Source organism: Brucella pseudogrignonensis (assembly GCF_002252525.1).
GTDB lineage: Bacteria > Pseudomonadota > Alphaproteobacteria > Rhizobiales > Rhizobiaceae > Brucella > Brucella pseudogrignonensis.
On sequence record NZ_NNRM01000022.1, the window covers coordinates 170082 to 227752 of the forward strand.

The following is a 57671-nucleotide window of genomic DNA, read 5'->3' on the forward strand; positions in this document are numbered from 1 at the left end:
CGTTTCTGCAATTGTGACATAGCGGGCAGGGCCGCCGGTGCGATACGGGATATCGGACAGGATGAACTGTTGGCCGAGGTCGTCGCGGAGCTGCGAAAGCGGGAGATATTGATCGGTGCGATCAAATTCGATTTCGCCCATCGGCATAGTTTCGATCAGAGTCATGTCCATGTCGCGGCCATGCGCCCAGCGGATCAGTTCAGGAATTTCAAATTCATTGAAATTCTTGAGTGCTACCGCGTTGATTTTGACGCGAATGCCAGCCTTTTGCGCGGCCTCGATGCCTTCGATGACGCGGTTAAGATCGCCCCAGCGGGTAATCGTGCGAAATTTTTCAGGATCAAGCGTGTCCATAGAGACATTGATGCGCCGCACACCGCAATCTGCGAGTTCGTCAGCATAGCGCGCAAGCTGTGAACCATTGGTGGTCAGCGTCAGCTCGTCCAACGCACCTGTCTTCAGATGCCGCGAAAGCTCGCGAATGAGATGCATGATATTCTTGCGAACAAGCGGTTCACCACCTGTCAGACGCAGTTTACGAACACCCTTCTCGATAAATGCGCTGCAGATGCGGTCGAGTTCTTCCAGTGTCAGCAGATCTTTTTTCGGCAGGAAAGTCATGTGTTCCGCCATGCAGTATGTGCAGCGGAAATCGCAACGGTCAGTAACGGAAACGCGCAAATAGGTGATGGCACGCCCGAACGGATCAATCATTTGTCCGGTCGGAGAAACAACAGGCAGAGTTTGAGAACGTTGCATAGAGTAAGCCATTGTTTCCACATACTGCAGAGCCTGTCTGCATCTTAGTCCTAGAGATAGGTTCCGCGAAGCGCTTTGTCCAGTTTACACCTTGGTATAGCAGCTTCAAGCAAGAGCACATTAATCGAACAGATCGATCCCTTGGCTCTTCTCATAATGGATAAAGATCAATATCTCTTTGATTTGACGCAATTCGAAGCGGCTACTGCAGTATTTATATGCAAGCCGTCATATATTGCAGAATGAAACGCCGCTGGAATGACGGAGAACAATTATGAGTGATGTCTGGCCTACCGAATTGCGGGTCTCTAAGGATCGCAAGCTTTTGACGGTGGCTTTTGAAAGCGGTGAACGTTTTGAGCTGACTGCAGAACTTTTGCGGGTTCTGTCACCTTCAGCGGAAGTGCAGGGGCATTCACCTGAACAACGTGTGACGGTCGGTGGCAAGCGCGAAGTCGAAATCATGCGCATGGACCCGATTGGCAATTATGCCGTCCGCATCACCTTTGACGACATGCACGATACCGGGCTGTTCTCATGGACCTATCTTCATAAGCTGGGCACCGAGAAAGACACGCTTTGGCAGACTTATCTGGACGAGCTTGCGGAAAAAGGTCTGAAACGCGATCGGCGATGAGGAAAAGGGCGGACTTTATTTTTTGCGCATCCCGAAAGCCGCTGCACAGTTTTCGGGATGCGCTTAAGCCGCCCTTTTTTCTTTAACCGAGATTGAGTTCCTTGAAGAAGTCGTTGCCCTTATCGTCGATGACGATAAAGGCTGGGAAGTCGACGACTTCAATACGCCAGATGGCTTCCATACCTAGCTCTGGATATTCGACAACTTCGACCTTCTTGATGCAGTCTTGCGCGAGACGAGCGGCTGGGCCACCAATCGAGCCAAGATAGAAGCCACCATGCGTGCCACAGGCTTCGCGAACCTGACGCGAACGATTGCCCTTGGCGAGCATTACCATCGAGCCACCGAACGACTGGAACTGATCGACATAAGAATCCATACGACCAGCAGTGGTTGGGCCGAACGAACCAGATGCGTAGCCGGTTGGTGTCTTGGCCGGGCCTGCATAATAGATCGGATGGTTCTTGAAATAATCCGGCATAGCTTCGCCGTTTTCCAGACGTTCGCGGATTTTCGCATGCGCGAGATCGCGCGCAACAATAATCGAGCCGGTCAAGGAAAGCTGCGTCTTCACCGGATGCTTCGACAATTCCTTGAGAATGTCTTCCATCGGTTGATTGAGGTCTATCTTGACCACATGTGACGACAACTTTTCTTCGTCGATTTCCGGCATGTATTGTGCTGGATTGGTTTCAAGCTGCTCTAGGAAAATACCTTCCTTGGTGATCTTTCCCTTGGCCTGACGATCCGCCGAGCAGGAAACACCGAGGCCAATCGGCAGCGATGCGCCATGACGTGGCAGACGGATAACGCGCACATCATGGCAGAAATATTTGCCACCAAACTGCGCACCAACGCCGAGCGACTGGGTCAGTTTGTGGATTTCAGCTTCCATTTCCAGATCACGGAACGCATGGCCGTTATCGGAGCCTTCGGTTGGAAGCTCATCGAGATAGCGGGTGGAAGCGAGCTTCACCGTCTTCAGGTTCATTTCAGCCGAAGTGCCACCAATGACAATCGCCAGATGATAAGGCGGGCAGGCGGCTGTACCGAGACTGAGGATCTTATCCTTAAGGAAGTCGATCATGCGGTCATGCGTCAACAGCGATGGCGTTCCTTGAAACAGGAACGTCTTGTTAGCCGAACCGCCGCCCTTGGCAACAAACAGGAATTTGTAGGCGTCTTCACCTTCTTCGTAGATGTCGATCTGCGCAGGCAAATTGTTCTTGGTGTTCTTTTCCTCGAACATCGACAGCGGAGCGAGCTGCGAATAGCGCAGATTCTTCTTATTATAGGCATCGAGCACGCCAGCACCCAAAGCATCGGCATCGCCACCTTCGGTCCAGACGCGACGGCCCTTCTTGCCCATGATGATCGCTGTGCCCGTATCCTGACACATAGGTAGAACGCCGCCCGCTGCAATATTTGCGTTCTTCAAGAGATCATAAGCCACGAAGCGGTCGTTATCGGTTGCTTCGGGGTCCTTCATGATATTTGCGAGCTGTTGCAAATGGCCTGGGCGCAGAAGGTGATTGATGTCAGCAAAGGCAGCTTCCGAAAGGATGCGCAGCCCTTCAGCGTCGACGCTCAGAATTTCCTGTCCCTTAAACGTATCGACCGACACATGATCGGAAGTCAGTTTGCGGTAAGGGGTTTTGTCTTCGCCAAGTGGGAATAGATCGGCGGCGCTTGCTTCTGCCATTGTGGTACCTCGCTTGCTTGCCTGCCGCATCCAAGTGCCGCCTTCGGCCCAACGGATGCGCTCCGTGATTCAGCCCTGACAAAGTCAGGGGCATATTCTGCGGGGCTTTTAGCGCGATGCAGTCCGGAATCCACTGCGGCACATTGTTCTGTTCGACGCGAAACGGAGCTCGAGTGTGTCCGCAAAATCGCTTTTCAAGAAAAATTGATAGAGTTGGGCGCAAAATAATAGGAGGATGCGTTAACGTTAAAAGATTCTATACGAGATTCATCAATTCTATGGGCAAAGATTGACGCGGCTTCGCTTAATAGCGGTTGCATTGAATTGGCGGTTGGAATGCAGTTCTCCAGAAATTTGAATCGGAACATTAAAGATAATCGCAAGCGCGGTCCTTATGTCCGTAACGCGATGGCTTTCGCACTGGCAGCATCGACACTTTTCTCGACAGCGCAGGCGCAGGCAGCTAACTCTCTGCTTGAGCTGTTCCAGCAGCGTCGTCAGCAACAGGCCCAGCCGGTTCAGCCGCCTGTGCAGGTCGCCCCAGCACCAAATACTGCTAAGCCAGTTTCCGTGCCGAGAGCTGCCGTGCCGCCAGCACAGCGCGTCACGGTTAAAGGACCGCAGATCTACAATTATAAGCCGGATGCTTTGATCAAGGTCGATTTCAGCGCTCTTGATATGCAGGTGACAGCGGCAGTTGATCCCGCGCGCGTCGATCCTCTGACATCGGGAATGTCGCCGATTGGTCCGGTAAAAAAGACCGACGAATCCCAGGGTGAGCTCGCTTTCGATGCCGCAACTGATTATCTGAAGACCGTCGACGTCAAAGCGGAAAAGCAAATTGCTGAAGCTATCGTCAGCTTCTATTCCGAAAAGCGCACCTTTCTTTGGTCGGCAGACAACAAGGCGCTTGATAAAGCCCGCAATGTTGCAGCCTTCTTTGCACAGGCTGACGATGATGGTCTGAACCCGGAAGAATATGCCGTCACTATTCCTGGCGATCATTTCGAAGAAGCACAGCTTGCCGAACGTCAGCAAAAACTTGCTGACTTTGAAATTCGCATGTCTGCGCGTGCATTGCGCTATGCAATTGATGCGGGCGAGGGCCGTGTGATTGCAGACCGCCTCAGTGGTTTTTATGATCTGCCGCGTAATCGCGTCGATCCTAAAGCTGTTCTGGCCCGTCTGGCATCTGAAACCGACCCGGTGGCTTATCTGAAAAGCTTCCAGCCGAACAACGAAGCCTATGCTTCATTGAAGCGTGAACTGGCTAATACGGAAGCGCCAGCTGGCGAACCTATTCGCATTTCGCTTGATAAAGCTATTCGTCCGGGTGATTCCAGCGATCAGCTTGCAAATGTTGTCGCGCTCATCACGAGACATGCTCCAGCCAGCTATCTGGAACAGCATCGCAATGTTCTGCAGGCTCACGCAGATGGAAGCATCTATGATCCGGAACTGGCCGCTGCCATCAAGGATTACCAGAAGCTTTCAGGCAGCACGCCCGATGGCATCATTGGTAAGAACACGATTGCAGCCCTTCAAGGCGAGCAGGATTCGGTGAAGCGTGATCGCATTCTCTATTCGATGGAACGCCTGCGCTGGCTGCCACATGATTTCGGCTCGCGTTACGTGATGGTCAATCAGCCATCCTACCGCGCCGAATATTTTGAAGACGGCAAAGAAAAGCTGGCCATGAATGTGGTCATCGGTTCGCCAACCCATCAGACCTATTTCTTCTATAACAAGGTCCAGACGGTTGTTTTCAATCCATCCTGGGGCGTGCCGCGTTCGATTATTCTGAACGAAATGCTGCCAAAGGTGATGCGTGATACGAGCTATCTCGATCGCAACGGCTATGAAGTTTATGTCGGCGGCAAGAAGGTTTCGGCGAGCGCTGTAAACTGGAGTGCAGTTGCTGCAGGCAAGGCGCATGTCGGCATCCGCCAGAAGCCAAGTCTCGATAATGCTCTGGGCGAACTGAAGATTCTTTTCCCAAACGCTCATGACATTTACATGCATGACACTCCGGCGAAATCCTATTTCAGCCGTGATATGCGTGCCTTGAGCCATGGCTGCATCCGTCTGGAGCGCCCGCGCGATATGGCAGCAGCAGTGCTTGGTAAGCCGGTTGAAGAGTTAAGCAAATATTTCGGTAAGGACGAACGCGGCTTGAAGGTTGCTAATCCGGTTCCGGTCTATATCGCTTACTTCACGGCTTGGCCTGATTCCAATGGTAACGTTCGTTACTTCAGCGACGTTTACGACCGCGACGCGGGTATGCAGAAAGCTTTCGATAAGACGGCAGAGTCACGTTTGGCCGCTCTTTGAGCGGTCGGCGGTAACTCGGCTAAAGAATGTTTTTATCGTACAGTGCTGCTTGCATAGACAAATAACATCAAGAAAAAAGCGGACTTAAAGCAATTTCAGCAAAAGTGCGAAGCGTCTCCGCAGGGAAATCAGTTTGCCGGACTGATTTCTTTTTCTGCTGCGATGCGTCGGATAGTACTATAAAAACAAATAGATAGAGCGGTTTCAAAGATTCAGTATTAACTGGAACCGCTCTACCCCTCTTTTCGTTCTTAATTCTGAATGAAACAGGCTTTTCCGACACCGCGTGCTGGATCACCGAAAGCACGGTTGTCACATCGTACGCCATCACGGAATACGCGCTCTACAAAACGCCCCTTCGCTCCGTAACGTACGACCTTACGACCATAGAAATCGCAGAAGCCTTTTTCTTTTGCGCATTGCTGCCACTCGCCACGACGACGATCATCGCGTCTGTTATCACGCCAATCATCCCGACGGTCGTCACGCCAATCATTTCGGCGATCATCACGACGATTGTCGCGCCAATCGTTGCGACGATCATCGCGTCGATCTTCATAACGATCACGGACAACGAATGAGCAGCTTTTCTGTGCGCCAGGGGCCGGATCACCGAAAACTTGATTTGAGCAGCGCACATTCGGACCATCGATAAACTGAGACGTGCCCCGGCCATTCGCGCCATAGATCACTTCAGTTGGATACGGAAGTCTGCAGGTTTCATTTTCACCGGCGCAACGCTGCAATTGCGCAGCCTCAGCGGGTGCAGGAGCAATTACGTACATAGATGCAATAAAAGCTGACATGCCTGCGACGAGGCTAAGTTTATTAGACAGAAGAGCTGCCATGGCTAACACCATTGTTTGAATGTCTGATGAGTTCTTATAGATTTCAGTTCTTGAACATAGAATGAACGGCGACTTACGTTTCAACTGGTCAATATCGCGAATGATTGTAAATATTTGAACGCAAATCGTGTAAAAATTCCAGATAGATAGTTCCCTTTTTTTGCTGAATCCGCAAGAGTGCGAATAGATGTTTCTCGTCAGCAAGGTCGTAAGAAAATGCATGGTGAATACAAGGTCCACGGTGGCAAGCTGGTTGTTATCGATCTCGAAGTTCAGGATAACAAACTGAGCCAGGTTCAGGTCGCGGGGGACTTTTTCCTCGAGCCTGCAGAAGCCCTTGATGACATTCGTGATGCATTGAACGGTTTGCCTGCGACTGCCTCATCGGAAGAAATTGCTAATGCGGTCCGCAAAGGACTTCGCCCAGACGCTTTCATGATCGGTTTCAGCCCTGAAGCTGTCGCTATTGCTGTGCGTCGAGCTCTTGGCGTTGCACGTACCTGGCGCGACTACGAATGGCAGATCATCGATATTCCGCCGCTGACGCCAACGATGCATCTCGCGCTTGACGAAGTTCTGGCACGTGAAGTGGCCGCTGGACGTCGCGCGCCGACTTTGCGCTTTTGGGAGTGGGAGCGTCCATCCATTATCATCGGAGCGTTTCAGTCGCTGCGTAATGAAGTGGATATGGAAGCGACTGCTGAGCTCGGCGTCGAAACAGTTCGTCGCGTAACAGGCGGCGGCGCAATGTTTGTGGAGCCGGGCAACTCGATTACCTATTCTCTTTATGCGCCGGGTGAACTCGTGCGTGATATGAGTTTCGCCGATTCCTACGCATTCCTCGACGAATGGGTCCTGAAGTCGCTTAATTCGCTTGGCATCGACGCGTTTTATAAGCCGCTCAATGATATTTCGAGCTCGAAAGGCAAGATCGGTGGAGCGGCCCAGAAGCGCTATTCAGGCGGAACTGTTCTGCATCACGTCACCATGGCTTATGACATGGACGCCGAGAAAATGGTGAAGGTGTTGCGCATTGGCCGGGAAAAGCTGTCTGACAAGGGTACGGCCAGCGCGGTCAAACGCGTCGATCCTGTCCGCAGCCAGACGGGCTTGCCGCGCCGCGAAGTCATTGATCGCATGAAAGAGATGTTCGTTTCGTTGAATGGCGGTGTCACCGGGACGATAACACCGGAAGAATACGCAGCAGCCGAGAAGCTCATTGAAGAAAAATTTGCCACGAAGGAATGGCTGCATCACATTCCGTAAGTAAACATGGCTCGCAATGTCATCGCGCCGCGTGACAGCGGGGGCAAGCCATGTCATAGGGAGGCCAAGTTATCACAAGGCCTCCCACGCACATGATCCGCATCGACAGCATCAGCAAGTCCAACAGCCACCGTATTCTCTTTATCGAAGCTTCTGCCGCGTTGAATCGTGGGGAAAAAATAGGTCTCGTCGGCCCAAACGGTGCCGGTAAAACTACGCTTTTCCGCATGATTACCGGCGAAGAACTGCCCGATGAAGGGCAGGTGAATGTCGAAAAAGGCGTGACGATCGGCTATTTCAACCAGAATGTTGGTGAAATGGGTGGTCGTTCGGCTGTCGCGGAAGTGATGGACGGCGCAGGTCCGGTCAGTGTTGTGGCCGCAGAGTTGCGCGAACTTGAAGCCGCGATGTGCGATCCTGATCGTCTTGACGAAATGGACGCGATTATCGAGCGATACGGCGAAGTGCAGGCTCGCTATGAAGAACTCGACGGCTATGGATTGGATGGTCGTGCGCGCGAAGTGCTTGCGGGTCTGAGTTTCAGCCAGGAAATGATGGATGGCGATGTCGGCAAATTGTCCGGCGGCTGGAAAATGCGCGTGGCTCTCGCTCGCATTCTTCTCATGCGCCCCGACGTTATGCTTCTCGACGAACCGAGCAACCATCTCGATCTTGAAAGCCTTATCTGGCTTGAAGCTTTCCTCAAAAACTATGATGGCGCATTGCTGATGACCTCCCACGACCGCGAGTTTATGAACCGCATCGTGACCAAGATCATTGAAATCGACGGCGGCTCGCTCACGAGCTATTCCGGTGATTATGCCTTTTATGAAGGCCAGCGTGCGCTGAACGAAAAGCAGCAGCAAGCGCAGTTTGAACGCCAGCAAGCAATGCTTGCCAAGGAAATCAAATTCATCGAACGCTTCAAGGCACGCGCATCACACGCATCTCAGGTACAGAGCCGTGTGAAGAAGCTTGAAAAGATTGATCGCGTGGAACCGCCACGTCGTCGCCAGACGGTGGCTTTCGACTTCGCACCAGCGCCACGATCCGGCGAAGATGTCGTCAGCCTCAAGGGTGTCAACAAAAGCTATGGCAGCCGCACGATTTATGACGGGCTGGATTTCATGGTTCGTCGTCGTGAGCGGTGGTGCATCATGGGCGTCAATGGTGCAGGCAAGTCGACATTGCTCAAGCTTGTCACCGGCACAACGGAGCCTGATCAGGGGATCGTCAATCTCGGCGCGAGTGTGAAGCTTGGCTATTTCGCACAGCACGCCATGGATATTCTGGACGGGGACAGCACTATTCTCGAATGGCTGGAACAACGCTTTCCAAAGGCAGGGCAGGCACCTTTGCGTGCACTTGCAGGCTGCTTCGGCTTTTCTGGCGATGATATTGAAAAGAAATGCCGTGTGCTTTCTGGCGGTGAGAAAGCGCGATTGGTCATGGCAGCAATGCTGTTTGATCCGCCAAATTTCCTTGTACTCGATGAGCCGACTAACCATCTGGATCTCGACACCAAGGAAATGCTCATTCGGGCGCTTTCCGCTTACGAAGGCACAATGCTTTTCGTATCGCACGATCGTCGCTTTTTGTCGGCGCTCTCCAATCGCGTACTGGAACTCACGCCGGACGGCATTCACCAATATGGCGGCGGCTATACGGAATATGTTGAAAGCACAGGCCAGGAAGCGCCGGGCTTACACGTTGGATAAGAATAAGGCGGGAAATTTCCCGCCTTTTCTTTTGTCATCTGCTTAGCGGTAAACAATGCCGCCATCAGTCAGGATAGCCTGTCCGGTAATATAATCTGAATCCGGGCCCGAGAGGAACGATACCAGCGAGGCAACGTCTTCCGGGGTCTGGGCGCGGCCAAGAGCGATGCCTTCAACATACTTCTTGTAGGTTTCGCCCTTTGGCGCACCGGTGATTTCCGAGAAGCGCTCATCGATCTCAACCCACATATCGGTGCCGACGATGCCCGGGCAATAAGCGTTCACCGTTATGCCTGCGCTCGCATATTCTTTGGCGGCGGCTTGAGTCAGCGCACGCACAGCGAATTTCGTCGCCGAATAAACACCCAGCATTGCGAAGCCATCATGGCCAGCAATCGACGAGGCATTAATAATCTTGCCCTTATGTCCGCGCGCTTTGAATTTGGCTGCTGCTGCCTGAATGCCCCACAGAACACCTTCGACATTGATTTTCAGGATACGGTCGACTTCTTCGGGCTTAACATCGGAAATAGGCTGAACCTGTGCGATGCCCGCATTGTTGACGATGACGTCGAAGCCGCCGAGTTCCTTTTCTGCATGGTCAATTGCTGCGTAGACATCATCGCGCTTGCTCACATCTGCTGAGAACGTAGAGGCCTTGCGACCCAGTGCTTCAACTTCCTTTTTTACGGATTCAAGCTTGTCTGCTTTCAGGTCGACCAGTGCAATATCAAAGCCGTCTTTTGCAAGGCGCAGAGCGATACCGCGACCAATGCCCTGTGCTGCACCTGTGACCAATGCAACTTTAGCTGTGTTTGACATGATTTATCCTTTTCTGCTGTTAAGCTGATAAGCAGTCGGGAGAACTGCTATTGTACAAGCTGGCATTGCCAGATGACATGCACAAGACTGTAGAACGCCGTGCTTTCTGTTCATTGATCACAATCAAGTGCGCGCTAAATTATTGATGTGCCAATCAGAAACAGCTTCTTAATTAGATTGGTAAGCAGTATAGTGGATTAAATTTATCAACTTTTAGAATGTGCCATGCGCTTCCGTTTCGACAACAGAAAAACATCCTCAAAAATTGAACTACAACGCCGTCGTTTTCTCGCGATATCAACGATGGCTTTCGCTACAAGCTTGCTGCCATCGGTACTCTATGCCGAAGAGAGGCAGTCTCTACGTATTGCGCTTGCAACCAGTGTTTCCAACCAAGCTGCGGAGGTGGCAGCGACTGAAGCAAAAGAGCAGGGGCTCGATGTCGAACTGATCGAATTCAGTGATTGGAATACGCCGAATACGGCAGTTGCCGATAAGACTGTTGACGCCAATCTTTTTCAACATATTCCCTATCTGGATTACACCAACTCCAAGACCGGAAACGGGCTCGTACCGATAGCGCCTGCTTTCAGCACGCCATTCGGGCTTTACTCGAAGAAATATTCAAAGCTCGAAGATCTTCCGGATAATGCGCAGATCGCGTTTTCAGGCGATGTGATCAATACCGGCCGGTCGCTTCTTCTTCTGCAGAAGGCGGGCTTTCTGGAGTTGAAGCCAGACACAGATCATCGTGCGAGCCTCGAGGATGTTGTTATCTGGAAGAAACCGCTCAAGATCGTGCAACTGGACGGTCCACAAATCGCGCGATTACTGGACGAGGTGGATGCTGCGGCGACCTATCCCACTTTTGCAAAACTCGCAGGGCTGGAAGCGTCATCAGGACTGATCTTCGAGAACGAACCGATCTACGCCTTTCAGTTCGTCACACGTCCGGAATTGCGAGATGATGTTCGATTAAAAAAGTTCATCGAGATTTATCAGAACTCACCCGCTGTTAAAGCAAAGCTGCAGGAGCTCTATGGGGATATGGTTTCGTTCCCGCGTTTAAAGTGCGTAGAGCGCTTGCATTTGATCTCTGGTGGAACATGCGGTTTTTAGTGGTCATTTTGCCAAATAGACCATTGATGCAGAGACGTGGTTCAGCTAGAAACGCCTAGATTGAGGCGATCACGCCTCCCGGCGATGCACCCGTAGCTCAGCTGGATAGAGTGCTGCCCTCCGAAGGCAGAGGTCACAGGTTCGAATCCTGTCGGGTGCGCCATATAATCAATGACTTAACGTAAATTTATGTTGTGCTCACAGGTTCGTTGAACCTTCTGGTCAAATGTTAAATTCGCGTTTGGATCTAGCCTGCAAAGATTCGATACGAGTTTCGTTGCGCTGACGCCGTTACTTTTAACTTTACTAATTCTTATTGTTGCTCCAAGAGCGCTCGCGCCTTGTCTCATTAGAAGACTCAGGTTTTATTACGCCCAACTTTAAGAGGGTAAGGTAATATGACTAAGAAAAGTGTGGCGGGTGCTCCAGCCGTTATGGCTGTGGTAGGAGTAATACTCTTGGGTGGCGGGTTTTATCTCCAGTCCAGCGGATCGGGTGTTTCACCGGCCGATCAGTCGCGCTGTGAGGAAAACGTCAAGAATCTCTACAAAGATAGCGCTGAAGCCCAGCAAACATTTATATCCAAATGCAATGAACCGGGTGTTGTTGCGATGATTGATGCACGGGTAAATGGCTCTGGTGCGTCTGATACAGCTGCGGCCATTGCGTCGGCCAACCAGTCCGAGATCGGCTCTGGCGCTCTTGGTTACGGTATCATGGGTGTGGGCGTAGCACTGCTTATTTCAGGGCTTTTCGGCCTGTCTCGCGCCAAAAAGCGTGGTTGAAGCCACCGTTTAATACCAGCTCTCCGCAGCTGGTATTAAACAACGAATATGGAATAATTCACATCTTTGAAATCGGCTGAATCAGCCGATTATGTCGCTATTTTCCGTAAAGATCTGAAAGTAGGTGATGAGCAGAACTGCGAATGCATCCTGCAAAACGGGTTCCGGCTTCCAATCTAGTATGCTTTAAGAAGCCCAACGTATTTTAGCAGGAGTTCGACGTGCGCTTATTCAGCAAAGCAGCCTTAACCAGCGTGATCCCTTTTCTGATGGTTTCTGCGGCGCTTGCCGATGCAAAAACGGATTCGCTTCAACTTAGAAAAACCGTGGTCGATGGGCTTTATACCTATATCGAACTGGGCGAAAATTCCGAAGGGCGATCAAAAGCTCTCGGTGTCGAGATGGAAGACAAGGTAAAGGTACCTGTTGCAAAAGCGCAATCGGAGTGGCGGGAGATAGCGCAGAACAGTACAGATCAGGCTGGCTATCAAACCTATAAAATGTGCGATACGGCAGCCAGCTCGCTTCAAGATATTATTGATACAATTGCTGGCTATATTAAAAGCGACAGCACGCAAGAGCCTGACTACGAAGCCACTTTGACCAAGTTTGGCGCGGATTTGACCGAGTGCGAAAAGGCACTGGATGTGCAGTTAACTTTCTAGCTTTCAGGATAATGGCGGCATCCATATTTCGAACGCCGCCATTCGGATAATTACTTTAGTTCAGCAATCATATCATCATAGACTTTGCATGCGCTCGTTGGATCAGAAGCGAGCTGCGACTGCGCGCCGGAAAGCTTCTGAGCAACTTCAGCTGCTTTCTGAGGGTCCTTTGCTGCCAGTTCTTGCATCTTTGTAGAAAATTCTGTCGCTTTTGCAGTAACGTCTTCAGCTGTGCAGGCGAGCGAAGGTGAAGCAGCGGCCATCACAACAGCGATTGCGAGAAGGTATGCTTTCATTGTTCTTTCCTCGTGACTAGTCAAAGTTATATTAGACAAATCCCTATAACCGGCTGAATATAAGAGGGAAATAATATTTGAATCACATAGTGTGTACAGATTTAACAATATTCCGGAGCATTATGTACGAGGTGCTTCCGCGCCGCATTTCGGATAATTTTGTTAATATCGGTTCTGCTTGATTAGAATAGATCTAGTAAGATCAAAATAGTTGTCGATACTCGAACATTAAGCTTCGTTTTGTTTTCAATTCTCTGAGTTTTGCGCTTATTGAGCACTTATTAATTAAGCGTAACAGGAGATGATATGCGTCATATTCCAACTGCTATTGCCGCATTTATCGGCTTAGCCATTTTGAGTGTCGTTCTGGGGTCCTGGTATACTGTCGACGAGGGGGAACGTGGCGTCATTCTGCGTTATGGAGCCGTGGCCGGCGTTGCACAGCCGGGGCTTGGTTTCAAAATTCCATTGATAGATTCCGTCGTTCGCGTTTCGGTTCAATCCAAGGCAGCTATCTATAACGGCATGGAGGCCTATAGCCGGGACCAGCAACCAGCAACGATGAACCTCTCGGTCAACTATCGTATTCCGCCGGACCGCGTTGAAGAAGTTTACGCCACCTATGGCGGTGAAGATGGACTTCTGTCGCGTTTGGTTGAACGGCGCGTGTTCGAGGAAAGCAAGACTGTATTCGGTCGCTTTGCAGCTGTAACAGCCATTCAGGAGCGCGGTCGCCTTAATCAGGAAATCGCAGACGCTATCCAGAAAAGCGTAAGCGGTCCGGTCATCATCGATAGCGTGCAGATCGAGAATATTGATTTCTCTGATGCCTACGAGGCTAGTATTGAGCAGCGTATGCTTGCTGAGGTCGAAGTTCAGCGTCTGCGTCAGAATGCAGAACGTGAAAAGGTGCAGGCGGAAATTACCGTGACGCAGGCTAATGCGCAGGCTGACGCCCGTCGTGCAGATGCGCAGGCGCAAGCTGATTCTGTGAGGCTTCAGGCACAAGCTGATGCAGAAGCTATTCGTCTGAAGGGTGACGCTGAAGCTCAGGCCATCAAGGCGCGTGGTGATGCATTGCGCGATAACCCAGGTCTGGTTTCGCTCACACAGGCCGAAAAGTGGAACGGACAACTACCCACGACAATGCTGCCGAACGGCGCCATTCCGATGTTGAACCTTACGCAGGAATAAGACGTTTTGATTAAATGGCGGGTCGCGAGGCTCGCCATTTTTCGTTCGTCCGAAAACAAAGAAAACGCGCAAAGCTTCCGCTCTGCGTTTACATTATCTAATTCAACTATCTACTTGATAAAGAAGGAAACTTTGTCCCTGAACATTCCTCTATCTAAGAGAGGAATGGCGCGAGTGACGGGGCTCGAACCCGCGACCTCCGGCGTGACAGGCCGGCACTCTAACCAACTGAGCTACACCCGCGCATTGTTCCGATGCTTTCGATCAGGAACGGTGCTCATGTATGCGGGAACGGGATCAGCGTCAATCGTTTCTATGCGTAAGACCATAAAAAAATTCGGATAATTCTAATTTAAGGCTGATCTTGTGGAAAAGATGGAGGAATGGGAGCATTTCAGCGGCTAAAAAAGCGTATCAAATGGCGGTTTCACTAAGAAGCGGCACATCTGACTAATGTGCCGCCTGCTGGAGATTCGTTTTATCGAACAGATTCGCCCGTTTTGGGATCGATCTTGATTTCGACCTTTGCCCCATTCTTCATAAAATATTCGATTTCATAATAACCGCGATCATTCCAATCGACTTCATCAATATATTGCACATCGGCTGTTTGCTCGATTTTGGCGATTATCTCGGATAGCTTTGCGCCTTCTGGCGCGGCTGCAAAAGCGCCGACGGAAGTCGCAGTGAGAAGAATGGCTGCAAGCATGGTGCGCATGAAGAACTCCTTTGATCGTTACAACCTCTAGGTAAGGCCGCAAATTCACTAATCAAGGATACGCTTCGCTGGATCTCTTATTGCCACGAGCCGAAGTGTGTCTGCAGAAAGCAGCCAAACACGAGGAAGGCCGCTATGGCCAGGGCGATCAAGAGTATTTTCATTTTTTGATCATCCGCATTGTTCAGATCACATACAAGAAAACTGTATGTGATCTGAAGCTGTCAGATAGACCGCCTTAAGGAAATGATTTCGATCAACGGTTACGATTATCGACTGAAAATGCGCCAGCGCCAGTTGCGACGAGCGTCAGGAATACGAAGCAGAACAGAATTGCCGCATCGCCACCATTTGCAACTGGGAAGAAGCTTTTCGGAAAATGCGCCATGAAATAGGCAAAAGCCATATGACCCGATAGGATGAAGGCGACAGGACGGGTGAACCAGCCCAGCAAGATCAACGCGCCGCCAACAACCTCCAGCAAGGCTGATGCGATTTGCAATGCAGACAGGCTATCAGGGCCGGCAATAGGAAAACTGAATGCTTTCTGCGTGCCATGCTCGATATAAAGCAATGCCGTCACAATACGAAGGATGCCAATGGCATGAGGTTGATATTTGTTGAGCGAGCTGGTTTCTGCCATTAGTTTCTCCAAACATGAGTTTAAAATTCAACAAACCCATGAAGCCGGAAACAGGAAGAAATGCAAGCAATTGATAATTAGAAATTGCGGGTGATGTCAGCGACAACGAGATTGTCCCAACTTCACATCAAACTGGCGCGGACCGACTATCCCATTTTTCATAGACTTTGAAACGATCGTCGCTCTTACGGAACAAGGGCCAGCGATTACCTGATACTGATCTTCTTTTTGATAGATGACCTTGCTGATCGGGTAATTCGGAATGGCTTGCGCAACCGCTTCAATAACAGCGTTCAGTTCCTTTGCGCGCTGATAATTTGGTGCAAGCGCCGCATAGGATACATGGGTCGCAGCCAATAGAGAAACTGCGCCGAGCATGAGTGTTAACCGTGCCATTGCAATCTCCATCCAATAGCAAGTGAGTTACATTGGAGCGGGTAGCGGGAATCGAACCCGCGCATTCAGCTTGGGAAGCTGACAAGCTACCATTACATCATACCCGCCGCCGTGGTGATAAGGTAACATCAAGTCAGAGCGTTTTCATAATTGAAATTGATGGTATTCGCGACACTCAGTTTGATCCTGGTGCATTCATTAAAAGCCGTAAAAAGAATTCATCTCGTTTCCCCATTGATATCCGAGAATCCATCGCCATTTCCGGTGTTCGATAATTCAACTTGAATATTCAATGGGTAGTTTATGGCCATAGCTTCCAAACGCCGAGCATTGCTGATCGTCAATCCGAAAGCCCGAAATGGTAAAGGGTTCAGCGCTGACATGCGCACGATACTTGAGCGGGGCGGAATATCGCTGGTAGAGAAGACTGCAAAAAGCGACGAAACAATTTCAGATGTCATTCTTGGCAATCGCGATGTTGATTTGGTGATTGTCGGCGGAGGCGACGGTACACTCAATGCAGCCGCAAAAGGACTTATGGAAACGAAACTGCCACTGGCTATTCTGCCCTTAGGTACTGCGAATGACTTTGCTCGTACGATTGGCATCCCCGCAGACCCAACGGAAGCCACGCGCCAATTACTGAATTATCAGCAACTCCCCATCGATCTGGGTGAGGTCAACGGTCATCTCTACTTCAACGTCGCAAGCATCGGTTTTAGTGCTGAATTGGCGCAAAAACTCAGTGCCGATGCCAAGAAGAAATGGGGCAAGCTTGGCTATGCCATCGCCGCTAGCCGTATTCTGATGAGATCCGAGCTTTTCACGGCCTATCTTGAACATGACGGCATAACCGAAAAGATAAAGACGCTTCAGGTGTCGGTTGGAAATGGCAAGTTTTATGGTGGTGGCATGGCTGTCGAAAAAGATGCAGCCATTGACGATGGAAAGCTCGATTTTTATAGCCTTGAAGTCGATCATTGGTGGAAGCTGTTGCGGCTCCTGCCAAGTCTTCGACAGGGTACCCAGTCCAAATGGGATGATGTGCGCGCATTTCCTACGACGGAAGTTATCATACGCACCAAAAAACCACGCCCGGTGAATACCGATGGCGAGCTCTCGACCTGGACGCCGGCTCATTTCCGCCTGCACCGCAAAGCAATCGAAGCATACCGGCCAGCATCATTCTAAGATAAGATAAAAAATGGCCCGCTCTCATAGAACGGGCCCAATTCATGACGTTAGGTGACTGGCTCGGAGGTCATAAGAGCCGTATAAGTAACGGCTCAACTCCGGGATTGTTCCCGGACTAGAAGAAAAAGTACCAGATAAACAGCACTACAATAAAAGGCACGCCAAGAAGCCAAAGGATAAGTGCACGGAACATTTTGTTTCTCCTTCATGTTGAAAAATCAACGCGCTAGAAGCACCAAAGTTCCCTGTTCGTTGAGACAGATATTTAACCATCCACAACGACTCAATTGTGGGATTTGCAAAAGCTTTAATGATCCGTCAATAATTCGGTGACATCACTAATTCCTAATAGATATTTTCGATCGACTGGTCGTGTGTAGAGTTGCGGGCGTGTGGCGTATGAGTTCGAACCGGTGGCAAAACCGTGCTGGAAACGTAGAGCTATCGATTAAGCGTGAAAAACGCGGATCGACTGCAATGTTGACATTCATGGCATTAGCCGTGGCTCTCGTGGGTTGTGCGAGCGCTCCTCAACCGAAGTCATCGAAGAAAAAGCACCCCAAAGAATATTTTGCCGAATCCAAGTACGGCGTCAAAGCCAGCCCCCGAGTTACCAATGTTCAAGGGAAGCCTCTGCCTCGCGGCGGTGGGCGCAACCAGATCGGTCAACCCTATCAGGTTAAAGGCCGTTGGTATTATCCAAAAGAAAACAAGAACTACGCCTCGACAGGCCGCGCCTCTTGGTATGGCAGCGCTTTTCATGGCCGTCTGACCGCCAATGGCGAAATCTACGACATGACGCATCTGACGGCAGCGCATCCAACAATGCCGCTGCCAAGTTATGCGCGTGTCACCAACACTTTCAATGGCAGCTCCATCATCGTTCGCGTGAATGATCGTGGGCCATTCGAGCGTGATCGCGTTATCGATCTGTCGCAGAAGGCTGCCGAAATGCTGGATTACCAGCATCATGGTACCGCTGATGTGAAGGTTGAATATGTTGGGCGTGCGCCGCTTGATGGGCAGGATGATGCTTATCTGATGGCGTCTTACCGTTCGGGCAATGGCGATCCTATCGGACAGCCAGCCACGGGCGTCATGATGGCCATGAATGCGCCGACACCAACACCTGCGGGTATCGCAGCCATGCCGGTTCCACAATCTTCGCCATTTGAAGTTAATCCCGCTTATGGCGATGGTGAAATGCCGTTGCTTCCTGCCAACGTTCCAGTTCCATCGCAGCGTCCGGCTGGCAGCTTTGGCGTTGCCACAGCAGCGCGTATTGGCGGTCTTGGCTATGCGTCGGATCGCCTGGCTGCATCAGCCTATGCAGAAGAGCGTACCTATGGCAGCATCCTGACAGCAAACGCTGTTTCCGATGCATGGAAGCGTCGCAATACGGAAGATCAGCGTGAATATGTCGAAATCGGCATGTTTAATTCGCTGGAAGATGCGATGAAGCTCGAAAAATCTCTGCCTCGCTCTGCGCGCGTAACGCGCACAAAAATACCGACAGAGCAGGGTGATATTTACGAGCTGACAGCTTTTGCCGAAAAGGGCAATAACGACGATCTGCTTCGCGCTGCATGGAAGGCTGGAGCGACCGACGCCTTTGTCGTTCGTGCGGACTGATTTCGGCCAGAAACGCCGCGTAGCTTCGTCAAAGAAGAAGCATGACGGGTGTAAGATGGGGCGTTTCTCGATAAGCATAAAGCTTGCATCGGCGGTTGCCGCTGCTGTTTTAATAGCCGCACCGAGCTATGCGCAGACGGTGCAGGCAGGCTTTGCAACGAAAGCGCCACAGGTGCTTTTGTTAGACGACAAGAGCGGCACAGTCCTTCTTTCAAAAAATCCGGATATGAAAGTCCCACCGGCATCGCTTGCCAAGCTGATGACGGCTGAAGTTGTCTTTGAGGCGCTTGAAAAAGGCAAAACGACACTCGAAACGACCTATCCGGTTACTGAGTATGCCTGGCGTACCGGCGGGGCGCCGTCCGGCACATCGACCATGTTCGCTGCCATCAAATCCACCCCGACCGTTGCTGATCTTCTTCAGGGCATGATCGTGCAGGCGGCCAATGATGGCGCCATCATTCTCGCCGAAGGCCTGTCTGGTAGTGAAGGTGCTTTTGCTCAAGCAATGAATGAGCGTGCGAAAGAGCTTGGTTTGACTAGCTCGAATTTCGTGAACTCCACCGGATTACCCGCTCCCGGACAAACGGTGACGCTGTCGGACCTGATAAAACTCGCGCGCCACATCCACAGCGCTCATCCGGAACGCTATAAATATTACGCGCAAGAAGCGTTTACCTGGAACAAGATCATGCAGCGCAATCGAAACCCGCTTTTGCGGCTCGATATCGGTGCTGATGGCATGGGAACGGGTTACACTGAAGCGTCCGGTTATGCGCTTGTTGGATCGGCCGAACAGAACGGGCGTCGGCTTTTCCTGGCGATGAGTGGTCTAACAAGCATTAAAGAGCGTGAAGAAGAGGCCAAAAAGCTCATTCAGTGGGGTATGACTTCATTCGATACGGTCGATATTTATGCGGCTAATGAAGAGATCAGCACGGCGCAGGTTTTTGGTGGTTCGGCGTCCAGTGTTCCGCTGAAAGTGAAAGATGGCGTTGAATTGTTGCTCCCCAAGGAAGGGCGCGACAAGCTAAAAGCGCGTATTACATATCAGGGACCGCTCAGTGCACCTGTTTTAGCCAATACTGAGGTCGGGACGCTGCAGTTTGAACTGAATGGCAATGTCGTTCAGCAAATGCCACTTTACACGGCGCAGGAAGTACCTGTTGGTACGCTATCGCAGCGAGCCATGAGCGCAGTCATGGAACTCTCCACCGGTTGGTTGAGGAAGTATCTTTAACGCGCATCCCGAAAAGTGCGTACCGGTTTTCGGATGTGATGCGCGTTAGAAGAGATATTTGACGTGCCGATCTGATGTAATCGTTCAAAAGCGGTCCAGATACTCGACCTTGCGAACAAACGCCGCTAAATAGATTAGGAGCCTGAACAGGCGATAATTCAGTTTGCGGAAGTCAATTTGACCGGATTATTCATTACATTCGAGGGTGGGGAAGGCGCGGGTAAATCGACCCAGATCGCCTTGCTGGCAGAGCATTTGCGCGCTCTTGGGCTTGATCCATTGATAACACGCGAACCCGGTGGTTCTGCGGGTGCAGAGGCTGTTCGCCATGTGATTCTGAGCGGTAATGCCGAAAACTATGGTCCGGCCATGGAAGCATTGCTGTTTGCCGCCGCGCGTGCCGATCATGTTGATCAGCTGATCCGTCCTGCGCTTGCTGAAAACCGCATTGTGCTTTGCGACCGCTTCATCGATTCGAGCCGCGCCTATCAGGGTGTTACAGGCAATCTCAATGCCACCTATATGGCGGCGATTGAGCGTATCGCCATCGACGGTGCCATGCCTGATCTCACGATCATTCTCGATATTCCTGCGGAAAAAGGTCTTTCACGAGCCAACAAGCGGCGAGGGGCTGACGTGGCGGATCGTTTCGAGAAAGAAGCGATTGCCGTGCATGAAGCGCGCCGTCAGGCGTTTCTTGCCATTGCAAAAGCTGAACCCGACCGCTGCAGTGTCGTCGATGCGGACCGCGCTCAAGATGTAATTTCTGCCGACATCATCGCCATCGCTGATGAAATTTTGAAGAAAAGAGGTCTTCTGTGATCGAAGAACTCGATGTCCCAAAAGCCCATGATTCCATTGAGGGTGTCGCCGAACCGGCGGCAAGCGACTTTCTCACCGGCCATAGTGAAATCGCGGCTTTTCTCGCACAGGCCTATCGCGAAGGCCGTATGCATCATGCGCTGCTTTTTGAGGGCGAGCAGGGTATAGGCAAGGCAACGCTGGGCTTTCATCTGGCAGGCCATATGCTGGCCAATGCAGATCAGGCACTTGCCCCTGAAACTATCGGCGTACCTGATTTCAGTAAGCCACTCTGGCGACAGATCGCAGGCGGTATGCATCCAGCTGTGCTGCATATCAACCGCCCCTTTGATCAGAAGACTGGCAAGTTTAAAACCGGTATTCCCGTTGAGGAAATTCGCCGTGTTACCCATTTTCTGACCCGCACGGCATCGGACGGCGCATGGCGTATAGTAATTGTCGATCCCGCAGACGACATGAACCGCAACGCTGCCAATGCGCTTCTCAAAACGCTGGAAGAGCCGCCAGCCCGCGCAATCTTCATTCTGATTTCGCATTCGTCGGGGCGATTATTGCCGACGATCCGTTCACGCTGCCAGAGCATCCAGTTCAAGCCACTTGCGGATGAGCCACTCACCAATGCATTGGAACATATCGGGCCGAGCGTTGGCCTTGATGCGGGTGACATCACGCCAGCGCTGCTCACGCGTTCAGAAGGCAGCGTGCGCAAGGCGCTGCTGCTTGTGGCGCATGGTGGGCTGGAAATATCCGATACGGTTGATGCCATCTTGCAGGGACAGAATTTCGACCTGCCGAAAGCACAGGCGCTATCAGGTGTTCTCAATGGCCGTGAGGCGGAGGTTCAATATGAGCTGTTCCGCGATTATCTCATGAGCCGGATCGCCGATGAAGCTCGCCGCTATGCAGATTCGGGCCAGCTGCGCGAAGCCGATCAGTGGTCACGCTACTGGAGCGAACTGACACGCGAAATTTTCAATGCCGAGACCTATAATCTCGACCGCAAGCAGGCCGTTATGATCCTTTTGGAAAAAACGCATCGCGCTTTTCGATCTGGCGTGCCTCCGCTTACGTGACATGCCGACTTAGTTGCGTTATGTCACCGCTAACGTTTTTTAAACATCACACTTGAAGAAGCCGGATTTCTGATGAGCCGCGAAAAATTCTACATCACCACCGCGATTGCTTACCCGAATGGCAAGCCGCATATCGGCCATGCTTATGAGTTGATTGCGACCGATGCCATGGCGCGTTTTCAGCGTCTGGATGGCAAGGACGTTCACTTCCTGACCGGCTCGGATGAACACGGCATCAAGATGTTGCAGAGCGCGCGCAAGGAAGGCATCACGCCCCGCGAACTCGCAGATCGCAACACGGCTGCTTTCCAGCGCATGGGTGAGTTTCTGAACAGCTCGCACGACGATTATATCCGCACCTCGGAAGAGCGTCACTACAAGGCCAGTCAGGCAATCTGGCAGGCAATGTCGGCCAATGGCGATATTTATAAGGGCGGTTATGCGGGCTGGTATTCAGTTCGTGATGAAGCCTACTACGGCGAAGAAGAAACTGAGGTGCGCGGCGACAATGTTCGCTACGGTCCACAGGGCACGCCGGTCGAATGGGTTGAAGAAGAAAGCTATTTCTTCCGCCTGTCGAATTATCAGGACAAGCTCCTTGAACTCTATGAAAACAATCCCGGCTTCATCATGCCTGCGGAGCGTCGCAACGAGATCGTTAGCTTCGTAAAGTCGGGCCTGAAGGATCTGTCAATTTCGCGCACAACGTTCGACTGGGGTATTCCTGTTCCGGGCGATGAAAAGCACGTCATGTATGTGTGGGTCGATGCGTTGACCAACTATATTACCGCTCTCGGTTATCCTGATACGACTGACGAGAAGTGGGCTTACTGGCCTGCGGATGCGCATATTATCGGCAAGGATATTTCGCGTTTCCACGCGGTTTACTGGCCTGCATTCCTGATGTCGGCAGGCGTTCCGCTGCCGAAGCGTGTATTCGCGCATGGCTTCCTGTTCAATCGCGGTGAAAAAATGTCGAAGTCTCTCGGCAATGTCATCGATCCGTTTGAACTGGTCCAGCGCTACGGCCTTGATCAGCTGCGTTACTTCCTGATGCGTGAAGTGCCGTTCGGTCAGGATGGCAGCTACAGTCACGATGCAATCGTCAACCGCACCAATGCCGATCTCGCCAATGATCTTGGCAACCTCGCACAACGTTCGCTGTCGATGATTGCAAAGAACTGCGAAGGCAAGGTTCCGGTTCCGGCTGCATTCACGGATGCCGATAAGGCCATTCTCGATCAGGCTGATGCTGCATTGGAAACCGCACGTAAGGCCGTCGGTGATCAGGCATTGCACATCGCGCTCGGCGCTATCTTTGCCGTTGTTGCAGAAGCAAACCGTTACTTTGCGGGGCAGGAGCCTTGGGCACTACGCAAGACTGACATGGAACGCATGGGCACAGTGCTCTATGTGACGGCAGAAGTGATCCGCCGTGTTGGCATCATGGTTCAGCCTTTCATTCCGCAGTCGGCAGAAAAGCTGCTCGATATTCTGGCAATCCCGGCAGACAAGCGTCAGTTCTCTGACGTTGCAGCAAGCCCGCTCGTTGGCGGCGCAGAACTGCCTGCACCGCAGCCGGTTTTCCCGCGCTATGTGGAAGCGGAAGAACAGAACTGAGCTGAATATGCTGGTTGATAGTCACTGCCATCTAGACTTTGCGGACTTCGAGCCCGAGCGCGACGCTATTGTAAACCGCGCGCTCGAGGCTGGCATCAAACGCATGGTCACGATTTCGACGCGAGTACGCAAGTTCGATACGATCCTCGCACTGACCAAGAAATATGATTCAGTCTATTGTTCGGTTGGTACGCATCCGAACAATGCACATGAAGAACTGGATGTTACTGCCGATGATCTCGTGCGGCTGGCAGAGCATACGAAAGTTGTCGCCATAGGCGAGGCGGGGCTTGATTATCATTATGATTATGCGCCGCCAGAAGCCCAACGTCAGGGCTTCCTCGTGCATATTGAAGCTGCACGTCGTACGCAGTTGCCGCTTGTGATCCACGCACGCAGCGCGGATCAGGACATGGCTGACATTCTAGAATCTGAGACAGCGAAGGGTGCATTTCCCTTCATCCTGCATTGCTTTTCGTCAGGGCGCGCTCTGGCCGAAAAGGGCGTCGAGCTGGGCGGCTACGTGTCATTCTCGGGCATTCTGACTTTTAAGAACTCGGCTGATATTCGCGAAATTGCACAGATAGTTCCGCGTGATCGTTTGCTGGTTGAGACTGATGCGCCTTATCTCGCGCCTATGCCGCATCGCGGCCAGCGCAATGAGCCTTCATTCGTGCAGCACACAGCAGCCGTGTTGGCTGAAACGATTGGTGTAAGCCGCGAAGAAATCGCTGACATTACCAGCGAAAATGTCTTCCGGCTTTTCTCCAAAATGCCAAAGCCTGCCGGGGAATAATCATCGTGGTATCGCCTCGCAATTGTCTGCGTTTCACAATTCTCGGGTGCGGTTCGTCTCCCGGTGTGCCACGCATCAATGGTGATTGGGGCAACTGCGATCCCAAAAATCCAAAGAACAAGCGCCGCCGCGCGGCTTTGCTTGTTGAACGGTTCGACGCCGACGGGAACAGCACGGTCGTTGTTATCGACACGGGCCCGAATTTCCGGGACCAGATGATTGATGCCAACGTGCCGTCGCTTGACGCTGCCGTCTATACGCATCCCCATGCCGACCATATCCACGGCATCGATGACTTACGAACCTATGTCGTTGAAAACCGTCGACTGATGGATGTGTATGCCAACCGGCTGACACGCAACCGCCTGTTTGAAGCCTTCGGCTATTGTTTTGAGACGCCAGTGGGATCGAGCTATCCGCCGATCCTTTCGATGCATGATATCATGGCAGAAACAGCATTCTCGATCACGGGTGCGGGCGGGTCGATCCGCTTTGAGCCATTTATGCAGGTGCATGGCGATATTGAATCGCTTGGCTTCCGCATTGGCAATGTCGCTTACTGCACGGATGTCAGCGCGTTTCCGGATGAGAGCCTGAAATATATCCGCCATGCCGATGTGCTGATTATTGGTGCGCTGCAATATCGCCCGCATCCAAGCCATTTCTCGTTAGAACAGGCGTTGGAATGGATCGAATTCTTCGGACCAAAACGCGCAATCCTGACGCATATGCATGTGCCGCTCGATTACGACACGGTTATGCGGGACACGCCTGATCACGTAGAACCCGGCTATGACGGGTTAAGATTTGAAGTGCCTCTTTAGTAAGAAAAAGCCCGCTGTGAAATTCGCAGCGGGCTTTTTTCATTGATACGCAACGGTATCAGGCAACAGAGCCCTTAACCGGGAATGGCATCACATTGCTTTCTTCAGCTTCTTCGTTCTGAGCCTTTTCAGACTTGTCTTCAAGCTGCAGACCGCCAGCACGAAGCAGGTCAGAGAAGCGGCCACCACGCGCAGCCAGTTCATCGAAGCTGCCGCGTTCGACCAGATGACCCTTGTCCATGAACAGCACAATATCGGCAGAACGGACGGTCGACAGACGGTGCGCAATAATGAAGGTCGTGCGGTTCTGGCTCAGATCATCAACAGCCTGCTTGACCTTTTCTTCGGTCTCGACGTCAAGCGCACTGGTCGCCTCGTCGAGTACGAGGATTGGCGAATCTTTCAGGATAGCGCGGGCGATCGCCAGACGCTGACGTTCACCACCCGAAAGCTGCGAACCACGTTCACCTACAACTGTATCGTAACCATTGCCCTTTGCGAGAATGAAGTCGTGGGCAGCAGCGGCCTTGGCAGCAGCATGAACCATTTCATGAGACGCATCTTCATTACCGACGCGGATGTTTTCTTCAACCGAACGATTAAACAGACCGGCATCCTGAAACACGGTTGCAATGGCATGGCGCAGCGAACGACGGCTGACAGTACGCGTATCGGTGCCATCAATTAGAATGCGACCAGCGGCAGGATCGAACACGCGCTGAAGGATATTGATCAGCGTGGTCTTACCGGCACCTGTCGGACCAACAATAGCGACGGTCTGTCCCGGCTTCACTTCAAACGAAACGTCATAGACGCCCTGACCCGAATTCGGGAATTCGAAGGTCACATTGTCGAACACAATGCCACCCTTGACATTTTCAAGATCGGTTGCGCCTTGCGGTTCCTGACGGTCGGCCGTCGCGTCTTCCATCTCGAAGAATTCTTCAAGCTTGGCACGGGCGGTCACAGTCTGGTTGATGAAGGCGCTGATCTGGTCAAGACGACCGATCATCAGCTGCGCAAAGCCGATAAAGGCAATCACGTCACCAACGCGCATCTGGCCCTTGGTCACAAAATATGCGCCAAGCAAAAGCACGATAACCATCGAGAAGGTCGAGGCCATACGGTTAAGACCGCTGGCGAGCGCCCACCAGTTGAGAACCGGGAACTGGACGTTTTCGAGGTTTTTGGCATAGGTACGCAGCGCCTGCGTTTCAGAGGCAATGCGGTTATAGCTCTGCACGACAGAAACGTTGCTGATCGTGTCGCTCACATGCTCGAACAGCTTGTGGTGATGCTTTTCAACGGCGGTCTGGCCATCTTTGGTCTTACGCATGACGAGCTGACCGATCATCACGTAGATGACGCCGAGCACGATAAGAACCATGGACATGCGAAGGTCCATGCTCATTGCAACAGGAATAAGCGCGCCCAGAGCCACAATCGTGGTCAGGTGCTGACGCATGAATTCAAGCCAGAGAGTGAAGAGCGAGTCTGTCGCGCGGATCAGCGTATGCAGTGCATTCGACGTACCGCGCTTCTGGTGCCATGCAAGAGGCATGGTGATGATGCGCTCATAGGAGTCGATCATTACGCCCAGACGGCGACGATGGGCGAGGCGGTCAGCCCCACGCGCAACGAAGACTGCTGCAATGATGTTAAACCCGCCAAGTGCGGCCCACATGGCGAGCTGCGTAACGATATCTCCCTTGTCGGAGATAGCCTGAATGACCCGACCGAAAAGGATCGGTTCGGCCAGCATGACAAGGGCAACCAATACGCTTGCTATACACATGGTTATGGTTGCAGCTTTCTCAGCCGCAAGATATTCCATGGCACGCCAGTAGATTTTGAGCAATGACACCTTCGGACTCCCGCTCGTTCTATTTCACTGGACTAAATGGTGCAGTCCCGTTGTTCTATCAATATGCAATGACGGCAAGAAGTGGCGATTGGGTGTCAAGGTTGACCATAAATTAAAAATAGATGTAACCGACCGTGAAGAGTCTAAGGCAGTTTTGTTACAGTGGCAGATTGTTGTTTTCGTCGATTATGCCTAGCAATCCGGCCTTGGCGCGTCTATTGACAGATTTAAAGCGCATTCCGGCGACCCGCTGACGGTTACGGCCTGTAAGACGCACCAGAGACAGGCACGCGAAGCTCGTGCCCCTAAGAAGTATTGATCGGGTTTTCCATGGCAGGCGTTGAACAAAAGAATGTGGCTGCAGACGAGACGGGTATGCGTCTTGATCGCTGGTTCAAGGTCCATTTTCCCGGACTTGGGTTCGGACACCTGCAGAAACTGCTGCGTTCCGGACAGGTTCGTGTGGATGGCGGGCGCGTAAAAGCAGATACACGTCTGCAGGCAGGCCAGTCGGTCCGTATTCCGCCATTGGGCGTTGATGAGAAGGCCACCGGTCCTGTAACTGCGCGCACCATTCGCAGTCAGGAAGATGGTGATGTCCTCAAGCAGATGTTGATTTATGAAGACGCCAAGGTCTTTGTTTTCAATAAGCCTGCGGGTCTGGCAGTGCAGGGCGGTTCCGGCCTTGTCCGGCATGTGGACGGTATGCTTGAAGCATGGCGCAATAAGAAGGGTGAAAAGCCTCGCCTCGTACATCGTATTGACCGAGATACTTCGGGCTGCCTTGTTGTTGCGAAGACACGCGGTGCTGCACAGGCTTTGACCGCTGCATTCCGCGAACGTGACACCAAGAAGACTTACTGGGCACTTGTGAAGGGCGTTCCACGCAAGCGCGAAGACAAGATTTCAACTTGGTTGGTCAAAGAACAAACGCCGGATGGCGATAAGATGCGTGTTTGCCAGCATGGTGAACCGGATTCCGATCATGCCGTCTCTTATTATCGGATCATCGAAAAGGTCGGTAACAACCTGACGTGGTTGGAAATGGAGCCTTACACGGGCCGCACCCATCAGCTGCGTGTTCATGCAGCGCATATTGGTCATCCAATCATCGGCGACCCTAAATACTTTGAAGCTGACCAGAACTGGGAATTCCCGGGCGGCATTCAGAAGAAATTGCATCTTCACGCCCGCCGCATTCGCATCCCAAATCCATCGGGTGGCACTATTGATGTCACGGCACCGCTGCCACCGCATATGGTGCAGTCGTGGAACTTGCTTGGCTTTGATGAGGCAGACGCGGAAGAGTAAAGATGTCGGCTACGGGGGGAGGATCGGTTCAGGGCCGGGTGTCGTTCGACGGGCTGGCAATTGCCCTCGTCATGTTCATCATGTTCACCTGGGGGCTTAACCAGGTTGCCATCAAGATAGGCAATCGCGGCTTTAATCCCATGCTCATGGCCGCAGGTCGTGCAGCTTTGGGCGGCCTTTGCGTTTTTCTCTGGTGTTACTGGAAGCGCATTCCGCTGTTTGGCCGTGATGGCACGCTGAAGCCCGGCATTCTGGCCGGTCTTCTTTTTGGTGTCGAATTTGTTCTGATCTTTCTGGCGATGGAACTGACCAGTGTGGGACGTGTCACGCTGATGATGAATGTCATGCCGTTCTGGGTAGCCATCGGCAGTCATTTTCTTTTAGGTGAACGAATGTCCATGCGTGCCTTCATAGGCATGTGCGTGGCGTTTCTTGGTGTTTTCGTGGTCTTTTCAGATCATATCAGCCGTCCCGGCCCCAATGCGGTCTACGGCGATCTGCTCGCGCTCATTTCCGGTATGCTTTGGGGAATGACCACGCTCGTCATTAAGCGATCAAAGCTTGCAAGTGCTGCGCCTGAGAAGACGTTGCTTTATCAGCTTGCCGTAGCAGCACTCGTGCCGTTGCCATTCATGACTTTGAGCGGACCATTGATCCGCGATCCCGATATGCTCTCGGTTCTGTCATTTCTGTTTCAGTCAATGTTCGTGGTAGCTGTGACATATCCATTGTGGTTCTGGATGGTGCGTCGCTATCCGGCGTCCAAACTGTCTAACTTTGCATTCCTAACGCCAGCTTTCGGCGTACTCCTCAGCGGACTGCTGCTCAATGAACCACTGGGTTGGAAAATCTTTGCGGCACTCGGTCTGATCGGGCTAGGCCTCATTATCATCAATCGACCAGCAAAAGCCGGAGCCGCCCGATGAAACTCGTTCTCTTTGATTGTGATGGCACGCTTGTCGATAGTGGTGACACTATTCACCATTGCATGGTCGCCAGTTTTAATGACGCTGGACTTGTTCCGCCTGAAATCGAGCAGACCCACTCAATCATCGGTCTTTCTCTTCCAATCGCCATTGCGCAGTTGCTCGGTCGCGAAGTTGACGAACAGGCACACTGGCTCACGCAGCGTTACAAAGAAAACTTTGTAAAATACCGTCAGAACCCTGATTTTGCAGAGCCGCTTTATGATGGCATTCTGCCACTTCTGACTGAGCTTGGTAGTCGCGATGATTTGTTGTTGGGCATCGTTACCGGTAAGTCGCAGCGCGGCGTGCGTTCGATTTTCGAACGTCATGGCATTGGACATCATTTCATGACCGTTCGTACCGCCGATGATTGCCCGTCGAAGCCTCATCCGGCTATGGTGCTTGAATCCTGTGTCGAAATGGGGATAGAACCAGAGCGAACAATCGTGATCGGCGATGCGATTTACGATATGCAAATGGCTCGTTCAGCGGGTGCGCGTGCCGCTGGTGTTTCGTGGGGCTATCATAAGCCCAACGCACTGAAAGATGCAGGCGCCCATTATGTCATGAACAAGCCTGAAGAGCTCCATGCGATTCTGCATGAAATGGATGCTTTCGCATCCTGACCTACAATAATTGGATATTATTATGCGCGACACTCTGAGCGATCCCCAAGCTGAAATGCCGATTTCGCAAACCGACCCGGTAAAGCGCTCTCAGGAATTGATGCGCACACCGCTGCCGAAGCGCTTTTATGAAAAAGCTGAAGTTGCCGAAACCGAAGGCGGGTTCACCGTGCATCTCGATGGTCGTCCGGTCAAAACACCGGCACGGGCTGTTCTGCTTCTCCCAACAAGCGAAGCTGCGGAAATCATTGCGGAAGAATTCCGTGCACAGGTGGAAGTTATAGATCCTTCCAAAATGCCTGCAACGCGTTTGGTGAACACCGCGATTGACGGCATTGCACAAGACCCGCAAGCGGTTTTCGAAGACATTCTGCGTTTTGCCGGAACGGACATGATCTGTTACCGCGCCGCAAGCCCGAAAGAGCTTGTTGCGCGTCAGACCGAACAATGGGACCCGCTGATCGATTGGGCTGAGAGCCTTGGCGCACGTTTTGCACTTGCAGAAGGTGTGATGCATGTTGAACAGTCACGAGAAGCGATTTCAGCTTTCGGCATTCATCTGTCGGAATTCAAAAATCCTATTGCACTGGCATCGCTCCATACGATGACGACGCTGACCGGCTCCGCACTGATTGCTTTGGCAATTGCCAAAGGCGAAGTCTCTGTCGAAGACGGTTGGAGCCGTGCCCATCTCGATGAAGACTGGACTGTCGAACATTGGGGCGAAGACGCTGAAGCGCAGGCACGTCGTAAGACACGTCTAGGCGAAATGATGATCGCAGCCCGCGTACTTCAAGCGCTCTAGTTATTATTTATCTAATAGCTGTAACAAACTGTATAAAAAGAGAAAACCCGGCTTTCGCCGGGTTTTCTTTCGCGCGCCTTCTGGCACGTCGTTCCCCTCGGTAACTCAAACGCATCCCCAAAATCGTAAAACGGTTTTCGGATAAGAGGCGCTTTAAAGAAGTAACCGGAGCGCGCGACAATCGCTGATTGCCACGCGCAATCCCGATTAAACCGAGTAGTACATGTCGAACTCAACTGGATGCGGCGTTGTTTCATAACGCAGCACTTCAGCCATCTTGAGTTCGATGAAGCTATCGATCTGGTCGTCCTCGAATACGCCACCAGCCTTGAGGAATTCGCGATCCTTGTCGAGCGCCTGCAGAGCTTCACGAAGCGAACCGCAAACGGTTGGGATCTTCTTGAGTTCCTTTGCAGGCAGATCGTAGAGATCCTTGTCCATGGCCTGGCCCGGATGAATCTTGTTCTTGATGCCGTCAAGTCCAGCCATCAGCAGCGCTGAGAAGCAGAGATATGGATTTGCTGATGGATCCGGGAAGCGAACTTCAAGACGCTTCGACTTCGGCGACGAACCGAATGGAATACGGCAGGAAGCAGAACGGTTGCGAGCCGAGTAAGCCAGCAGGACTGGAGCTTCATAGCCAGGGACCAGACGCTTGTAGGAGTTGGTCGATGGGTTGGTGAATGCGTTCACAGCCTTGGCGTGCTTGATGACGCCGCCGATGAAGTACAGGCAGTTTTCCGACAGACCGGCATATTCATTGCCAGCGAAGGTTGGCTTGCCGTCTTTCCAGATTGAGAAGTGAACGTGCATACCCGAGCCGTTGTCGCCGAAAACTGGCTTTGGCATGAAGGTTGCAGTCTTGCCGTAGGCATTGGCCACCTGATGCACGACATATTTCTGGATCTGCATCTTGTCCGCATTGCGGACGAGCGTGTCGAACTTTGTGCCCAGCTCGTGCTGAGCCGAAGCAACTTCGTGGTGATGCTTTTCAACCGTTACGCCCATTTCCGTCAGAACGGTGAGCATTTCGGAGCGCATGTCCTGAAGGCTGTCCACTGGTGGAACAGGGAAGTAACCACCCTTGACGCGTGGGCGATGGCCCATATTGCCGGTTTCGTAATCGGTATCATCGTTCGATGGCAGTTCGGTCGAATCGAGCTTGAAGCCGGTGTTGAACGGATCGACCTTGTATTTGACGTCATCGAATACGAAGAATTCAGCTTCCGGGCCGACGTAAACAGTGTCGCCAATGCCGAGCGACTTCATGTAGGACTCAGCCTTCTTTGCAGTCGTGCGTGGATCGCGGCCATAAGCTTCACCCGAAATCGGATCAAGAATGTCGCAGAGAATTACCAGCGTGGACTGAGCAAAGAACGGATCAATGTGAGCGGTTTCCGGATCTGGCATGAGAACCATGTCGGATTCATTAATAGCCTTCCAGCCACCAATCGAAGAGCCGTCGAACATGACGCCATCTTCAAACATCTCTTCATCGATCAGGCCGACATCCATCGTAACGTGATGCAGTTTGCCTTTTGGGTCTGTGAAGCGGAGGTCAACAAACTTGACGTCGTTGTCTTTGATCTGTTTCAGAATGTCATTGGCAGTCGTCATTTTGGTATCCTGTTTGCACGACGATGGTCGGTAGACTTGGTTTCGTTAGATCGCGTCCACGCCGGATTCGCCGGTACGGATACGGATAACTTCTTCGATATTGGAGACGAAAATCTTACCGTCACCAATGCGGCCCGTCTGGGCTGCCTTGCGGATAGCTTCAATGGCGCCATCGACGGTTTCGTCGGCGACGATGACTTCGACTTTCACTTTTGGAAGAAAATCGACGACATATTCCGCGCCACGGTAAAGCTCGGTATGGCCCTTCTGTCGGCCGAAACCCTTGGCTTCAATTACAGTAATACCCTGCAAACCAACTTCCTGAAGGGCTTCCTTCACTTCATCGAGCTTGAAAGGCTTAATGATGGCTTCGATCTTTTTCATCAGAGAATTGTCTCCGCTCTTGTTCGGAAATGGACATTGTGCCCGTTTCGTAAATATAGAAGCATGAACTGTGCCAACTCGATCTATGCCGATCAAATTTTTTAAGTTCCTTGCTTTTTCAAGCAAAAATTCCCGAAGTTGCCCTGTCACTCCCAGAGAAAATGGCACCAAAGTCAAGGCTAGCGCATTTTCAGTAATTTCAGAAGTGCAACTTTCTTTGGCCCAGAGTGGCATTATTATTGTCATTGAGACAAGGCTGTCCGTATGAAAGATATTCAACAAGGTTTCGAGCTTGTTAGCGATGCATAAAAAATAGACAAAATGCGCAGAAGTTAATCAACCTTGATGGAGCGCAAGTGCCGCGTAATTAATCACTTCGATAATAAGGGGAAGTGGAAGCCATGTTTGAACTGCTGACGCCAGCGGAAATGTCGAGTGCGGATAGACTGACTATCGAATCTGGCACGCGTGATGGTTTTTCACTGATGCTTGCCGCCGGTCATGCGGTCGCGCATGTGGCTCTGGGCATGTTTGCAGGTAAGGGGCCGATAGCCGTTCTTTGCGGACCCGGAAATAATGGTGGCGATGGTTATGTAGCCGCGCAGTTTCTGCTTGAGGCTGGCATGGATGTCATGTGCTTTGGAACTGCGCAGCCCCGGCAGGGCTCCGACGCGATGCGGGCATTGCTGTTCTATAAAGGAGAAGTGCGTCGGCTCAGTGCGTTTTCGCCGGTCGATTTTGCAGGCGTTATTGATGCGCTATACGGTGCAGGTCTCACGCGTAGCATCGGGGGTGTTGAAGCTTCCATTATTGGAGAATTAAACGCATCCGGCATTCCGGTTATAGCTGTCGATTTACCGAGCGGTATTTCCGGCGAGAACGGACAAATATCGGGTGTAGCCGTCAATGCACGCGCAACGGTGACGTTTTTCCGCAAGAAGCCGGGCCATCTGCTGCAACCGGGCAGGGCACATTGCGGAATTCTTCATGTTGCAGATATTGGCATTGCTGATGACGTTCTGACCACTATCAAACCCCAGACATTTGAAAACTCACCTGAGCTTTGGCGAGGTCAGCTGCCGCAGCTTTCAATCAACGCGCACAAATATAGTCGTGGTCACGCGGTTGTCTTTTCCGGACCTGCGCATTCAACCGGTGCCGCGCGACTGTCAGCAATGGCTGCGGCACGGAGTGGTGCCGGGGCAGTTACACTTTTATCGCCGCCTGATGCACTTCTGACAAATGCCGCGCATCTGACGAGCATCATGGTACGCGAAACCCGCAATATCAAAGATGTAGAGACATTCGTGAAGGATCGCAAAGTAGCTGCCTGTGTGCTCGGTCCGGGATATGGCAGCCCGTCATTTGCGCGAGATCATGCTTTGGCACTCTTTTCCGCCATTGATGGGCAGGCAGAATATCTGAAAGGGGTGGTGCTCGATGCGGATGGCATAACGGCATTTGAAAATAAGCCAGATCAGCTTTTTAAGGCCAAGCGTAGTGCGCATACGGCTCTTGTGCTCACGCCACATGAAGGCGAGTTCAGACGTCTTTTCCCGGATATTGCTGCGGAAGCAGATAGTTCAAAGACGGATAAAGCGCGTCAAGCCGCAAGCCGTGCAAATGCCGTCGTGATCTATAAAGGTCCTGATACGGTGATTGCTGCGCCTGACGGTCGTGCCATTATCAACGCAAACGGTACAGCGTTTCTCGCAACAGCTGGATCCGGCGATGTACTGGCGGGTATTGTTTGCGGACTGCTTTCACAGGGGATGCCAGCCTTTGAGGCGGCAAGTGCAGCTGTGTGGATACACGCTGACGCTGGACGACGCTTCGGTCACGGGCTTATTGCAGAGGATTTGCCGAACCAACTTCGCGCTGTCTTGTCTGCACTTGAACGTTTAGCGCCCTGAGCTGCGACTGCCACCGGTTCCGACATCGACTGTAACACTGCCGGAAATCGAAACATCGGTATTACCGACGCGGAAGTTTTTCCAGCTTCCGGCGGGTTGCGAATTGGGTTCCGGGGCAGGCGGAGGCGCAGATACAATAGGCTTCTGCGGTTCTACGCCTGGCAATCCTGTCGGTGCTTGGTCTTGAGCAAAAGCGCTAGCTGATAATACTGTTGAGGAAACAGCAGTAAATATTAGAAATCGCTTCATATTCTCAATCCTTATTTCAGACCTGATCTGCAACTGCTTCCAGAAGCTGTTCAGCCATACTGAGCGTGAACTCATCATAGTGAGAGATGACGCGGCTCGGTTCATAGTGCTGTACCGGCAAGTCAGTATAACCGAAATCTACGGCAACCACAGGAATACCAGCTGCCTTGGCCGTGTCGATGTCTGTACGGCTGTCGCCAACCATGATGGCGCGGTCGCGATTTCCGCCCGCTTTTGCGATCGTATCTGTCAGGTGGCGTGGGTCAGGCTTGCGATAAGCAAAGGTATCTGCACCACAAATTGCTGCAAAACGGTTTGCTTCACCCATAGAAGTCAGCAATTTGACGGCCAGAGCCTCAAACTTGTTTGTGCAAACAGCCAAGGTGTAACAATTCGCGCTGAAGCGATCCATCGCTTCAAGAACGCCAGGATAAAATGTCGAGTGACCCGGCATATGCGCTGCATAATGTTCGCGGAACTCTTCGACAAGGTGATCAAGCTTCACGTCATCGACCTGCTTCTGCTGCGCTGCAAAAGCGCGCTCGATCATGACGCGGCCGCCTTGTCCAACGAAGCGGCGCAGAGATTCACTATCAGCGGTCCGCAGGCCTGAAATAGCAAGGCAATGATTCAGACTGTCCAAAAGGTCCGGAGCCGTTTCGACCAGGGTTCCGTCGAGATCGAAAACGATAATGGGCTTGGAATTGACAGCAGACATGTGACTTCCTTCAGGAATGATACTTGCGAGCGCATTGCTAAACGCTTTCTCAAATAGGCCAAATTGCTCGCAGAAACGAGAGCCTATCGCAAAAATCGCGATATTTTGTATTGAGCCCTTTGTTGCGCTGCACGCACATGCTAGAGGCGTTCACGGAGCCGGGTGAGAATCTGCTGGGAATATAGGAATTCAGGCATGGATGAAGCACGCAAGCTGAAAATCGCCGCCGCTGCAGAGGCACTGACGCACGTCAAGGACGGAATGCGTCTGGGAATTGGAACAGGCTCAACTGCCGAAGAATTCGTGCGTCTGCTGGCCGAAAAGGTAAACGGTGGTTTCAAGATCATCGGTGTGCCGACATCTGAGCGGACTGCTGCTCTTTGCGCTGAACTCGGTGTTCCACTGACGACACTCGAAGAAACGCCGCATCTCGATCTGACCATTGACGGTGCAGACGAAGTCGATGCCAATCTGTCGCTTATAAAGGGTGGCGGTGGTGCGCTTCTTCGTGAAAAGATCGTCGCGGCTGCATCCGACTCAATGATTGTTATTGCGGACGGATCGAAGGTTGTTGAAGCGCTTGGACGCTTTCCGCTGCCGATTGAGGTTAATCGTTTCGGTCTTGGCGCAACTTTGCGCAGCATTGAGTTGGCAGCATCGCAATGTGGCCTTGCAGGTCCACTGGTCCTGCGGTTAAAAGATGGCTCGCCGTTTGTAACGGATGGTGGACATTATATCGTGGATGCATCTTTTGGCCGCATTCCCGATCCAAAGATTCTATCTGACGCTCTCTTCGCCATACCGGGCGTTGTTGAGCATGGACTTTTCATCGGACTGGCACGGGCCGCGATTATCGCAGGCGCTGACGGTATCCGAACCATGAACCGGCCTTGAAGCGCCGACACGAATTGTTTGAACGGAGTACCGACCATATGATCCCGGCAACTGGCTTCCGCCGTCTGATTGCACCGTTTTCCGCACTCGTCCTGATGTCAGGCGTTCATGCGGCTTCTGCACAGGAAATTTCCGCTTCGCATCTGGAAGCTGCACGCGCAGCAATCGCTTCTATCAATGCGACGGAGCAGTTTGATGAGATCCTGCCAAGTGCAGCTCGCGCTCTGAAGGGCGAACTCATCCAGAAAGATCCGAATCTCGAAGCTCTCATCACCAAGACCGTTGATGACAAGGCTCTCGCTCTTGCGTCGCGTCGCGCAGACCTCGAAACCGAATCTGCCCGCGCTTATGCAAACGCATTCAGCGAAGATGAACTCAAGGCAATTTCGGCTTTCTACACCTCGGAAGCAGGCAAGAAGCTTCTCGCTGAAGGCCCAATCGTGACTCGTGAAGTCGTTAAGGCTGCAAATATCTGGCAGAACGGCATTGCTCGTGACCTCGCAACCGGTGTTGCAGAAGTTCTCGCAGCGCAGGCTGGCGCAACTGCTGCCCCAGCTACCCCTGAGCAGCCAGCGCAGCAGTAATTGCTTGCAGTAAACTAAAATTTAGAAGCCCGGCGACTTGGCCGGGCTTTTTCTTTTGCTTACATAAAGCGCAGTGTTGATTTTGAATGGAGAGCACCATGGCCGACTACGATTATGATCTTTTTGTTATCGGCGGTGGTTCCGGCGGTGTCCGGGCAGGGCGTCTGGCCGGTGCCATGGGCAAGAAGGTTGGTCTGGCCGAAGAATATCGCATGGGTGGAACATGCGTTATCCGTGGTTGTGTTCCCAAGAAGCTCTTTGTCTACGCTTCGCAATTTCCCGAGCATTTTGAAGACGCCGTTGGCTATGGCTGGGAAGTTGGCAAATCGAGCTTTGACTGGAAGAAACTGATCGAAGCCAAGGACAACGAAATTACCCGCCTTGAGGGCCTTTATCGAAAAGGCCTGGAAAATTCCAAGGTCGATATTTTTGCAAGCCGCGCCGAGCTTATCGATGAGCATACTATTGAGCTGAAAGCAGATGGTCGTCGCGTAACCGCTGACCAGATTCTGATTGCAACCGGTGGGCACCCAAGCGTGCACGACTCTCTACCGGGCGCAGAATATTGCATCACCTCCAACGAAGCATTTCATTTGGAAGAACTGCCGAAAGCAATCGTCATTGCAGGCGGCGGTTATATCGCGGTCGAGTTTGCCAATATTTTCCATGGTCTCGGCGTTGAAACCACGATTGTCTACCGCGGCAAAGAAATCCTGTCGCGCTTTGATCCTGACCTCCGTCATCTGCTCCAGGAAACAATGGTAGCAAAAGGCATCCGTATCATCTGTGGTGCAGTTTTTGAGAAGGTCGAAAAGCAGTCTGACGGCGAACTGAAAGTTTCACTGACTAATGGTGAGACACTCAATGTCGGTCAGGTCATGATGGCTATCGGCCGCAAGCCTAACACGAAGGGCCTTGGTCTCGAAAAGGCTGGCGTTAAAACCGACGCGCAGGGTGCTATCGAAGTCGATGACTATTCGCGCACCAGTGTTTCCAATATTTGGGCCGTCGGTGACGTTATCAATCGCGTTCAGCTGACACCGGTGGCAATCCATGAGGCCATGTGCTTCCTCGAGACCGCCTTCAAGGACAATCCAACCAAGCCGGATCATGAGCTGATCGCCACTGCAGTCTTCTCGCAGCCTGAAATCGGCACCGTTGGATTGCCGGAGGATGAAGCTGCGAAGAAGTATCCAGAATTGGAAGTCTATCGCGCCTTGTTTCGCCCGATGAAGAACACGCTGTCTGGCCGTAACGAAAAGATGCTGATGAAGCTCATCGTTGACGCCAAGAGCCGCAGGGTTGTTGGCGCCCACATCATGGGGCCGGATGCCGGTGAAATGGCACAGCTTCTGGGCATTTCGCTCAAGGCTGGCGCAACGAAGGATGACTTCGACCGCACCATGGCCGTTCACCCCACAGCGGCTGAAGAACTGGTCACGATGTACAAGCCGACCTACCGCGTTGTGAACGGAGAAAAGGTCGACGGCTAAATCTTTCGTCGCACGCTGATCCTGTTAACGATTCTTGCTGGTATAAAGCGAGCGACTACATTATATCAACGCGATCACGTATGCCGGTTTCCGTGTTTGGGCATTGAGTTGTCCAATAGAAATGGATGCCGGCTTTCGTGTTAAGGAGGACAAAATCCGAGAGAAATCGCGCGGATAATTAAAACAGGTGTGAAATGACGAAGAACTGGACCCCGAATTCCTGGAGAGACAAACCGATCAAGCAAGTGCCGTTTTATCCAGACGCACAGGCTCTGACCGATGTTGAAGCTCGCCTTCGTACCTATCCACCGCTCGTATTTGCAGGTGAAGCCCGCAAGCTGAAGAACCAGCTCGCGGATGTTGCCGAAGGCAAGGCATTTCTGCTTCAGGGCGGCGATTGTGCGGAGAGTTTCGCAGAACATGGCGCGGATAATATCCGCGACTTTTTCCGCGTCTTTTTGCAGATGGCCGTTGTTCTGACGTTTGGTGCCTCCAAGCCTGTTGTTAAGGTTGGCCGTATTGCTGGTCAGTTCGCCAAGCCGCGTTCTTCCGATATGGAAACGCTCAATGGCGTCGAGCTGCCATCATACCGTGGCGACATCATCAACGGCATCGATTTCGATGAAGCTTCGCGTATCCCTGATCCGCAGCGTCAGGACATGGCTTATCGCCAGTCTGCTGCAACGCTGAACCTGCTGCGTGCATTCGCGCAGGGTGGTTACGCTAACCTTGAGAACGTGCATCAGTGGATGCTCGGCTTTGTTGGCAAAAGCCCGCAGGCAGAGCGTTATGCAGCTCTCGCACAGCGCATTTCGGAAACGATGAACTTCATGCGTGCCATTGGGATCACTTCCGATAGCAATCATTCGCTCCGTGAAACCGATTTCTACACCAGCCATGAAGCATTGCTGCTTGGCTATGAAGAAGCGCTCACACGCGTCGATTCGACTTCTGGCGACTGGTACGGCACTTCAGGTCACATGATCTGGATTGGCGACCGCACACGTCAGGCCGATCATGCGCATATCGAATATTGCCGTGGCATCAAGAATCCGCTCGGTCTGAAATGTGGCCCATCGCTGCAGCCGGATGATCTCATCCGTCTGATCGATCTTCTCAACCCAGAAAACGAAGCAGGTCGTCTGACGCTCATTGCTCGTTTCGGTTACGACAAGGTCGGCGATCATCTGCCACAGCTCATCCGTGCTGTTGAACGTGAAGGCCGCAAGGTCGTCTGGTCTTGTGACCCGATGCATGGCAACACGATCACCGCAGGCGGTTACAAGACGCGCCCGTTCGACCGCATCCTCAAGGAAGTGGAATCCTTCTTCGCGATTCATCGTGCCGAAGGTTCGCATCCGGGCGGAATCCATGTCGAAATGACTGGCAAGAACGTCACCGAATGCACCGGCGGCGCTCGCGCAATTTCGGCGGAAGACCTGCACGACCGTTACCACACGCATTGCGATCCACGTCTCAACGCGGATCAGGCGCTGGAACTGGCCTTCCTTCTGGCAGAATTGCTCAAGAAGGAACGTGACTCAGGTGCGGAAAAGCAGGCCGTTAACGCCTAGTCGGATCAAACCACACCAATTCAATACAGGGCGGAGGATTTATCCTCCGCCCTGTTGTGTTTCGGCTGAATTCGCTTATTGATTTTGGCGAAAACTCACTTGGGGGCATCGATGAAGCGGATTATTCTGGCGTTTCTCAATTCAATGCGTGCTCTCCGGCATTTGGCCAAGCACGAGAAAGCGGTTCAGCAGGAGCTTGTCCTGTTTCTGCTTTCGTTGCCAATCGCATTTTTCCTGGCTCCTAGTGCGCTGGCATTCTTGCTGATGACGGGATCGATCCTGTTCCTCATTCTGGTTGAAGTGCTCAACACGGGTATTGAGGCCACTTGCGATGCAGTCTCGCGTGATTTTCATAAAGAAATTCAGATTGCCAAGGATTGCGGGTCGCTCGCCGTCCTGATCGCGATTGTGTTTGTAGCTGCCACATGGGGTTATATTCTGATTACGACCTATATGATCTGACAAAGAACAACCGTTCTTGAACTCCATCCGTTGCAATTAATTGCACAAGCGCGCTAAAGCTTGGGCATGATCAGCACCAGCGAGAATCTCGATATGCTTCGTATTGCCGTTGCACAGCTCAATCCTGTTATGGGCGACATCGCCGGAAATCTTGCAAAGGCTCGTGCAGCCCGCGCAGAAGCAGCCAAAATGAACGCCGACCTTGTGATGTTCACCGAGTTGTTCATTGCAGGTTATCCGCCGGAAGATCTTGTTCTGAAGACTGCCTTTGTCGCGGCCTGTGAAAAGGCCGTTGGTGAGCTAGCAAAAGACACCGCTGATGGCGGTCCGGGCGTTATTATCGGCACGCCTATGCAACGCAATAGCGGTTTGCATAATTCGATTGCTGTACTGGATGGCGGCGAAATTATTGCCGAGCGTTTTAAGGTCGATCTGCCGAACTACGGCGAATTTGACGAAAAGCGCGTTTTCCAACCGGGTCCAATGCCAGGTCCGGTGAATTTCCGCGGTGTGCGCATTGGTATTCCGATTTGCGAGGATATCTGGGGCGATCTCGGAGTAGCCGAAACGCTAGCTGAAAGCGGCGCTGAATTTCTCTTGGTGCCAAACGGCTCGCCTTATCACCGCGCCAAGATCGAACGCCGCTATCAGGTTGTTCTGAAACAGGTTATCGAAACCGAACTTCCGATGCTCTACGCCAATCAGGTTGGCGGGCAGGATGAGCTGGTCTTCGATGGTGGTTCCTTTGTGTTCAATGCCGACAAGACTCTTAGCCTGCAGATGCCGCAATTTGCGGAAGCGATTACGCTGACTGTCTGGAAGCGGGACGGCGAGGGCTGGCATTGCGAAGCAGCTGAAAAGGCAAAGCTGCCAGAAGGTTTGGAAGCTGATTATGCGGCCTGTATACTGGGTCTGCGTGATTATGTGAACAAGAACGGCTTCAAGGATGTCGTGCTTGGCCTGTCAGGTGGTATCGACTCCGCAATCTGCGCGGCGTTAGGTGTCGATGCGCTTGGCAAGGATCGCGTGCGCTGCGTGATGCTGCCATATCGCTACACCTCGGAAGAGTCGTTGAAAGACGCTGCCGATTGCGCGAAGGCGCTCGGCGTGCGTTACGATATTGTGCCTATCGCAGAGCCTGTCGAAGGCTTCCTTTCTGCATTGAAGCCAATGTTTGAGGGCACTGAGAGCGGCGTTACTGAGGAAAATCTGCAAAGCCGCGCACGCGGCACTATCCTTATGGCAATTTCCAACAAGTTCGGTTCGATGGTTGTGACCACGGGCAACAAGTCAGAAATGTCGGTGGGCTATGCAACGCTTTATGGCGACATGAATGGTGGCTTCAACCCCATCAAGGACGTCTATAAGATGCAGGTTTTTGCCCTGTCCGAATGGCGCAACAACAATGTTCCGGTTGGCAGCCTTGGCCCTTCTGGCGAGGTTATCCCGACAAACATCATCACAAAAGCGCCATCCGCAGAATTGCGTGAAAACCAGACAGATCAGGACAGTTTGCCACCTTATCCGGTGCTGGACGACATTCTCGAATGCCTCGTTGAAAACGAAATGAGCAATGCCGAGATCGTCGCGCGTGGCCATCAACTTGAGACGGTGCAACGGATCGAGCACCTGCTTAATCTGGCAGAATACAAGCGCCGCCAATCTGCGCCTGGTGTCAAAATTACCAAGAAGAATTTCGGACGTGATCGTCGTTATCCAATAACGAACCGCTTCCGCGACCGCTGAGAGATTTCATAATGACCGTAACAGTTCGTTTTGCACCGTCGCCGACGGGGTATATTCATATTGGCAATACACGTACCGCACTTTCAAACTGGCTTTACGCCAAGAAGAACGGCGGCAATTTCATTCTGCGTTACGACGATACGGACGTTGAACGCTCCAGGCAGGAATATGCCGATGCTATTGCCATTGATCTCGCATGGTTGGGTGTCACGCCTGACCGGGTCGAATATCAGTCAAAGCGCTTTGATGTGTATGCCAAGGCTGTCGAGAAGCTGAAGCAGGCCGGTCTTCTCTATGCCTGCTATGAAACAGCCGACGAACTCGAACGCCGTCGCAAGCTGCGACTAGCGCGTCGTTTGCCGCCAGTCTATGGCCGCGAAGCTCTGAAGCTGACCAATGATGAAAAGGCAGCTTTCGAAGCTGAGGGCCGCAAGCCGCACTGGCGCTTCCTTCTACCAAACTTTGAAAGCGATCCTTTCGCAACCACGCGCACTGAAGTCCATTGGGATGATCTGGTGCGTGGACCACAGACTGTCGATCTGGCTTCCATGTCCGATCCGGTTCTGGTTCGCGAAGATGGCACTTATCTCTACACGCTGCCATCAGTTGTTGATGATATCGATCTTGGCATCACCCACATCATCCGTGGCGACGACCATGTCACTAATTCGGGCGTGCAGATTGCAATCTTCAAGGCGCTCGGTGCCGAACCGCCGGTCTTTGGCCACCACAACCTGCTCACCACGGTTTCGGGCGAAGGGCTTTCCAAGCGCTCTGGCGCTCTTTCGGTCGGTAGCTTACGTGAAAGCGGTTATGAGCCGATGTCTGTCGCTTCGCTGGCCATTCTGATCGGAACATCCGAGTCCGTTTCGGCTGCGATCGATATGGATGCCTTGGCAGAACGTTTTGATCTGGCTGCGATTTCAAAATCATCGGCAAAGTTTGACCCAGCAGAACTTGATACGCTTAACCGCGCTTTGCTGCATGATATGCCTTTTGAGAAAGCGAAAGAGCGTCTCGAAGCACTCGGCATTTCAGGCGATCAGGCAGAGGCTTTTTGGGCAACTGTTCGTGGTAACCTTGAGCGTTTCAACGATGCGGCTCATTGGTGGCAGATCATCAATGGCGATCTGCCGGAAAAGCCGGAGCTAGCCGAAGAAGATCAGGTGTTTGTGCAGGAAGCCTTTAAACTGCTACCTGCTGCTCCTTGGGATAAGCAGACCTGGAAAACATGGACCGATGCTGTGAAGATCGCGACGGGACGCAAGGGCAAGACATTATTCATGCCCCTGCGTATCGCACTTACGGGGCAGGCGCATGGTCCGGAGCTTGCGGACCTACTGGTTTTGATTGGTCCGGATAGAACGAAGACCCGACTACTCTAACTTTCGAGCTTTCCGTATAGGTGCGCTCCGCTGGCGGTGTGGTTGCTGTCGGAGCGATATAGTCAGTTGGTTGAACTTTTGGTTGTGATGTCGGCGCGTAACTCGATTCCGATGCTTCGTATGGTGGAACAACGAAATCTTCGACCGGTTCACTTACGGTTTTCGCGACTTTAGTCTGGTCGTGTTTAGATATTTTGTTTGAGGCTGTTTTTCTGGGAGCAGCCTTCTGCGCTTTTCGAGCGGGTGCCCAAGTCGCTGAACATGCCTGAACATATCGACCAGCGTGCGATCTGCCAGCAATCGTTGCGTTTAGCTCAGAGAGCTGGTTTTCAAGAGTTTTAACGTCCGACTGCAGTTTATCGGCTCGCGTCTTAAGGCGCGTGCACGATGTGGATTTGCCCGCACTGAAACAGCTTTGCTTTGATAGTTCAGTACGAGTCCGTGCAAGCTGAGCTTTGCTTTGTTCAAGTTTTGCTTTCGTCGATGCAACATTGCTCGACAATCGCGCTTTCTCTTTTGGAGAGCATTGCTGCACCGGTTGGGTGGTTGTACAGCCGGCTATCAATAATGCGGTCGTTAACACCATCGCTGGCGATGCTAGGCGAAAAAAACGTCTACAAGCAATCTTCATAGAACAAGCCCGTCCTGTTTGTTCGTACGTATCGATTGTTATGTATTGTATTTAAGAAAGCATAAACGCCAAGTATGATTATGCATACTTGGCGTTTATTATACATTGATAATATATATTATGGCAAGTTCTTATTCTATTTTACTTCTTCAACTCTCCCGAGCGCTGAAGTGCTTCAACAACTGCCAGTGCCGTCATATTCACCACACCACGCGATGTAACTGACGGCGTAAGGATGTGAGCAGGGCGCGCCGTGCCGAGCAGAATTGGCCCAACATGCAGTGCATCAGTCACCGTCTTGACCACGTTTAGCGTGATGTTTGCTGCGTCAAGGTTCGGGAAAACCAGAAGGTTTGCTTCGCCCTTGAGGCGCGAGTTCGGGAATACACGATCCCGCAAAGCTTGCGAAAGCGCAGAGTCGCCATGCATTTCACCATCAGATTCAAGCTCTGGAGCTTTTTCTGCCAGCAACGCTGCGGCCCGACGCATCTTCTCTGCACTTGCGGATTCTTTCGATCCGAAGTTGGAATGTGAAACGAGTGCAGCCTTTGGTTCAATTCCGAAACGGCTGATTTCCTTGGCAGCCAGAATTGCCATTTCAGCGATTTCTTCGGCTTCCGGTTCTACGCTGACATAAGTGTCGGTGAGGAACAGTGCGCCGCGCTGCGAAATTAGCAGGCTGAGGGCAGAATAATCGCTGATACCTGGAAGCTTGCCGATAATCTGCTTCACGACGCGCATATGGCGCTCAAAGCGTCCTTCCAGACCACAGATCATGGCATCTGCTTCATCGCGCATCACAGCCAGCGCTGCAATTGCCGTCGAGTTGGTACGTACGATTGTACGTGCCGCCTCAGGGGTCACACCCTGACGGCCCGTATAGGACAGATAAAGGTCGACATAATCACGGTAACGTGGATCATCTTCCGGATTGATAAGATCGAAATCCGTGCCTGGACGAATCTTTAGACCATAGCGCTGAAGGCGTGTTTCGATAACGTGTGGACGACCAACGAGGATTGGTGCAGCAATACGTTCTTCGATAACCACCTGAGCAGCACGCAATACACGTTCATCTTCACCGTCAGCATAGATGACGCGCATCGGCTTGCTCTGCGCGCGGGCTGCCGCGAAGACTGGCTTCATGATGAGGCCGGAACGGAAGACGAAGCGGTTCAGCCTGTCGGTATAAGCTTCCCAGTCTTCGATTGGACGCGTTGCAACACCGCTTTCCATCGCAGCCTTGGCAACCGCAGGAGCGATACGCAGGATCAAACGCTGATCGAATGGCGATGGGATAATGTGATCTGGTCCGAAAGTCGGTGTATCACCCGAATAGGCCCGGGCAGCAACATCAGAAGGTTCTTCGCGAGCCAATGCTGCAATAGCACGAACCGCTGCGAGCTTCATTTCTTCATTGATTGCAGTCGCACCCACATCAAGTGCGCCACGGAAGATGTAAGGGAAGCAGAGGACGTTGTTGACCTGGTTCGGATAGTCTGAACGTCCTGTGCAGATCATAGCATCGGCGCGTGCTTCGCGCGCAGCTTCCGGCATGATTTCTGGATTTGGATTAGCCAGTGCCATGATCAATGGCTTTTCAGCCATCTGCTTGAGAAGCTCAGGCTTCAGAACACCAGCCGCCGACAAGCCGAGGAAAACGTCTGCGCCGCCGATAACATCGGCCAGCACGCGTGCGTCGGTCTTCTGTGCGTACACTTCCTTCCAGCGATCCATAAGCGTATTGCGGCCTTCATAGACCACGCCTTCAATATCGCAGACAAAGATGTTTTCGCGCTTGGCGCCAAGATTAACCAGCAGGTTAAGACAGGCAAGCGCCGCAGCACCAGCGCCTGAAGTTACAATCTTGGCAGTGCCAATTTCTTTTCCAGCCAATTCCAGTCCATTGAGCACTGCGGCGGCGACAATAATTGCCGTTCCATGCTGATCGTCATGGAAGACCGGAATATTCATTTTGGCGCGCAGTTGCTCTTCAACTTCAAAGCATTCAGGTGCCTTGATGTCTTCGAGGTTGATACCACCAAAGGTCGGTTCGAGCGCGGAAACAACATCAACGATACGGTTGATTTCATGTGCATCGACTTCAATGTCGAAAACATCGATATCTGCAAATTTCTTAAAGAGAACGGCCTTGCCTTCCATCACTGGCTTGGATGCAAGTGCGCCGATATTGCCAAGGCCAAGAACCGCGGTGCCGTTTGAAATAACTGCGACCAGATTGCCACGCGCCGTATATTCGGCAGCTGCAGCGGGATCTTCATGGATTGCGAGGCAGGGGGCGGCGACACCAGGTGAATAAGCAAGTGCAAGGTCGCGCTGATTGCCGAGCGGCTTGGTGGCTTGAATTTCCAGCTTGCCCGGCTTCGGGTAGCGGTGGAAGAACAGGGCCGCTTCGTCAAAATCCGAACGCGTGGAAGTGGAGGGGGTCTTTTTATTCGTCATTATCGCATCGCTTTCCGGTTCATGCGCGCAGCTGGGGGAGGAAACCGCGCAGGGACGCTTATTTGCGTCTTTTGAGCCATTATCGTTCTTATCTCAAACTATCAAATCACTATAGGCCCGATTTCGAGAAGCAGTTATTCCGCAGTTGAATGGTATTTCGAGTGAAACAGCTTCTTTTATGGCAACAGACATGCCACCAAGCCAATGTCGCAATCAACCGGATTTTGGTTGACGCGCGGAAATGTCCACCTGTTCCGCGCTTTTTTACCACTCAAATAATTGCGACCTTAATTTTACCGGGAATATCGCTTCGATTTTGAAAATTTGTATTCCTCATTATCTGGGATAATTTATATAAGAAATTACTTTAATAGCTAACTATATAGCACTGTTTCGTTTAATTTTTGGAGGCTTATACTTAGTAAAATTCAGTAAACAGACTAGGATATATGTGTCATGCGCAGTGGCCTTGAAAATATTGTCGTCGCCGAAACCGTTTTGTCGGATGTCGATGGTCTTTCGGGAAAACTCATCATTCGTGGGCGATCGCTCGATAATCTTGTTCCTCATACCAGTTTTGAGGATTGTATTGAGCTTCTATGGGATGGCTTGTTTGATGACCTTCCCAAGGGAGAGGAACTTCAGCGTGCGCTCGGTGAGGCTCGTGCTCAGATTTTTCATCACACCGATGCAATAGACGATGTGTTGCTTGAACTGCCGCCGATAGAAGTCGTGCGTGCGCTGATGGCCAGAATCCCCGACGGAGATGACCTTACAGCCGCTCTTTATATGGTTGCAGCTCCGGCTGTTTTCACTCCTGCCATTATGCGTATGAAACGTGGACGACAGATGCTGTCTCCCGATCCTTCTCTTCCGCATAGCGTCGACTTTCTACGTATGATGAATGTCAGGATGCCGGAGGAAATTGATGTTCAGGCCCTCAATAGCTACCTCGTATCTGTTTCTGATCACGGTTTGAATGCATCGACCTTCGCTGCCCGTGTGGTTGCTTCGACACAGGCGGGGATGACGTCATCAATTCTGGCCGCAATCGGCGCTTTGAAAGGCCCACTTCACGGCGGAGCACCTGCTCCTGTGCTTGATATGTTGGACGCGATTGGAAATGCCAAAAATGCAGAAGTTTGGCTGGATAGGGCTGTTTCCAAAGGTGAGCGCTTAATGGGTTTTGGTCATCGGATTTACCGCATTCGTGATCCCCGGGCCGACGTAATCAAAGCTGCGCTTCATCGCATTATAGAGTGCAAAAACGCTAACAAAGACAGGCTGCATTTGGCTGAAGCGGTGGAAACTGCAGCAATCGCTGTGCTGAATAAGCATAAGCCGGAACGAATGCTGTCAACCAATGTCGAATATTATACGGCTTTACTGCTTGAACAGCTTGATATCCCTCGCGCAGCTTTCACCTCCGTATTTGCCATGGGGCGAACTTTGGGTTGGGTTGCACACTGCCGTGAACAAATAAAAGAGAACAAACTTATTCGTCCACAGTCGATCTATGTTGGCCCAAAGCTTGATACGGCCACTTAGTTTTACTTCGACATATTTGATCTCAGCCTCTGAGATAAACATTCAGATATATTGAAAATTCTATTTGAGAGACGCGAAGTTATTGGCTTTGCGTCTCTTTTTTAACCGTCATATGTCTGTGACATGAATCGGGTTTTCTGCGCTCAAATCCGGGTTGCCATCGGAAGGACAACCAAATGAGCGATGAACAGACTGAGTCAAAGAAATACCGCACTCTGTTTATTTCTGACGTGCATCTTGGCTCCAAAGCGGCTCAGGCCGAACTTTTGCTGGACTTCCTGCGTTGCCATGATGCTGAAACGATCTATCTGGTTGGTGATATCGTTGATGGCTGGCGTCTGCGACGCAACTGGCATTGGCCACAGGAACACAACGATGTTGTGCAGAAACTTCTGCGCAAAAGCCGCAAGGGCGCGACAATCATTTATATTGCCGGCAATCACGATGAGTTCCTGCGCAATTTTCAAGGTACGCATTTTGGCGGCATCGAAGTGATGAACCGCGCTATTCATGAAGCGGCGGACGGACGTAAATTCCTCGTCATTCACGGCGATCAGTTCGATGTTGTGGTGCGCAATGCCCGTTTCATCGCCTATCTCGGTGACTGGGCTTACGATACGGCCATCTGGATCAACACGATCATGAGCCGCGTGCGTGCAATGTTTGGTCTGCGTTACTGGTCGTTTTCGGCTTGGGCTAAATTCCGCGTCAAGAAAGCGGTCAACTTCATCGGCAAGTTTGAAGACGTGGTTTCAGAAGAAGCGCAACGCATCGGCGTCGACGGTGTTATCTGCGGTCACATCCATCATGCGACCATCGAGAAGATGAACGGCGTTGAATATATCAACACCGGCGATTGGGTAGAAAGCTGCACAGCGGTTGTCGAGCATTTCGATGGACGTATGGAGTTGCTGGAATGGACTGAGCGTCTGGGCCAGCAACCATCACTCCCTGCCGTGCAAGACGCAAATGCAGGTGGAAGAATAATCAGGCTTCCGAGAGCAGCCCGAAAAGCGGTGAATGGCAGCAGATGAAGAAACTGGTCATCGTAACAGACGCCTGGCATCCACAAGTAAATGGCGTTGTGAGAACGCTGGCAAAATGCTGTGAACTGATGACCGAACGTGGCTATGAGGTGATTGTCATCTCTCCACAAGATTACCGTTCGGTACCTTGTCCGACATATCCCGAAATTCGTCTGGCCATGACGACCCCATCAGCCTTCCGCCGACGGCTCGTGAAATTGCAGCCGGACTATGTGCATATAGCCACCGAAGGTCCGCTGGGCTTCATGGCGCGGCGTGCATGTCTTAAAATGGGTTGGAGCTTTACAACAAGCTTTCACACCCGCTTTCCTGAATATCTTCAGGACAGGTTTCCAATTCCGCCAAAGTGGACTTATGCGTTCTTGCGCCGCTTTCATAATGCGGCGTCGCATACACTTGTTCCAACCCAATCAATCCTCGACGATTTGCATGGACGTGGTTTTACAGGGCTGGAGCTTTGGACCCGCGGTGTTGATCGCACGCTTTTTCATCCACGCGACGATGTTAAAAGGGACTTGCCGCAGCCGGTCTTTATCTGCGTCGGGCGCGTCGCTACAGAAAAGAACCTGCCAGCATTTTTGGAGTTGAAACTACCGGGAACGAAATTGATCGTCGGTGATGGTCCGGCACTCGACGATTTGAAAACCCGTTTTCCGGAAACCGTTTTCATTGGCAAGAAAGAGGGCAAAGACCTCGCGCGTGTCTATGCATCGGCGGATGTGTTTGTGTTTCCAAGCAGAACCGACACGTTTGGCCTCGTTCTGCTGGAAGCCATTTCGTCGGGCCTGCCTGTGGCGGCATTTCCCGTACCGGGATCATCCGATGTTGTGGGCGCAACAGGAGCGGGGATTTTGTCCGAAGATTTGCATGAAGCATGCATTGCGGCACTTGAAATGCCAGCCTTTGACCCCGCTGAAGTGCTCAAGCCTTTCACATGGGAAGCCTGTGCGGACATCTTCGAAAACGTTCTGTCGTCAACGAAGAGTGTCGCACAACCTTTCAGCAGAACCGAGAATCAACCCCAGACAGTCGCCTCTGGCGGATAAACCAGCGCCCCGTCATAGCGCAGTCCCGGATCACGGTCGTGTGCCAATAACAGCGGACCGTCCAGATCAACGACATCGGCTTTCTGTGCAAGCAAAACGGCAGGCGCCATGCCAAGCGATGTACCAACCATACAGCCAACCATGATTTGCAGTCCGAGCGAAGTAGCCTTGTCGCGCATAATCAAACCTTCGGTCAGGCCACCAGCCTTATCGAGCTTGATATTCACGGCATCATAGCGCTTGGCGAGATCTTCCAACCCGACAGACGTATGAACGCTTTCATCGGCGCATATAATCACCGGGCGTTCGATGCGGCTTAGAATATCATCTTTACCGGCGGGCAGAGGCTGTTCAATCAGAACCACGCCTGCTTTGGCTGCGGCAGCCATATTTTCTTCGATATTATCTTCAGTCCAGCCTTCATTTGCATCGATAATGATGCGGCTGTTTGGCGCCGCATTGGCAACTGCGTGAATACGCTCGATATCGTTGTCGCCGCCCATTTTCACTTTGATTAGAGGATAATGCGCGACCTTCGCAGTCGATTCCGCCATTTCTTCGGGTGTTCCAAGCGACACTGTAATGGCGGTTTCCAGCGCCCGCGTCGGTGCGCCAAGTGTATCGGCGACACTCTTGCCAGAGAGTTTGGCTTCCAGATCCCACATTGCACAATCAACCGCATTGCGGGCTGCACCTGCTGGCATGAGCGTCTGAATATCCTGACGTGTGGCACCGCTTTCAATAGCTGAGCGCACGGCTTCAATCTGTTCGCTTACGCTCTCAATTGATTCGCCATAACGTGCATATGGAACGCATTCGCCGCGCCCCAATAGGCCATTATGCCCGATCTCGCATACGATCACAGCGGCTTCAGTCTTCGAGCCGCGGGAGATTGTGAATTTCCCGGCGATGGGATAGCGTTCATGAATGATTTTCAAGCTATTGTGCATGGATATGCCCTTTAGGACGCAGTATTTCGGTCGTGCAACGACTCGTGTATGAGGTTAGGCCATGTTGACCGACACTGCCGACAAAGCAAGTACTGCTGCCAATGTCGCGCCAAAGATTGATTTGGCCGAGCACGATGGCGCGCGTCTTGTTAGCCTGAGCGGACGCTGGGTTTCCCAAAGCGTCAACTTCGTGGACAAGAAAATGCGCGAGCTTGAAAAAGTTGGCGGTTCGCAGGCAGTCATCATAGATGCGACTGACGTGGCAAGCCTCGACACTGCTGGTGCATGGCTCATAGAGCGTCTGCGTCAGAGGCTGAAGTCTCAAAATATCGATGTTCGTCTTGAGGGTGTTAAGCCCGCCTGGCTTCCGCTTATGGAAGAGGTCGGTAATGCCGTCGAGCGTACACTTGATGTGCCGCAATTCAAAAAGCCATTCGTCATTATTCGTATGCTGGAATCGCTGGGCCGAGGCGTCGTCTCGATCTATGACGATTTCAAAATGGCCATGCATATTCTTGGCGCTACCATCCGTGGAGCGCAGCTGAAAGCTGGTCGCGGCAGTGGTATTCCTATCCCGGCCATTGTCACACAGATGGATCGTATGGGCGTTGGTGCCATTCCGATCATTATACTTATGTCGACGATTGTTGGTGCGATTATCGCACAGCAGGGTGCCTTTCAGCTCCGCTATTTCGGCGCTGAAATCTTTGTTGTCGATCTGGTCGGTATTCTTGTACTGCGCGAACTGGGTGTCTTGTTGACCGCCATCATGATCGCGGGCCGTTCAGGAAGTGCGATTACCGCTGAAATTGGTTCGATGAAAATGCGCGAGGAAACAGACGCGCTTACGGTTATCGGTCTTAATCCGGTCGGCGTTTTGGTGTTTCCGCGTCTTGTGGCACTCGTCGTCGTTCTGCCGCTGCTGACAATCATCGCCGATCTTGCGGCTTTGATTGGTGCTGCAGGCGTTGCCTGGTTTTACTCAAATATTTCACCGGAAGCTTTTATCAGCCGTCTGCATGATGCAGTGGCGCTCAATACATATTTCGCTGGCCTCATTAAAGCGCCGTTTATGGCAATGATCATTGGCATTCTCGCCTCTGTTGAAGGCATGAAGGTCGGCGGCAGCGCAGAATCGCTTGGGCGTCGCGTTACTGCTTCTGTGGTCAAAGCGATCTTTGTCGTAATCGTAGTAGATGGCATGTTTGCCATGTTCTATGCCGCTATTGATTTTTAAAAGTGTGACGATCCGTTGTTTTTATGGGCTATTTCGGACACAGTCAGAGATAAATCAGACTTGAGATTCTCGCTTGCGGTTCAGTCTCAGAGCAAGCTCGGATAAAGAATAGGTATGGAGAGCAGTATCGATCAGCAGCCACAATCACACGACGAGGAAAGCAATCAGGCGCCCGTGCCGATCATATCGGTGCGTGATGTTACTGTTTCTTTCGGCGGTCGTGCGCCTGTTCTCGATAAGCTGTCGCTTGATATATACAAGGGCGAGGTGCTTGGCTTCATCGGACCGTCCGGTTCCGGTAAGTCGGTGCTTATGCGCACAATTCTCGGACTGAATAAAAAGCAGTCTGGAGATATCGAGATATTGGGCAAAAACATCGATCGTCTGGGCGACGTCGAGAAAATGGCCATCGATATGCGCATGGGTGTTCTGTTCCAGCATGGTGCGCTTTTCTCAGCGTTGAATGTACTGGAAAACATTCAGGTGCCGATGCGTGAATATCTCGATCTTTCACCAAAGCTTATGGATGAGCTTGCGCGTTTGAAGATCGATCTGGTGGGACTGAAACCGGATACAGCTGAGAAATTCCCGTCGGAGCTTTCAGGCGGCATGATCAAGCGCGCAGCTCTAGCCCGCGCACTGGCTCTTGATCCCGATATCGTCTTCCTTGATGAGCCGACTTCGGGTCTTGATCCGATCGGTGCAGCAGACTTTGACGAGCTGATTGCGAACCTTCGCGATACAATGGGACTGACTGTCTATATGGTCACCCACGACCTCGACAGTCTGTTTGCGATTTGCGATCGCATTGCAGTTTTGGGCAACAAAAAAGTGTTGGTTAGCGGTTCCATTGAAGACATGCTGACTGTAGACGATCCATGGGTTAAATCCTATTTTCAAGGCAAGCGCGCGCGCCAGATTGACACTTCGGCGCCAAGCAGACGGCGGCCGGGTAGCCGCTTGCAGACTGGATAAGGTATGGAAACGAGAGCCAATTACGTACTGGTAGGAGTGTTCACGCTGATCGTCAGTCTACTGGCGTTCGGTTTCGTGTACTGGATCGCCCGCTTCGGTGAAGCGAGGGATTCTCTTGAGCTTGATGTTCGTATTCCCGGTTCTGTGACGGGATTGTCGCTCGGTAGCCAGGTTTTGTTCAACGGTATCAAAGTTGGTGATGTTCGGGCGCTTAAACTTGATGAAACTAATCCGGAAATGGTGATCGTCAAAACGCGCGTCAATGCGACAACACCGATTACCCGTTCAACTGCAGCGACGCTTGGTTTTCAAGGTTTGACCGGGCAGGCCTATATCGAGCTGAAGGGCGGGCGTCTCGATGAACCCAATCTTCTGACCGAAGCTGCAAAGGAAGACACGGTTGCGCGTATCGATGCTGATCCTTCCTCAATCAACAATCTTCTCGCCACCGCACAGGATATCGCGGCGCGCGCTAATTCTGTAATCGGTCAGCTGGAAGGCTTCGTGAAGGATGCTCGTGGGCCACTTACGGATACCATCAACAATACAAAGACTTTTACGGACGCGCTGGCGAAGAATGCCAACATCATTCAAGAGCTGGGCGAGAACACCGGGAATATCAACCAGATTGTCACTGATGCCAAGGATATGATGGCACGTTTGAACGCGGCTTCAGTGCGCGTTGAAGGTATTTTAGCCAAAACAGATAAGCTTCTGTCTAGCGACGACAAGGATGGCGTTGTAGCGCAGGCAAAAGCCACGCTTGAATCAATCCGTCAGACCTCAACCAATCTCGACAAGCGTCTCGGACCGATTGCAGACAATCTGCAGCGTTTCTCAGGCCAAGGTCTGCGCGATGTTCAGTCGGTTGTGGTTGACAGCCGTCGTTCGATCCAGCGAATTGAACAGGCAATTACAGATCTCGAACGCAATCCGCAGCGTCTGATTTTCGGCGGACAAGGTAACGTACCGCAGTATAACGGGAGGGCGCGTCATTGATTTCCAGAATCGGTTCCGTTGATATGAAATCACGCCGCTCGCTCATCAAAGCTTCTGCTGTGTCTGCACTCGTTGTGGGCCTTCTTACAGGCTGTGGAACGACAACGCCCCTCGATACTTTCAACCTTTCGGCACCGCAGCCCAATGTTTCTTCCCCTAGTCGGAAGAGCATTCAGTTGCTGATACCGACTCCTACGGCGTTGAAAGCCCTCGACAGCGAAAATATCGTTATCAGTTCTTCACCGGGCTCAATCGAATATCTAAAGGGCGCACAATGGGGCGACCGCCTGACGAATATCGTCCAGTCGCGAATTGTGCAGGCCTATGAAAATACGGGTGTCTTTGGTGGTGTAGGTCGTCCTGGCGACGGCTTGGCAATCAATTATCAGATACTCACCGATCTGCGCATGTTCGGCGTTCAGGTCTACGGTGGACAGCGTGTTGCAGTCGTAGAGCTTGCCGTGAAGCTGATGAATGACAAGAATGGTGAAGTACGCTCAACGCGCGTGTTCCGCTCATCCGTTCCGGTCAGTGGCGCGACAAACAGCGCCTATGTCAAAGCACTGGACGCTGCGTTTGATCGGACTGTAAGCGAGGTCGTGGGCTGGACGATATCGTCGCTCTAATCATTTCAGAACGCGTCTAAAGTCAAAGCATAATCCTATCGGGGTGAAACGAGGATCTATAAGATTATGCTTCAAATAAAAAGGCTTAGGGCGTCGATCTAATCAAATCAAATCGAAACACACTCCAAAGCAGGTCGGATAATCTCCGGCCTGCTTTTTTCGTGCCAGCCTAAAGCATGTTGCAGCTAAATGGATTCATTTAGCGTTCGCGAACATGCGACAACTAACAGAATCGGGAGCGAGCACCATGGGTGCGATTAAGCGTGACACGCTCTAGTGCATGACGCGGAAACGTCGGAGCCGGATTTGCGTGTAATCAGTCCAATGGACTGGTTATTCACCCCGAGACCGCTCCACCTTAAACTCGTTTCACTCTGTTGCTCGGTTTCGATAATTTGCGACTTGCAACTTCGATAATCCGTCTTCATTCCATAACAAAAAACGCGGCCCGAGAGCCGCGTTTTTCTTTCATTCGATATGGTCCGCGATTAGCGCAGACGTCCGCTTGCGTGAGCGAGCATGGTGTAAACCTTGCCGGTATCCGACGTGAGATAGGTCTGTGTGACCATGTTATCACGATCGTTGCGTGCAACGTCTTCAAGCAAGCGCTGGAAGTCGTCCATGTAACGGTCTACAGCGCGGCGGAATTCACCATCGGTCTGATACTTGCGCTTGATGTCATCAAAGGTCTGCTGACCCTTCAGCGTGTAAAGACGGCGGGTGAAGACATTGCGTTCGCCACGGCGGTAGCGGTCCCAGAGTTCAACCGACGCTTCATGATCGATTGCACGCGCAATATCGACCGAAAGCGAGTTGAGCGATTCAACGACGTGGCTCGGTGAACGCGGAGCCTGTGTCGACTGCGGCTGGGATGGCGCTGCAGCTTCATCGTCACGGGAGGCGCGAGCCAGAAGGTCCGAAACCCAACCGCGAGGCTTTTCAGCCGATTGTGCAGGCTGAGCGGCCTTTGGTGCCTCTACAGGGCGGCTACGGACTGCAACATCAGCCTGTGTTGCCTGAGCCTGTGGGCGTGGCGCGACAGGAGCTTGAACTGGTGTCGGAGCTGGAGCAGCGCGCTGGGTCTGAACCGGGCGGGAAACCGAGCGGTCTGCACGGCTTTCGCCAACATCGACCAGACGTCCCGATTTGTTGACGATCTCAGCAAGCTCCTTGAGAGCATTGATCTGCTCGCCAACCGCCTTGCGCATGGCACTCGTCGTTTCTTTTGCTTCTGCAGGCATGTCGAGAACGCCACGCTTGAGCTCGCCACGGGTTGTGTCGAGTTCGCTGCGAATTTCCGAAGCTGTGCGACGGATATCGTCGGTGGCAGCAGAGAACTTCTGCGAAGCCTGTTCCACGATCTCGGAAACGCTTTCGCGCATCTTTTCAGCAGAAACGCGAGTCTGTCCTTCAGCACGCTGGAAGGCAGATGCAACAACCGTTTCAAACGACTGCATCAGCTTCTCGATGCCTTCCGACTTTTCAACCAGACCGGAAGCTAGCTTGTCGAGCGCCAGGTGACGGTCTTCAAGAGTACCTGCAAGGCCATTCTGAGCCGAGTTGATCATGTCTGAAGCAGACGAGAGAACCTTGCCGTGTTCTTCAAAGCGTTCCGCAATATCAGCGATCTGCGACAGGGTACCATCCGAAAGCGCACGCAGCGTTCCGATGTTGTTGTCGATGAGACCGGTCGAAGCCTGGAACATCTGTGCAGCGCGGTTTGCGTTTTCAACGAAGCTGCTGGTTGTTTCAACGAGACGACCATCAATGTCTGTCAGGTTGCGGGCAGCAGCGTCGATCAGCTTGCCGAGTTCACCATTTGAAGCGGCGAGGCGGTCGATCAGTTCGCTGACATTGTCCGAAAGGCCAGACTTCGCCTGCTGAACAGCAGCAATTGTTTCAGCCGTACGGCTGGCCAATGCGTTGACCAGTGCTGCATTTTCCGAACGAAGACGGTCAGTTGCTGCATGGGTTGCTTCTTCAAGCTGCTGAGCAAGGCCGCGACCGCTATCTGCAAGACGCTGTACAAGCGGTTCAGCAGTATCATTGAGGATCTGCGTGATTTCCTGTGAACGTGCAGCGAGGACAGCATTCAGCTCACGGGTACGTTCTTCAAGCGTAACGGCAGTCGTATCGGTAACTTGAGCGATACGGGCTTCAACCGAACCCAGTTCCATCGTGATGCGCGAACCGATGTCGCCGAGGCGCGTTGCAATGGCATCTGCGCGTTCAGCAAGGCGAGCTTCAGTGCCGGAAAGATTTTCCGTAACACTTGAAGAGAATGCTTCGCTATGACCGGCCAGTGTTTCACTGGTTTTGGTAGCAGTGTCTGCGATACGGGCTTCAATTGCTGAAAGCTCACCGGTGAGGCGGCTTTCAATGGCTTCGAGACCGCCGGCAATCGCGCTTGCACGTTCATTCAGGCGAGCTTCTGTGCCAGCCAGGTTATCGGCAACG

At 52.1% G+C, this 57671-nt stretch carries 49 protein-coding genes, 3 tRNA genes and 1 pseudogene (2 of these 53 cut by a window edge); 36 read left to right on the forward strand and 17 right to left on the reverse strand.

What is annotated here, in order from left to right; genetic code table 11:
• Positions 1–759, reverse strand: the 5' portion of a protein-coding gene (moaA, locus tag CEV34_RS13820; protein ID WP_007874838.1) for a GTP 3',8-cyclase MoaA. The gene continues 276 nt to the left of window position 1, outside the view; only the first 759 of its 1035 coding nucleotides appear in the window; it begins with the start codon at positions 757–759; the stop codon falls past the left edge of the window.
• Positions 760–1033: 274 nt separating this feature from the next.
• On the opposite strand from moaA, the gene CEV34_RS13825 reads away from it, so the two are divergent.
• The gene (locus CEV34_RS13825; protein ID WP_007874839.1) at positions 1034–1396 is read left to right on the forward strand and encodes a gamma-butyrobetaine hydroxylase family protein; all 363 of its coding nucleotides are present in this window, start codon (positions 1034–1036) and stop codon (positions 1394–1396) included.
• Between the two features lie 82 nt (positions 1397–1478).
• On the opposite strand, the gene CEV34_RS13830 is transcribed toward CEV34_RS13825, so the two are convergent.
• On the reverse strand, positions 1479–3098 hold the full coding sequence (locus CEV34_RS13830) for a fumarate hydratase (RefSeq protein WP_007874840.1): 1620 nt from the start codon (positions 3096–3098) through the stop codon (positions 1479–1481).
• 336 nt (positions 3099–3434) lie between these two features.
• Between CEV34_RS13830 and CEV34_RS13835 the strand changes: the two genes are divergently transcribed.
• The gene (locus CEV34_RS13835) at positions 3435–5429 is read left to right on the forward strand and encodes a L,D-transpeptidase family protein (protein ID WP_007874841.1); all 1995 of its coding nucleotides are present in this window, start codon (positions 3435–3437) and stop codon (positions 5427–5429) included.
• Positions 5430–5680: 251 nt separating this feature from the next.
• Here the strand turns inward: CEV34_RS13835 and CEV34_RS13840 are convergent, their stop codons facing one another.
• Entirely contained in the window at positions 5681–6499 is an 819-nt protein-coding gene (locus CEV34_RS13840; protein ID WP_235819051.1) for a hypothetical protein, read from the reverse strand.
• Between CEV34_RS13840 and CEV34_RS13845 the strand changes: the two genes are divergently transcribed.
• Together CEV34_RS13845 and abc-f are read left to right on the forward strand one after the other, a co-directional pair.
• On the forward strand, positions 6494–7543 hold the full coding sequence (locus CEV34_RS13845; protein WP_007874843.1) for a lipoate--protein ligase family protein: 1050 nt from the start codon (positions 6494–6496) through the stop codon (positions 7541–7543). The genes CEV34_RS13840 and CEV34_RS13845 overlap by 6 nt on opposite strands.
• Positions 7544–7635: 92 nt before the next feature.
• Positions 7636–9261, forward strand: coding sequence for a ribosomal protection-like ABC-F family protein (gene abc-f, locus CEV34_RS13850; RefSeq protein ID WP_094543771.1), 1626 nt, complete (start codon positions 7636–7638; stop codon positions 9259–9261).
• A gap of 42 nt (positions 9262–9303) precedes the next feature.
• Here abc-f and CEV34_RS13855 read toward each other — a convergent pair whose 3' ends face one another.
• Positions 9304–10083, reverse strand: a complete 780-nt coding sequence (locus CEV34_RS13855) for an acetoin reductase (protein WP_007874849.1) — start codon at positions 10081–10083, stop codon at positions 9304–9306.
• Positions 10084–10386: 303 nt separating this feature from the next.
• On the opposite strand from CEV34_RS13855, the gene CEV34_RS13860 reads away from it, so the two are divergent.
• The 4 genes from CEV34_RS13860 to CEV34_RS13875 all read left to right on the forward strand — a co-directional run bounded on the left by CEV34_RS13860 (position 10387) and on the right by CEV34_RS13875 (position 12652).
• Complete coding sequence (locus CEV34_RS13860; RefSeq protein ID WP_235819052.1) at positions 10387–11202, forward strand: MetQ/NlpA family ABC transporter substrate-binding protein; 816 nt, start codon at positions 10387–10389, stop codon at positions 11200–11202.
• Between the two features lie 86 nt (positions 11203–11288).
• Positions 11289–11365 (forward strand) — tRNA-Arg (locus CEV34_RS13865).
• Between the two features lie 235 nt (positions 11366–11600).
• A complete protein-coding gene (locus CEV34_RS13870; RefSeq protein ID WP_039859732.1) occupies positions 11601–11987 on the forward strand; it encodes a hypothetical protein in 387 nt (128 codons plus the stop codon).
• Positions 11988–12208: 221 nt separating this feature from the next.
• Positions 12209–12652, forward strand: coding sequence for a hypothetical protein (locus CEV34_RS13875; protein ID WP_007874855.1), 444 nt, complete (start codon positions 12209–12211; stop codon positions 12650–12652).
• Between the two features lie 50 nt (positions 12653–12702).
• On the opposite strand, the gene CEV34_RS13880 is transcribed toward CEV34_RS13875, so the two are convergent.
• Positions 12703–12948, reverse strand: a complete 246-nt coding sequence (locus CEV34_RS13880) for a hypothetical protein (protein ID WP_007874857.1) — start codon at positions 12946–12948, stop codon at positions 12703–12705.
• Positions 12949–13254: 306 nt separating this feature from the next.
• Here CEV34_RS13880 and CEV34_RS13885 point away from each other — a divergent pair, with 306 nt between their 5' ends.
• Positions 13255–14142, forward strand: a complete 888-nt coding sequence (locus CEV34_RS13885) for a prohibitin family protein (RefSeq protein WP_007874859.1) — start codon at positions 13255–13257, stop codon at positions 14140–14142.
• A 166-nt stretch (positions 14143–14308) separates the two neighbouring features.
• Here the strand turns inward: CEV34_RS13885 and CEV34_RS13890 are convergent.
• The 5 genes from CEV34_RS13890 to CEV34_RS13910 all read right to left on the reverse strand — a co-directional run bounded on the left by CEV34_RS13890 (position 14309) and on the right by CEV34_RS13910 (position 16006).
• Positions 14309–14385 (reverse strand) — tRNA-Asp (locus CEV34_RS13890).
• A 235-nt stretch (positions 14386–14620) separates the two neighbouring features.
• A complete protein-coding gene (locus CEV34_RS13895) occupies positions 14621–14860 on the reverse strand; it encodes a PepSY domain-containing protein (protein WP_007874862.1) in 240 nt (79 codons plus the stop codon).
• Positions 14861–15116: 256 nt separating this feature from the next.
• Positions 15117–15503, reverse strand: a complete 387-nt coding sequence (locus CEV34_RS13900; protein ID WP_007874863.1) for a DoxX family protein — start codon at positions 15501–15503, stop codon at positions 15117–15119.
• A 96-nt stretch (positions 15504–15599) separates the two neighbouring features.
• The gene (locus tag CEV34_RS13905; RefSeq protein ID WP_235819053.1) at positions 15600–15881 is read right to left on the reverse strand and encodes a hypothetical protein; all 282 of its coding nucleotides are present in this window, start codon (positions 15879–15881) and stop codon (positions 15600–15602) included.
• Positions 15882–15932: 51 nt separating this feature from the next.
• Positions 15933–16006: transfer RNA gene (locus CEV34_RS13910), tRNA-Gly, on the reverse strand.
• A gap of 196 nt (positions 16007–16202) precedes the next feature.
• On the opposite strand from CEV34_RS13910, the gene CEV34_RS13915 reads away from it, so the two are divergent.
• The 8 genes from CEV34_RS13915 (at position 16203) to CEV34_RS13950 (ending at position 25100) form a co-directional block, all read left to right on the forward strand.
• Positions 16203–17090 carry a lipid kinase gene (locus CEV34_RS13915; protein ID WP_007874869.1) on the forward strand — a complete coding sequence of 296 codons (888 nt, stop codon included), beginning with the start codon at positions 16203–16205 and terminating at the stop codon, positions 17088–17090.
• A 402-nt stretch (positions 17091–17492) separates the two neighbouring features.
• Positions 17493–18725, forward strand: coding sequence for a septal ring lytic transglycosylase RlpA family protein (locus CEV34_RS13920; RefSeq protein ID WP_039859735.1), 1233 nt, complete (start codon positions 17493–17495; stop codon positions 18723–18725).
• Positions 18726–18780: 55 nt separating this feature from the next.
• Positions 18781–19965, forward strand: a complete 1185-nt coding sequence (locus CEV34_RS13925; RefSeq protein ID WP_007874872.1) for a D-alanyl-D-alanine carboxypeptidase family protein — start codon at positions 18781–18783, stop codon at positions 19963–19965.
• A 177-nt stretch (positions 19966–20142) separates the two neighbouring features.
• Positions 20143–20787 carry a dTMP kinase gene (tmk, locus tag CEV34_RS13930; protein WP_007874874.1) on the forward strand — a complete coding sequence of 215 codons (645 nt, stop codon included), beginning with the start codon at positions 20143–20145 and terminating at the stop codon, positions 20785–20787.
• A complete protein-coding gene (locus CEV34_RS13935) occupies positions 20784–21860 on the forward strand; it encodes a DNA polymerase III subunit delta' (RefSeq protein WP_007874876.1) in 1077 nt (358 codons plus the stop codon). Before tmk ends, CEV34_RS13935 begins: the two co-directional genes overlap by 4 nt.
• A gap of 72 nt (positions 21861–21932) precedes the next feature.
• On the forward strand, positions 21933–23480 hold the full coding sequence (gene metG / locus CEV34_RS13940) for a methionine--tRNA ligase (RefSeq protein ID WP_094543773.1): 1548 nt from the start codon (positions 21933–21935) through the stop codon (positions 23478–23480).
• A gap of 7 nt (positions 23481–23487) precedes the next feature.
• Positions 23488–24276 carry a TatD family hydrolase gene (locus CEV34_RS13945; RefSeq protein ID WP_007874889.1) on the forward strand — a complete coding sequence of 263 codons (789 nt, stop codon included), beginning with the start codon at positions 23488–23490 and terminating at the stop codon, positions 24274–24276.
• Positions 24277–24281: 5 nt separating this feature from the next.
• Positions 24282–25100 carry an MBL fold metallo-hydrolase gene (locus CEV34_RS13950; protein WP_007874891.1) on the forward strand — a complete coding sequence of 273 codons (819 nt, stop codon included), beginning with the start codon at positions 24282–24284 and terminating at the stop codon, positions 25098–25100.
• Between the two features lie 58 nt (positions 25101–25158).
• Here the strand turns inward: CEV34_RS13950 and CEV34_RS13955 are convergent, their stop codons facing one another.
• Positions 25159–26964 carry a glucan ABC transporter ATP-binding protein/ permease gene (locus CEV34_RS13955; protein WP_007874893.1) on the reverse strand — a complete coding sequence of 602 codons (1806 nt, stop codon included), beginning with the start codon at positions 26962–26964 and terminating at the stop codon, positions 25159–25161.
• Between the two features lie 330 nt (positions 26965–27294).
• Here CEV34_RS13955 and CEV34_RS13960 point away from each other — a divergent pair, with 330 nt between their 5' ends.
• From CEV34_RS13960 to CEV34_RS13975, 4 genes are read left to right on the forward strand one after another with little or no spacing between them, the layout of a single operon-like run.
• Positions 27295–28275: an RluA family pseudouridine synthase gene (locus CEV34_RS13960; RefSeq protein WP_064320594.1), complete on the forward strand. Its 981-nt coding sequence runs from the start codon at positions 27295–27297 to the stop codon at positions 28273–28275.
• 2 nt (positions 28276–28277) lie between these two features.
• Positions 28278–29201 carry a DMT family transporter gene (locus CEV34_RS13965; RefSeq protein WP_007874901.1) on the forward strand — a complete coding sequence of 308 codons (924 nt, stop codon included), beginning with the start codon at positions 28278–28280 and terminating at the stop codon, positions 29199–29201.
• Positions 29198–29869 carry an HAD-IA family hydrolase gene (locus CEV34_RS13970; protein ID WP_007874903.1) on the forward strand — a complete coding sequence of 224 codons (672 nt, stop codon included), beginning with the start codon at positions 29198–29200 and terminating at the stop codon, positions 29867–29869. Before CEV34_RS13965 ends, CEV34_RS13970 begins: the two co-directional genes overlap by 4 nt.
• 22 nt (positions 29870–29891) lie before the next feature.
• Positions 29892–30674, forward strand: a complete 783-nt coding sequence (locus CEV34_RS13975) for an ATP12 family chaperone protein (protein ID WP_007874905.1) — start codon at positions 29892–29894, stop codon at positions 30672–30674.
• A 207-nt stretch (positions 30675–30881) separates the two neighbouring features.
• Here the strand turns inward: CEV34_RS13975 and glnA are convergent, their stop codons facing one another.
• Positions 30882–32291, reverse strand: a complete 1410-nt coding sequence (gene glnA, locus CEV34_RS13980) for a type I glutamate--ammonia ligase (protein WP_007874907.1) — start codon at positions 32289–32291, stop codon at positions 30882–30884.
• Positions 32292–32336: 45 nt separating this feature from the next.
• Positions 32337–32675 (reverse strand): P-II family nitrogen regulator, encoded by a 339-nt coding sequence (locus CEV34_RS13985; protein ID WP_007874909.1) that lies wholly within the window; start codon positions 32673–32675, stop codon positions 32337–32339.
• A 401-nt stretch (positions 32676–33076) separates the two neighbouring features.
• On the opposite strand from CEV34_RS13985, the gene CEV34_RS13990 reads away from it, so the two are divergent.
• The gene (locus CEV34_RS13990) at positions 33077–34588 is read left to right on the forward strand and encodes a bifunctional ADP-dependent NAD(P)H-hydrate dehydratase/NAD(P)H-hydrate epimerase (RefSeq protein WP_007874911.1); all 1512 of its coding nucleotides are present in this window, start codon (positions 33077–33079) and stop codon (positions 34586–34588) included.
• 265 nt (positions 34589–34853) lie between these two features.
• On the opposite strand, the gene CEV34_RS14000 is transcribed toward CEV34_RS13990, so the two are convergent.
• The gene (locus tag CEV34_RS14000) at positions 34854–35555 is read right to left on the reverse strand and encodes an HAD family hydrolase (protein ID WP_007874913.1); all 702 of its coding nucleotides are present in this window, start codon (positions 35553–35555) and stop codon (positions 34854–34856) included.
• 195 nt (positions 35556–35750) lie between these two features.
• Between CEV34_RS14000 and rpiA the strand changes: the two genes are divergently transcribed.
• From rpiA to gltX, 7 genes are all read left to right on the forward strand, one after another.
• Positions 35751–36449: a ribose-5-phosphate isomerase RpiA gene (gene rpiA, locus CEV34_RS14005; protein ID WP_007874915.1), complete on the forward strand. Its 699-nt coding sequence runs from the start codon at positions 35751–35753 to the stop codon at positions 36447–36449.
• A 38-nt stretch (positions 36450–36487) separates the two neighbouring features.
• Positions 36488–37033 carry a DUF2059 domain-containing protein gene (locus tag CEV34_RS14010; protein ID WP_064320600.1) on the forward strand — a complete coding sequence of 182 codons (546 nt, stop codon included), beginning with the start codon at positions 36488–36490 and terminating at the stop codon, positions 37031–37033.
• A 98-nt stretch (positions 37034–37131) separates the two neighbouring features.
• Entirely contained in the window at positions 37132–38526 is a 1395-nt protein-coding gene (gene gor / locus CEV34_RS14015; protein ID WP_007874925.1) for a glutathione-disulfide reductase, read from the forward strand.
• Positions 38527–38720: 194 nt separating this feature from the next.
• Positions 38721–40100 (forward strand): class II 3-deoxy-7-phosphoheptulonate synthase, encoded by a 1380-nt coding sequence (locus tag CEV34_RS14020; protein WP_007874927.1) that lies wholly within the window; start codon positions 38721–38723, stop codon positions 40098–40100.
• A 111-nt stretch (positions 40101–40211) separates the two neighbouring features.
• The gene (locus tag CEV34_RS14025) at positions 40212–40562 is read left to right on the forward strand and encodes a diacylglycerol kinase (RefSeq protein ID WP_007874929.1); all 351 of its coding nucleotides are present in this window, start codon (positions 40212–40214) and stop codon (positions 40560–40562) included.
• Between the two features lie 66 nt (positions 40563–40628).
• A complete protein-coding gene (locus CEV34_RS14030) occupies positions 40629–42308 on the forward strand; it encodes an NAD+ synthase (RefSeq protein WP_007874931.1) in 1680 nt (559 codons plus the stop codon).
• 11 nt (positions 42309–42319) lie between these two features.
• The gene (gene gltX, locus CEV34_RS14035; RefSeq protein ID WP_007874933.1) at positions 42320–43693 is read left to right on the forward strand and encodes a glutamate--tRNA ligase; all 1374 of its coding nucleotides are present in this window, start codon (positions 42320–42322) and stop codon (positions 43691–43693) included.
• Positions 43694–44465: 772 nt separating this feature from the next.
• Here gltX and CEV34_RS14040 read toward each other — a convergent pair.
• Positions 44466–46787, reverse strand: a complete 2322-nt coding sequence (locus CEV34_RS14040; protein ID WP_007874938.1) for an NADP-dependent malic enzyme — start codon at positions 46785–46787, stop codon at positions 44466–44468.
• Positions 46788–47243: 456 nt separating this feature from the next.
• Here CEV34_RS14040 and CEV34_RS14045 point away from each other — a divergent pair, with 456 nt between their 5' ends.
• From CEV34_RS14045 to CEV34_RS14055, 3 genes are all read left to right on the forward strand, one after another.
• The gene (locus CEV34_RS14045; protein WP_007874940.1) at positions 47244–48335 is read left to right on the forward strand and encodes a citrate synthase/methylcitrate synthase; all 1092 of its coding nucleotides are present in this window, start codon (positions 47244–47246) and stop codon (positions 48333–48335) included.
• Positions 48336–48511: 176 nt separating this feature from the next.
• The gene (locus tag CEV34_RS14050) at positions 48512–49369 is read left to right on the forward strand and encodes a UDP-2,3-diacylglucosamine diphosphatase (RefSeq protein ID WP_007874942.1); all 858 of its coding nucleotides are present in this window, start codon (positions 48512–48514) and stop codon (positions 49367–49369) included.
• Positions 49366–50427 carry a glycosyltransferase family 4 protein gene (locus CEV34_RS14055; protein WP_094543774.1) on the forward strand — a complete coding sequence of 354 codons (1062 nt, stop codon included), beginning with the start codon at positions 49366–49368 and terminating at the stop codon, positions 50425–50427. Before CEV34_RS14050 ends, CEV34_RS14055 begins: the two co-directional genes overlap by 4 nt.
• On the opposite strand, the gene dgcA is transcribed toward CEV34_RS14055, so the two are convergent.
• Positions 50397–51377 (reverse strand): N-acetyl-D-Glu racemase DgcA, encoded by a 981-nt coding sequence (dgcA, locus tag CEV34_RS14060; RefSeq protein WP_007874945.1) that lies wholly within the window; start codon positions 51375–51377, stop codon positions 50397–50399. The genes CEV34_RS14055 and dgcA overlap by 31 nt on opposite strands.
• Positions 51378–51438: 61 nt before the next feature.
• On the opposite strand from dgcA, the gene CEV34_RS14065 reads away from it, so the two are divergent.
• The 4 genes from CEV34_RS14065 (at position 51439) to CEV34_RS14080 (ending at position 55214) form a co-directional block, all read left to right on the forward strand.
• Positions 51439–52614 carry an ABC transporter permease gene (locus CEV34_RS14065; RefSeq protein ID WP_007874946.1) on the forward strand — a complete coding sequence of 392 codons (1176 nt, stop codon included), beginning with the start codon at positions 51439–51441 and terminating at the stop codon, positions 52612–52614.
• Positions 52615–52728: 114 nt separating this feature from the next.
• On the forward strand, positions 52729–53589 hold the full coding sequence (locus tag CEV34_RS14070; protein WP_007874947.1) for an ABC transporter ATP-binding protein: 861 nt from the start codon (positions 52729–52731) through the stop codon (positions 53587–53589).
• Between the two features lie 3 nt (positions 53590–53592).
• Complete coding sequence (locus CEV34_RS14075) at positions 53593–54588, forward strand: MlaD family protein (protein WP_007874948.1); 996 nt, start codon at positions 53593–53595, stop codon at positions 54586–54588.
• Between the two features lie 23 nt (positions 54589–54611).
• A complete protein-coding gene (locus CEV34_RS14080; RefSeq protein WP_007874949.1) occupies positions 54612–55214 on the forward strand; it encodes an ABC-type transport auxiliary lipoprotein family protein in 603 nt (200 codons plus the stop codon).
• A gap of 488 nt (positions 55215–55702) precedes the next feature.
• On the opposite strand, the pseudogene CEV34_RS14085 reads toward CEV34_RS14080, so the two are convergent.
• Positions 55703–57671, reverse strand: a pseudogene (locus CEV34_RS14085) (apolipoprotein A-IV repeat region-like domain-containing protein) (its annotated part continues 2426 nt past the right edge of the window); the annotation flags it as partial.

Coding starts and splice junctions, on each gene's coding strand:
- CEV34_RS13825 (WP_007874839.1), top strand. CDS start 1,034: ATGAGTGATGTCTGGCCTACCGAATTGCGGGTCTCTAAGGATCGCAAG.
- CEV34_RS13830 (WP_007874840.1), bottom strand. CDS start 3,098: ATGGCAGAAGCAAGCGCCGCCGATCTATTCCCACTTGGCGAAGACAAA.
- CEV34_RS13835 (WP_007874841.1), top strand. CDS start 3,435: ATGCAGTTCTCCAGAAATTTGAATCGGAACATTAAAGATAATCGCAAG.
- CEV34_RS13845 (WP_007874843.1), top strand. CDS start 6,494: ATGCATGGTGAATACAAGGTCCACGGTGGCAAGCTGGTTGTTATCGAT.
- CEV34_RS13840 (WP_235819051.1), bottom strand. CDS start 6,499: ATGCATTTTCTTACGACCTTGCTGACGAGAAACATCTATTCGCACTCT.
- abc-f (WP_094543771.1), top strand. CDS start 7,636: ATGATCCGCATCGACAGCATCAGCAAGTCCAACAGCCACCGTATTCTC.
- CEV34_RS13855 (WP_007874849.1), bottom strand. CDS start 10,083: ATGTCAAACACAGCTAAAGTTGCATTGGTCACAGGTGCAGCACAGGGC.
- CEV34_RS13860 (WP_235819052.1), top strand. CDS start 10,387: ATGGCTTTCGCTACAAGCTTGCTGCCATCGGTACTCTATGCCGAAGAG.
- CEV34_RS13870 (WP_039859732.1), top strand. CDS start 11,601: ATGACTAAGAAAAGTGTGGCGGGTGCTCCAGCCGTTATGGCTGTGGTA.
- CEV34_RS13880 (WP_007874857.1), bottom strand. CDS start 12,948: ATGAAAGCATACCTTCTCGCAATCGCTGTTGTGATGGCCGCTGCTTCA.
- CEV34_RS13885 (WP_007874859.1), top strand. CDS start 13,255: ATGCGTCATATTCCAACTGCTATTGCCGCATTTATCGGCTTAGCCATT.
- CEV34_RS13895 (WP_007874862.1), bottom strand. CDS start 14,860: ATGCGCACCATGCTTGCAGCCATTCTTCTCACTGCGACTTCCGTCGGC.
- CEV34_RS13900 (WP_007874863.1), bottom strand. CDS start 15,503: ATGGCAGAAACCAGCTCGCTCAACAAATATCAACCTCATGCCATTGGC.
- CEV34_RS13905 (WP_235819053.1), bottom strand. CDS start 15,881: ATGCTCGGCGCAGTTTCTCTATTGGCTGCGACCCATGTATCCTATGCG.
- CEV34_RS13915 (WP_007874869.1), top strand. CDS start 16,203: ATGGCCATAGCTTCCAAACGCCGAGCATTGCTGATCGTCAATCCGAAA.
- CEV34_RS13920 (WP_039859735.1), top strand. CDS start 17,493: ATGAGTTCGAACCGGTGGCAAAACCGTGCTGGAAACGTAGAGCTATCG.
- CEV34_RS13925 (WP_007874872.1), top strand. CDS start 18,781: ATGGGGCGTTTCTCGATAAGCATAAAGCTTGCATCGGCGGTTGCCGCT.
- metG (WP_094543773.1), top strand. CDS start 21,933: ATGAGCCGCGAAAAATTCTACATCACCACCGCGATTGCTTACCCGAAT.
- CEV34_RS13945 (WP_007874889.1), top strand. CDS start 23,488: ATGCTGGTTGATAGTCACTGCCATCTAGACTTTGCGGACTTCGAGCCC.
- CEV34_RS13960 (WP_064320594.1), top strand. CDS start 27,295: ATGGCAGGCGTTGAACAAAAGAATGTGGCTGCAGACGAGACGGGTATG.
- CEV34_RS13965 (WP_007874901.1), top strand. CDS start 28,278: ATGTCGGCTACGGGGGGAGGATCGGTTCAGGGCCGGGTGTCGTTCGAC.
- CEV34_RS13970 (WP_007874903.1), top strand. CDS start 29,198: ATGAAACTCGTTCTCTTTGATTGTGATGGCACGCTTGTCGATAGTGGT.
- CEV34_RS13975 (WP_007874905.1), top strand. CDS start 29,892: ATGCGCGACACTCTGAGCGATCCCCAAGCTGAAATGCCGATTTCGCAA.
- glnA (WP_007874907.1), bottom strand. CDS start 32,291: ATGACGACTGCCAATGACATTCTGAAACAGATCAAAGACAACGACGTC.
- CEV34_RS13985 (WP_007874909.1), bottom strand. CDS start 32,675: ATGAAAAAGATCGAAGCCATCATTAAGCCTTTCAAGCTCGATGAAGTG.
- CEV34_RS13990 (WP_007874911.1), top strand. CDS start 33,077: ATGTTTGAACTGCTGACGCCAGCGGAAATGTCGAGTGCGGATAGACTG.
- CEV34_RS14000 (WP_007874913.1), bottom strand. CDS start 35,555: ATGTCTGCTGTCAATTCCAAGCCCATTATCGTTTTCGATCTCGACGGA.
- rpiA (WP_007874915.1), top strand. CDS start 35,751: ATGGATGAAGCACGCAAGCTGAAAATCGCCGCCGCTGCAGAGGCACTG.
- CEV34_RS14010 (WP_064320600.1), top strand. CDS start 36,488: ATGATCCCGGCAACTGGCTTCCGCCGTCTGATTGCACCGTTTTCCGCA.
- gor (WP_007874925.1), top strand. CDS start 37,132: ATGGCCGACTACGATTATGATCTTTTTGTTATCGGCGGTGGTTCCGGC.
- CEV34_RS14020 (WP_007874927.1), top strand. CDS start 38,721: ATGACGAAGAACTGGACCCCGAATTCCTGGAGAGACAAACCGATCAAG.
- CEV34_RS14025 (WP_007874929.1), top strand. CDS start 40,212: ATGAAGCGGATTATTCTGGCGTTTCTCAATTCAATGCGTGCTCTCCGG.
- CEV34_RS14030 (WP_007874931.1), top strand. CDS start 40,629: ATGATCAGCACCAGCGAGAATCTCGATATGCTTCGTATTGCCGTTGCA.
- gltX (WP_007874933.1), top strand. CDS start 42,320: ATGACCGTAACAGTTCGTTTTGCACCGTCGCCGACGGGGTATATTCAT.
- CEV34_RS14040 (WP_007874938.1), bottom strand. CDS start 46,787: ATGACGAATAAAAAGACCCCCTCCACTTCCACGCGTTCGGATTTTGAC.
- CEV34_RS14045 (WP_007874940.1), top strand. CDS start 47,244: ATGCGCAGTGGCCTTGAAAATATTGTCGTCGCCGAAACCGTTTTGTCG.
- CEV34_RS14050 (WP_007874942.1), top strand. CDS start 48,512: ATGAGCGATGAACAGACTGAGTCAAAGAAATACCGCACTCTGTTTATT.
- CEV34_RS14055 (WP_094543774.1), top strand. CDS start 49,366: ATGAAGAAACTGGTCATCGTAACAGACGCCTGGCATCCACAAGTAAAT.
- dgcA (WP_007874945.1), bottom strand. CDS start 51,377: ATGCACAATAGCTTGAAAATCATTCATGAACGCTATCCCATCGCCGGG.
- CEV34_RS14065 (WP_007874946.1), top strand. CDS start 51,439: ATGTTGACCGACACTGCCGACAAAGCAAGTACTGCTGCCAATGTCGCG.
- CEV34_RS14070 (WP_007874947.1), top strand. CDS start 52,729: ATGGAGAGCAGTATCGATCAGCAGCCACAATCACACGACGAGGAAAGC.
- CEV34_RS14075 (WP_007874948.1), top strand. CDS start 53,593: ATGGAAACGAGAGCCAATTACGTACTGGTAGGAGTGTTCACGCTGATC.
- CEV34_RS14080 (WP_007874949.1), top strand. CDS start 54,612: ATGAAATCACGCCGCTCGCTCATCAAAGCTTCTGCTGTGTCTGCACTC.